Origin of the sequence: Citrobacter sp. Ca225, from assembly GCF_030337175.1 — a bacterium.
In the GTDB taxonomy this organism is placed as follows: Bacteria; Pseudomonadota; Gammaproteobacteria; order Enterobacterales; family Enterobacteriaceae; genus Citrobacter_A; species Citrobacter_A amalonaticus.
This window is the reverse complement of record NZ_JAOWCD010000065.1, coordinates 1-57,671: the sequence shown is the minus strand read 5'-3', so window position 1 is coordinate 57,671 and position 57,671 is coordinate 1. Positions and strand designations below refer to the sequence as shown.

The 57,671-nt window shown below is 54.3% G+C and carries 51 protein-coding genes and 1 pseudogene (1 of these 52 running past the window's edge); 32 read left to right on the top strand and 20 right to left on the bottom strand.

The window, feature by feature from the left end; all coding sequences use genetic code 11:
• Both OGW13_RS09595 and OGW13_RS09590 read right to left on the bottom strand, forming a co-directional pair.
• Positions 1–324, bottom strand: the 5' end (the start) of a protein-coding gene (locus OGW13_RS09595) for an MASE1 domain-containing sensor histidine kinase (protein WP_109739925.1). 1,218 nt of this gene lie to the left of the window's left edge; the window shows 324 of its 1,542 coding nt (coding positions 1–324); it begins with the start codon at positions 322–324; the stop codon falls past the left edge of the window.
• Complete coding sequence (locus OGW13_RS09590; protein WP_043001651.1) at positions 324–953, bottom strand: response regulator transcription factor; 630 nt, start codon at positions 951–953, stop codon at positions 324–326. The genes OGW13_RS09595 and OGW13_RS09590 overlap by 1 nt, the downstream gene beginning before the upstream one ends.
• Positions 954–1,952: 999 nt before the next feature.
• On the opposite strand from OGW13_RS09590, the gene tauA reads away from it, so the two are divergent.
• From tauA to tauD, 4 genes are read left to right on the top strand one after another with little or no spacing between them, the layout of a single operon-like run.
• Positions 1,953–2,915, top strand: coding sequence for a taurine ABC transporter substrate-binding protein (gene tauA, locus OGW13_RS09585; RefSeq protein WP_043001650.1), 963 nt, complete (start codon positions 1,953–1,955; stop codon positions 2,913–2,915).
• An 11-nt stretch (positions 2,916–2,926) separates the two neighbouring features.
• Entirely contained in the window at positions 2,927–3,694 is a 768-nt protein-coding gene (gene tauB / locus OGW13_RS09580; protein WP_109739927.1) for a taurine ABC transporter ATP-binding subunit, read from the top strand.
• The gene (gene tauC, locus OGW13_RS09575; protein WP_287116004.1) at positions 3,691–4,521 is read left to right on the top strand and encodes a taurine ABC transporter permease TauC; all 831 of its coding nucleotides are present in this window, start codon (positions 3,691–3,693) and stop codon (positions 4,519–4,521) included. The genes tauB and tauC overlap by 4 nt, the downstream gene beginning before the upstream one ends.
• Positions 4,514–5,365: a taurine dioxygenase gene (tauD, locus tag OGW13_RS09570; RefSeq protein WP_044328384.1), complete on the top strand. Its 852-nt coding sequence runs from the start codon at positions 4,514–4,516 to the stop codon at positions 5,363–5,365. Before tauC ends, tauD begins: the two co-directional genes overlap by 8 nt.
• Positions 5,366–5,407: 42 nt before the next feature.
• On the opposite strand, the gene olsF is transcribed toward tauD, so the two are convergent.
• Together olsF and hemB are read right to left on the bottom strand one after the other, a co-directional pair.
• Positions 5,408–7,129, bottom strand: a complete 1,722-nt coding sequence (gene olsF, locus OGW13_RS09565; RefSeq protein ID WP_043001646.1) for a bifunctional ornithine lipid synthase OlsF — start codon at positions 7,127–7,129, stop codon at positions 5,408–5,410.
• 120 nt (positions 7,130–7,249) lie between these two features.
• Positions 7,250–8,224: a porphobilinogen synthase gene (gene hemB, locus OGW13_RS09560; protein WP_043001645.1), complete on the bottom strand. Its 975-nt coding sequence runs from the start codon at positions 8,222–8,224 to the stop codon at positions 7,250–7,252.
• Between the two features lie 511 nt (positions 8,225–8,735).
• Between hemB and ehaB the strand changes: the two genes are divergently transcribed.
• On the top strand, positions 8,736–11,657 hold the full coding sequence (gene ehaB, locus OGW13_RS09555; protein ID WP_044259058.1) for an autotransporter adhesin EhaB: 2,922 nt from the start codon (positions 8,736–8,738) through the stop codon (positions 11,655–11,657).
• An 88-nt stretch (positions 11,658–11,745) separates the two neighbouring features.
• A pseudogene (gene iprA / locus OGW13_RS09550) lies at positions 11,746–12,369 on the top strand (hydrogen peroxide resistance inhibitor IprA).
• Here iprA and ampH read toward each other — a convergent pair.
• Complete coding sequence (gene ampH, locus OGW13_RS09545; RefSeq protein WP_044259053.1) at positions 12,370–13,527, bottom strand: D-alanyl-D-alanine-carboxypeptidase/endopeptidase AmpH; 1,158 nt, start codon at positions 13,525–13,527, stop codon at positions 12,370–12,372.
• A gap of 201 nt (positions 13,528–13,728) precedes the next feature.
• Here ampH and OGW13_RS09540 point away from each other — a divergent pair, with 201 nt between their 5' ends.
• The 3 genes from OGW13_RS09540 (at position 13,729) to OGW13_RS09530 (ending at position 16,710) form a co-directional block, all read left to right on the top strand.
• Positions 13,729–14,262 (top strand): isochorismatase family protein, encoded by a 534-nt coding sequence (locus tag OGW13_RS09540; RefSeq protein ID WP_043001641.1) that lies wholly within the window; start codon positions 13,729–13,731, stop codon positions 14,260–14,262.
• 118 nt (positions 14,263–14,380) lie between these two features.
• Positions 14,381–15,601, top strand: a complete 1,221-nt coding sequence (gene sbmA / locus OGW13_RS09535) for a peptide antibiotic transporter SbmA (RefSeq protein ID WP_043001640.1) — start codon at positions 14,381–14,383, stop codon at positions 15,599–15,601.
• A gap of 14 nt (positions 15,602–15,615) precedes the next feature.
• A complete protein-coding gene (locus OGW13_RS09530) occupies positions 15,616–16,710 on the top strand; it encodes a DUF1615 domain-containing protein (RefSeq protein ID WP_043001639.1) in 1,095 nt (364 codons plus the stop codon).
• Between the two features lie 11 nt (positions 16,711–16,721).
• On the opposite strand, the gene OGW13_RS09525 is transcribed toward OGW13_RS09530, so the two are convergent.
• On the bottom strand, positions 16,722–17,030 hold the full coding sequence (locus OGW13_RS09525) for a YaiY family protein (RefSeq protein WP_043001638.1): 309 nt from the start codon (positions 17,028–17,030) through the stop codon (positions 16,722–16,724).
• Between the two features lie 257 nt (positions 17,031–17,287).
• Here OGW13_RS09525 and OGW13_RS09520 point away from each other — a divergent pair, with 257 nt between their 5' ends.
• The gene (locus OGW13_RS09520) at positions 17,288–17,494 is read left to right on the top strand and encodes a DUF2754 family protein (protein WP_043001637.1); all 207 of its coding nucleotides are present in this window, start codon (positions 17,288–17,290) and stop codon (positions 17,492–17,494) included.
• 42 nt (positions 17,495–17,536) lie between these two features.
• Here the strand turns inward: OGW13_RS09520 and ddlA are convergent, their stop codons facing one another.
• A complete protein-coding gene (gene ddlA, locus OGW13_RS09515; RefSeq protein WP_043001636.1) occupies positions 17,537–18,631 on the bottom strand; it encodes a D-alanine--D-alanine ligase in 1,095 nt (364 codons plus the stop codon).
• Positions 18,632–18,759: 128 nt separating this feature from the next.
• Here ddlA and OGW13_RS09510 point away from each other — a divergent pair, with 128 nt between their 5' ends.
• The 6 genes from OGW13_RS09510 (at position 18,760) to adrA (ending at position 24,487) form a co-directional block, all read left to right on the top strand.
• Entirely contained in the window at positions 18,760–19,419 is a 660-nt protein-coding gene (locus OGW13_RS09510) for an extensin-like domain-containing protein (protein WP_090048886.1), read from the top strand.
• 168 nt (positions 19,420–19,587) lie between these two features.
• Positions 19,588–20,793, top strand: a complete 1,206-nt coding sequence (locus OGW13_RS09505; RefSeq protein WP_044259047.1) for a multidrug efflux MFS transporter — start codon at positions 19,588–19,590, stop codon at positions 20,791–20,793.
• 254 nt (positions 20,794–21,047) lie between these two features.
• Positions 21,048–21,308: an anti-adapter protein IraP gene (iraP, locus tag OGW13_RS09500; RefSeq protein WP_043001633.1), complete on the top strand. Its 261-nt coding sequence runs from the start codon at positions 21,048–21,050 to the stop codon at positions 21,306–21,308.
• A gap of 98 nt (positions 21,309–21,406) precedes the next feature.
• On the top strand, positions 21,407–22,822 hold the full coding sequence (phoA, locus tag OGW13_RS09495) for an alkaline phosphatase (protein WP_043001632.1): 1,416 nt from the start codon (positions 21,407–21,409) through the stop codon (positions 22,820–22,822).
• 127 nt (positions 22,823–22,949) lie between these two features.
• Positions 22,950–23,270, top strand: a complete 321-nt coding sequence (gene psiF / locus OGW13_RS09490) for a phosphate starvation-inducible protein PsiF (protein ID WP_043001631.1) — start codon at positions 22,950–22,952, stop codon at positions 23,268–23,270.
• Between the two features lie 116 nt (positions 23,271–23,386).
• A complete protein-coding gene (adrA, locus tag OGW13_RS09485; RefSeq protein ID WP_054176064.1) occupies positions 23,387–24,487 on the top strand; it encodes a diguanylate cyclase AdrA in 1,101 nt (366 codons plus the stop codon).
• Between the two features lie 15 nt (positions 24,488–24,502).
• Here adrA and proC read toward each other — a convergent pair whose 3' ends face one another.
• Positions 24,503–25,312: a pyrroline-5-carboxylate reductase gene (gene proC, locus OGW13_RS09480; protein ID WP_043001629.1), complete on the bottom strand. Its 810-nt coding sequence runs from the start codon at positions 25,310–25,312 to the stop codon at positions 24,503–24,505.
• Positions 25,313–25,460: 148 nt separating this feature from the next.
• Here proC and OGW13_RS09475 point away from each other — a divergent pair, with 148 nt between their 5' ends.
• From OGW13_RS09475 to ppnP, 5 genes are all read left to right on the top strand, one after another.
• A complete protein-coding gene (locus tag OGW13_RS09475) occupies positions 25,461–25,919 on the top strand; it encodes a YaiI/YqxD family protein (protein WP_043001628.1) in 459 nt (152 codons plus the stop codon).
• 182 nt (positions 25,920–26,101) lie between these two features.
• Positions 26,102–26,647, top strand: a complete 546-nt coding sequence (gene aroL / locus OGW13_RS09470; RefSeq protein ID WP_061070480.1) for a shikimate kinase AroL — start codon at positions 26,102–26,104, stop codon at positions 26,645–26,647.
• Between the two features lie 25 nt (positions 26,648–26,672).
• Positions 26,673–26,864 (top strand): protein YaiA, encoded by a 192-nt coding sequence (gene yaiA / locus OGW13_RS09465; RefSeq protein ID WP_043001626.1) that lies wholly within the window; start codon positions 26,673–26,675, stop codon positions 26,862–26,864.
• Between the two features lie 253 nt (positions 26,865–27,117).
• Positions 27,118–27,795, top strand: a complete 678-nt coding sequence (locus tag OGW13_RS09460; RefSeq protein ID WP_043001625.1) for an AroM family protein — start codon at positions 27,118–27,120, stop codon at positions 27,793–27,795.
• A gap of 70 nt (positions 27,796–27,865) precedes the next feature.
• A complete protein-coding gene (ppnP, locus tag OGW13_RS09455; RefSeq protein WP_042324593.1) occupies positions 27,866–28,150 on the top strand; it encodes a pyrimidine/purine nucleoside phosphorylase in 285 nt (94 codons plus the stop codon).
• A 37-nt stretch (positions 28,151–28,187) separates the two neighbouring features.
• Here ppnP and rdgC read toward each other — a convergent pair whose 3' ends face one another.
• A complete protein-coding gene (gene rdgC / locus OGW13_RS09450) occupies positions 28,188–29,099 on the bottom strand; it encodes a recombination-associated protein RdgC (RefSeq protein ID WP_044259030.1) in 912 nt (303 codons plus the stop codon).
• A 125-nt stretch (positions 29,100–29,224) separates the two neighbouring features.
• On the opposite strand from rdgC, the gene mak reads away from it, so the two are divergent.
• The gene (gene mak, locus OGW13_RS09445) at positions 29,225–30,133 is read left to right on the top strand and encodes a fructokinase (protein WP_287115999.1); all 909 of its coding nucleotides are present in this window, start codon (positions 29,225–29,227) and stop codon (positions 30,131–30,133) included.
• 39 nt (positions 30,134–30,172) lie between these two features.
• Here the strand turns inward: mak and sbcC are convergent, their stop codons facing one another.
• Positions 30,173–33,316, bottom strand: a complete 3,144-nt coding sequence (sbcC, locus tag OGW13_RS09440; protein ID WP_287115998.1) for an exonuclease subunit SbcC — start codon at positions 33,314–33,316, stop codon at positions 30,173–30,175.
• A complete protein-coding gene (sbcD, locus tag OGW13_RS09435; protein WP_287115996.1) occupies positions 33,313–34,515 on the bottom strand; it encodes an exonuclease subunit SbcD in 1,203 nt (400 codons plus the stop codon). The genes sbcC and sbcD overlap by 4 nt, the downstream gene beginning before the upstream one ends.
• Before the next feature lie 196 nt (positions 34,516–34,711).
• Between sbcD and phoB the strand changes: the two genes are divergently transcribed.
• The 5 genes from phoB (at position 34,712) to malZ (ending at position 41,870) form a co-directional block, all read left to right on the top strand.
• Positions 34,712–35,401, top strand: coding sequence for a phosphate response regulator transcription factor PhoB (gene phoB, locus OGW13_RS09430; RefSeq protein WP_043001622.1), 690 nt, complete (start codon positions 34,712–34,714; stop codon positions 35,399–35,401).
• A 41-nt stretch (positions 35,402–35,442) separates the two neighbouring features.
• Entirely contained in the window at positions 35,443–36,738 is a 1,296-nt protein-coding gene (gene phoR, locus OGW13_RS09425) for a phosphate regulon sensor histidine kinase PhoR (protein WP_043001621.1), read from the top strand.
• A gap of 406 nt (positions 36,739–37,144) precedes the next feature.
• Positions 37,145–38,464, top strand: coding sequence for a branched-chain amino acid transporter carrier protein BrnQ (gene brnQ / locus OGW13_RS09420; RefSeq protein ID WP_044259012.1), 1,320 nt, complete (start codon positions 37,145–37,147; stop codon positions 38,462–38,464).
• A 77-nt stretch (positions 38,465–38,541) separates the two neighbouring features.
• The gene (proY, locus tag OGW13_RS09415; RefSeq protein ID WP_090048874.1) at positions 38,542–39,915 is read left to right on the top strand and encodes a proline-specific permease ProY; all 1,374 of its coding nucleotides are present in this window, start codon (positions 38,542–38,544) and stop codon (positions 39,913–39,915) included.
• 137 nt (positions 39,916–40,052) lie between these two features.
• On the top strand, positions 40,053–41,870 hold the full coding sequence (gene malZ, locus OGW13_RS09410) for a maltodextrin glucosidase (protein WP_054176070.1): 1,818 nt from the start codon (positions 40,053–40,055) through the stop codon (positions 41,868–41,870).
• Here the strand turns inward: malZ and OGW13_RS09405 are convergent.
• Entirely contained in the window at positions 41,864–42,766 is a 903-nt protein-coding gene (locus OGW13_RS09405) for a LysR family transcriptional regulator (protein WP_044259007.1), read from the bottom strand. The genes malZ and OGW13_RS09405 overlap by 7 nt on opposite strands.
• Before the next feature lie 269 nt (positions 42,767–43,035).
• On the opposite strand from OGW13_RS09405, the gene OGW13_RS09400 reads away from it, so the two are divergent.
• From OGW13_RS09400 to OGW13_RS09380, 5 genes are all read left to right on the top strand, one after another.
• On the top strand, positions 43,036–43,677 hold the full coding sequence (locus tag OGW13_RS09400) for a hydrolase (RefSeq protein ID WP_043001616.1): 642 nt from the start codon (positions 43,036–43,038) through the stop codon (positions 43,675–43,677).
• A 139-nt stretch (positions 43,678–43,816) separates the two neighbouring features.
• Complete coding sequence (locus OGW13_RS09395) at positions 43,817–44,362, top strand: antibiotic biosynthesis monooxygenase (RefSeq protein WP_287115994.1); 546 nt, start codon at positions 43,817–43,819, stop codon at positions 44,360–44,362.
• Between the two features lie 21 nt (positions 44,363–44,383).
• Positions 44,384–46,252: an amidohydrolase gene (locus OGW13_RS09390; protein ID WP_043001614.1), complete on the top strand. Its 1,869-nt coding sequence runs from the start codon at positions 44,384–44,386 to the stop codon at positions 46,250–46,252.
• 114 nt (positions 46,253–46,366) lie between these two features.
• Positions 46,367–49,039 (top strand): DUF2339 domain-containing protein, encoded by a 2,673-nt coding sequence (locus OGW13_RS09385; RefSeq protein WP_287115992.1) that lies wholly within the window; start codon positions 46,367–46,369, stop codon positions 49,037–49,039.
• The gene (locus OGW13_RS09380; protein WP_287115990.1) at positions 49,036–50,430 is read left to right on the top strand and encodes a DUF3999 domain-containing protein; all 1,395 of its coding nucleotides are present in this window, start codon (positions 49,036–49,038) and stop codon (positions 50,428–50,430) included. Before OGW13_RS09385 ends, OGW13_RS09380 begins: the two co-directional genes overlap by 4 nt.
• A gap of 100 nt (positions 50,431–50,530) precedes the next feature.
• Here OGW13_RS09380 and fba read toward each other — a convergent pair whose 3' ends face one another.
• From fba to OGW13_RS09340, 8 genes are all read right to left on the bottom strand, one after another.
• On the bottom strand, positions 50,531–51,391 hold the full coding sequence (gene fba, locus OGW13_RS09375) for a class II fructose-1,6-bisphosphate aldolase (RefSeq protein WP_043001611.1): 861 nt from the start codon (positions 51,389–51,391) through the stop codon (positions 50,531–50,533).
• 29 nt (positions 51,392–51,420) lie between these two features.
• Entirely contained in the window at positions 51,421–52,383 is a 963-nt protein-coding gene (locus OGW13_RS09370; protein WP_043001610.1) for a carbohydrate kinase family protein, read from the bottom strand.
• Positions 52,384–52,449: 66 nt separating this feature from the next.
• The gene (gene ulaA / locus OGW13_RS09365; protein ID WP_044258993.1) at positions 52,450–53,841 is read right to left on the bottom strand and encodes a PTS ascorbate transporter subunit IIC; all 1,392 of its coding nucleotides are present in this window, start codon (positions 53,839–53,841) and stop codon (positions 52,450–52,452) included.
• A 20-nt stretch (positions 53,842–53,861) separates the two neighbouring features.
• Positions 53,862–54,149 (bottom strand): PTS sugar transporter subunit IIB, encoded by a 288-nt coding sequence (locus OGW13_RS09360; protein WP_004099415.1) that lies wholly within the window; start codon positions 54,147–54,149, stop codon positions 53,862–53,864.
• Positions 54,150–54,154: 5 nt separating this feature from the next.
• On the bottom strand, positions 54,155–54,598 hold the full coding sequence (locus OGW13_RS09355; protein ID WP_044268241.1) for a PTS sugar transporter subunit IIA: 444 nt from the start codon (positions 54,596–54,598) through the stop codon (positions 54,155–54,157).
• Between the two features lie 460 nt (positions 54,599–55,058).
• Positions 55,059–55,661 carry a peroxiredoxin gene (locus tag OGW13_RS09350; RefSeq protein WP_043001608.1) on the bottom strand — a complete coding sequence of 201 codons (603 nt, stop codon included), beginning with the start codon at positions 55,659–55,661 and terminating at the stop codon, positions 55,059–55,061.
• 204 nt (positions 55,662–55,865) lie between these two features.
• Positions 55,866–56,447: an ACP phosphodiesterase gene (gene acpH, locus OGW13_RS09345; protein WP_043001607.1), complete on the bottom strand. Its 582-nt coding sequence runs from the start codon at positions 56,445–56,447 to the stop codon at positions 55,866–55,868.
• A gap of 175 nt (positions 56,448–56,622) precedes the next feature.
• Complete coding sequence (locus OGW13_RS09340) at positions 56,623–57,603, bottom strand: IS5-like element ISEc68 family transposase (RefSeq protein ID WP_000082736.1); 981 nt, start codon at positions 57,601–57,603, stop codon at positions 56,623–56,625.
• Positions 57,604–57,671: the final 68 nt, after the last annotated feature.

The following is a 57,671-nucleotide window of genomic DNA, read 5'->3' as shown; positions in this document are numbered from 1 at the left end:
AAGAGGGAAACGGTACCAGAAAGTCTGTGCGAGGCTGGCGGGAATCATGCTGATAAGCGGTGTGGTCAGCAGAATATAACCATTGAGCAGTTGCTCGCTGTGCAGCCAGAACATCATCATCATCGGTGGCAGCACCAGCGCGAGCCAGTAGCGGCGTGAAAGCAGGATCAGCAGCGCCAGGTAGACGCCGTGCGGCAGGAACAGGGCCGCCTGCTGGCCGTTGTGGGTCAGATAAAAACCAAGCGTCCACAGCATCAGCCAACCGGTACCCCAGGCCAGCACAATAAACAGTGAAATGACGACGTGGCGGAGGTTGTGCGACATCAATGCCCCGCCAGTAACTGATGGTCGAGAGCGAAATGAACCAGCTCGATGGTGCTGTGACAGTTCAGCTTGCCCAGCACGTTGGCGCGATGGACATGGACCGTTTTATGGCTGAGATCGAGTTTGAAGGCAATCTCCTTAACGCTGTCGCCTTTGACCAGTAAATCAAACACTTCCCGTTCGCGTGGTGTCAGAACTTCCAGTACCGGTGATGGCGGTTCTCCACCACGCAACGCCCGCAGCGCATCCGCGCAGAGGTAATGTCCCCCGAGTCCAACGGAACGGACGGCCTGCACTAACTCTTCCGGCCCGCAGCGTTTGGTCAGATAACCGCTGGCTCCCGCATCCAGCGCGCTCTGCACGAAGGCTGGTGTGTCATAGATGCTAAGAATAATGGCGCGAAATTGCGGCCTCTGGGCCCGCAGGCGTTTCAGCAGGCTCAGACCGTTTTCGTCCGGCATGGCGATGTCCATCACCGCAACGTTAACGTCGTCCTGCAACAACGCAGGCCAGGCTTCCGCCGCGCTGCTATACTGGCCTGCGACGTCGAGGTCTTCTTCGAGACTGAGTAACTGCGCAAAGCCGGAACGCACCACCACATGGTCGTCCACCAGCACCACACGTATCATGATTTTGCTCTCTTGCCGGATAATGATCCTATGATGCCTGGCGCCGCTGCGCTGGCAATCAATCAGGTACAGTTATGTAATGAATGTAACAAAATGGCAATATTTGGGGGCGCTGGTGGTATGTGTTTTCATGTCATTTCATTAAAGGGGCCCGGGAAAGATTTCAGGCATTTCCATGTCACTTCATCAAAGGGTTCCGTTCGCTTTATGACTATTGCTTCTTTGGAACTTACTCACCCGCGAACGTGTTAAGGGCGTTCTCCGCCACGCCCTTAACAATCCCGGCTCCCGGCAAGGAAAATCGCCACTTCGTGGTCCATTCGCCTTATGTCGTCTGCCTTTCGGGTCGGGGTCGAGCCTGCATCCCTGCAGGCCGACCCCTCCGCCCGCTTCCCTGCGGGCGGACCCGGGCAGCCGTCAACAGCTCATCGATTTTCACGCCGGACCAATGGCACCGCTTCGATTCTCTGCTCTTCAGGTAAATTCATTTCGCTGTAAAAAAAGCAAACCGCAGAGATGGTCAGGTGTGGATGGGTCCGGCTGAAAATTGCCGACGTGTTTCCGGAGGGCCGGGAGAACCCGCAGGGATGCGGGTTCAGGGCGCGCGAAGCAGGGATGCTGAGTCGCGCCCGGCCCGGTAGCCTGGAGGAATAAGCGGAGGGTATCGCGAAGCGACAATTTTCCTGCCGGGAGCCAGGATTGTTAAGGAGGCGGCGATGAGCCTCCTTAACACGTTCGCGGGAAATTTACGTCCAGAGAATCACGGTTCGTAGGGCGAACGGAACCCTTTGATGAAGTGACATGACAACGTCTGTTCCACGGTTAGAAATACAAGGCGAACGGAACCGTTTGATACGGTGACATGAAAGTCATATCCCAACTAACCATTCCCACTTTTTTTCTAAAAACGCTTTGTTCTTAGCAAGAATTTTTAATTCCTTTATCAAATCCGGCCATAACGAAATACTGCCTCCATAACAAGACAGGGGAGCAGACACTATGGCCGTTTCATCGCGTAATACACTTCTTGCCGCACTGGCATTCATCACCTTTCAGGCGCAGGCGGTGAACGTCACCGTCGCGTATCAAACCTCCGCTGAACCGGCAAAAGTGGCCCAGGCGGATAACACCTTCGCCAAAGAAAGCGGGGCCACCGTCGACTGGCGTAAATTCGACAGCGGCGCGAGTATTGTGCGCGCCCTGGCCTCCGGCGACGTGCAAATCGGTAATCTCGGCTCCAGTCCGCTGGCGGTCGCCGCCAGTCAACAGGTGCCGATCGAGGTTTTCCTGCTGGCGTCAAAACTCGGTAACTCCGAAGCGCTGGTGGTGAAAAAAACGATTGGTAAACCCGAGGATCTGATCGGCAAACGCATCGCGGTGCCGTTTATCTCCACCACCCACTACAGCCTGTTGGCCGCGTTAAAACACTGGGGGATTAAACCCGGTCAGGTGGAGATTGTGAACCTGCAGCCGCCAGCGATTATCGCCGCCTGGCAGCGCGGAGATATTGATGGTGCCTACGTCTGGGCACCTGCCGTTAACGCGCTGGAAAAAGACGGCAAGGTGCTGACCGACTCGGAAAAAGTCGGTGAGTGGGGCGCACCGACGCTGGATGTGTGGGTCGTGCGCAAAGACTTTGCCGAGAAGCATCCGGAGGTAGTGAAAGCCTTCGCGAAAAGCGCCATCGACGCGCAGCAGTCCTATATCGCCAATCCCGACGAATGGCTGAAGCAACCGGAGAACATCAGCAAGCTGTCGCGTCTGAGCGGCGTTCCGGAAGCCGATGTGCCGGGACTGGTAAAAGGCAATACCTATCTCACTCCCCAGCAGCAGACGGCTGAGCTAACCGGACCGGTGAACAAAGCGATTATCGACACCGCGCAGTTTCTGAAAGAGCAGGGCAAGGTGCCTGCGGTGGCAAGCGATTACAGCCAGTACGTCACCGACCGCTTCGTGCAATAAAGGAGGCGCTGATGCTGCAACTTTCTCATCTGTACGCCGATTACGGTGGTAAACCGGCGCTGGAAGATATCAATCTGACGCTCGACAGCGGTGAACTGCTGGTGGTGCTGGGGCCTTCGGGATGTGGCAAAACAACGCTGCTGAACCTGATTGCCGGATTTGTACCGTATCAACACGGCAGCATTCAGCTGGCGGGAAAACGCGTTGACGGGCCGGGGGCAGAGCGCGGCGTGGTGTTTCAGCACGAAGGGCTGCTGCCGTGGCGCAACGTGCAGGATAACGTCGCGTTGGGTCTGCAACTGGCGGGCATCGGGAAAGCGCAGCGTGTCAGCATCGCTCAGGATATGTTGAAAAAAGTGGGGCTGGAAGGCGCGGGAAAACGCTTCATCTGGCAGCTTTCCGGCGGTCAGCGCCAGCGCGTTGGCATTGCCCGCGCGCTGGCGGCGAACCCACGGCTGTTGCTGCTGGATGAACCCTTTGGCGCGCTGGACGCCTTTACTCGTGAACAGATGCAAACCCTGCTGCTGAAACTCTGGCATGAGACCGGCAAGCAGGTGCTGCTGATAACGCATGATATTGAAGAAGCAGTGTTTATGGCGACCGAACTGGTGCTGTTGTCACCAGGACCTGGCCGGGTGCTGGAGCGTCTGCCGTTGACCTTTGCCCGGCGCTTTGTGGCAGGCGAAGCGAGCCGCAGCATTAAGTCCGATCCGCAGTTTATCGCGACCCGCGAATATGTCTTAAGCCGCGTCTTTGAACAACGGGAGGCCTTCTCATGAGTGTGGTGATCAACGACAAACCGCGCCAACGGCCACTGAGATGGCGCTGGCCGTTCTCGCGCCAGATTACGCTGAGCCTGGCGACGCTAACGCTGATTCTGGCGGTGTGGTGGACGGTTGCCGCGCTGCAGCTGATAAGCCCGTTGTTTTTGCCGCCGCCGGACCAGGTGATGCAAAAGCTTATCACCATCGCTGGTCCGCAAGGATTTATGGATGCCACGCTGTGGCAGCATCTGGCCGCGAGCCTGACCCGCATCGTGCTGGCGCTGCTGGCTGCGGTGGCGTTCGGTATTCCGGTCGGGATTGCGATGGGGCTCAGTCCGACGCTACGCGGCATTCTCGATCCGATCATCGAGCTTTATCGTCCGGTGCCGCCGCTGGCTTATCTGCCATTAATGGTTATCTGGTTCGGGATTGGCGAAACGTCCAAGATCCTGTTGATCTACTTGGCAATTTTTGCCCCGGTCGCCATGTCGGCGCTGGCGGGCGTGAAGAGCGCGCAGCAGGTACGGATCCGCGCCGCCCGATCGCTGGGCGCGAGCCGGGCGCAGGTACTGTGGCTGGTGATCCTGCCAGGCGCGCTGCCGGAGATCCTCACCGGATTACGCATCGGACTTGGCGTGGGCTGGTCGACGCTAGTGGCGGCGGAGCTGATTGCGGCAACGCGGGGGTTAGGGTTTATGGTGCAGTCGGCCGGTGAGTTTCTGGCGACCGACGTGGTACTGGCGGGGATCGCGGTGATTGCGATTATCGCCTTTATTTTAGAACTGGGTCTGCGTGCGCTTCAGCGCCGTCTGACGCCCTGGCATGGAGAATCCAATGAGTGAACGTCTGAGCATTACCCCGCTGGGGCCGTACATCGGCGCACAGATCGCCGGGGCGGATTTGACTCGCCCGCTGAGCGACAATCAGTTTGAGCAGCTTTATCACGCGGTACTGCGCCATCAGGTGGTGTTCCTGCGCGAACAGGCCATTACGCCACAACAGCAACGGGCGTTGGCCCAGCGCTTTGGCGATCTGCATATCCATCCGGTCTATCCGCATGCGGAGGGCGTCGAGGAGATTATCGTGCTGGATACCCACAATGATAATCCGCCGGATAATGACAACTGGCACACCGACGTGACGTTTATTGAGACACCGCCTGCCGGGGCGATTCTGGCGGCAAAAGCGTTGCCGTCAACCGGGGGCGACACGCTGTGGACCAGCGGCATTGCGGCGTATGAGGCGTTGTCGGAGCCGTTTCGTCAGTTGCTGAGCGGTTTGCGGGCGGAGCATGACTTCCGCAAGTCCTTCCAGGAATACAAATACCGCAAAACAGAGGAAGAGCATCAGCGCTGGCGTGAAGCGGTGGCAAAGCATCCGCCGCTGGTGCACCCGGTGGTAAGAACCCATCCGATCAGTGGTAAACAGGCGCTGTTTGTGAATGAAGGCTTCACTACGCGCATTGTTGACGTCACGGAGAAAGAGAGTGAGGCGCTGCTTGGCTTTCTGTTTGCGCATATTACGAAACCGGAATTCCAGGTGCGCTGGCGCTGGCAGCCGAATGATGTGGCGATTTGGGATAATCGTGTGACGCAGCATTATGCGAACGCCGATTACCTGCCGCAGCGGCGTATTATGCACCGGGCCACGATTTTAGGGGATAAACCGTTTTATCGAGCGCCGTAATTTCCGCCTCGGGCCGGTATGTCATTGTCGGCCCGGTACGCGTCACGTCACCGGGCAATGGCGTGATAAATGTGCCTCAATATAGCGCTGATAACGGTTGGCCTTCAGACGGGTCAAATCCACCAATACCAGGCCATCTACGCAGTGGTTAAAATCCGGATCGCTGCCGAAATCGATGAACTGTACGCCGCCGGGTTCGCAGAGCTCTGAGTATTGCTTATAGAGTGGGGGAATACCGCAGCCCAGATTTCCCAGCAGCGACTTCAGCCGCGTCAGATCGTCGGCGTAGTCGCTACCGGTAAACTGCGCCAGCACATCCGGTAGCGAAGCGGGATACGGCTGGCGTGAGACGGCCAGCGGATGCGTGGGCGGGAACCACAGACGATAGAAGGCAACCAGCAGATCGCGCGCATCCGGCGGTAATCCTCCGGAGATAGACACGGGTCCGAACAGGTAACGATACTGCGGGTAACGCGCCAGGTATGCGCCGATTCCTGACCAGAGATAATCCAGCCCGCGACGTCCCCAGTAGCGCGGCTGAATAAAGCTACGTCCCAGTTCAATACCGTGTTTCATGATGTCCGCCATCTGCTCATCGTAATCAAACAGACTGTGACTGTAGAGTCCATCCAGCCCCTGCTTTTCCAGTTGTTGTGCGCAGGGGATAAACCGGTAAGCGCCGACGATCTCAAGATCCTCCTCGTCCCATAAGATCAGATGCAGATAGTCATCATCGTAGCGATCGATATCTCTGCGCTTGCCGCTCCCTTCACCCACAGCGCGAAAGGCGATTTCACGCAGTCGTCCCAGCTCGCGCAGGACCGTCGCTTCCTCTTGCCCGTTGCGCTGCCAGAGATAAATGTGCTTACCGTCGGCGGTTATTCCCAGACATTCCGCCTGTGCCAGCTCGCGTTTCAGTCGCGCTCTGTTTTCCGGCGGGGCGATTGTCGATTCGGTACGAAAGAGACCTGGTCGGCCTTTGCCCAGCGCAATCACGTGCTCCCGGCACTTTTCCGCCTGCTCGCGCACGCTGCTTTTGCTGGTAGACCATTGCGTCCAGGCAATTTGCTGGCCTATACGTACGGGTAGCGTGCTGCCACGGCGGCGAAACATTTGCTGCATTAACAGCAGCAGCGTGGCGCGGGAAGAAACCAGTCCGCTGGCATAGAACAGCGGACTGTTATAGGCCTGAATATGTACCGGCAGTAGCGGCGTCCGGTACTTTTCTGCCATGCGGATAAACCCGGAGTGCCAGCGGCGTTCAGCGATTCCCTTTAGCGTGAGACGCGAAACTTCCCCTGCCGGGAAGAAAACCAGCGCGCCGCCGGTCTGCAGATGGCTATCCATTTGCTGTAACGACGATTTGGGCGTGCGTCCCTGAATATTATCGACCGGGATAAACAACGAACTCAAAGGTTCCAGATGGGAGAGCAGCCGGTTAGTCACCACTTTGATGTCGCGCCGTACGCGGGAGAGGGCATAGATGAGCGCCAGTCCATCCAGCGCCCCGGTAGGGTGGTTGGCAATAATGATCAGAGGGCCATTTTCGGGGATGTTTTCAATGTGGTGCTCGGGGATTTCACAACGTATTTGGAGATGTTCCAGGACTTGTTCCACCATATCCACGCCTTTCAGATGGCAATGGCGGGCGGCAAACAGCTGGAACTCTTTTTCATACAATACGCGTTGTAACACCTTTTTCTGCCAGGGCGTGGTTCTCGCCTCGGGCCAAAGGTCGCTGAGTACGTTATCGAGACTGAACATCACAACACCTCCTTCTTCCTGTGCTGACAGTAGAAGCGGTAAGTGTCGCTGGTATGACGTTTGGGTGACGTTTTGGGGAAAGGCCGGATGGCGAGGCCACCCGGCATGTTCAGGGAAAACTTAACGCAGGATTTTTTTCTCTGCCAGATCCAGTGCGAAGTAGCTGAAGATCAGATCCGCGCCTGCGCGTTTGATAGCGCCTAAGCTTTCGAGTACCACTTTTTCTTCATCAATGGCGCCTGCCATAGCGGCAAATTTGATCATCGCGTATTCGCCGCTGACCTGATACGCGCCGAGCGGCAGCTCTGTGCGCTCACGAATGTCACGCAGTACGTCAAGATAGGCTCCCGCCGGCTTCACCATCAGGCAGTCCGCGCCCTGTGCTTCATCAAGCAACGATTCGCGAATCGCTTCACGGCGGTTCATCGGGTTCATCTGGTAGGTTTTGCGATCGCCTTTCAGCGCCGTGCCCGCCGCTTCGCGGAACGGACCATAGAACGACGAGGCAAATTTGGTGGAGTAGGACATGATGGCGGTGTCGGTAAAGCCTGCGGCATCCAGCGCCTGGCGAATCGCCTGCACCTGACCATCCATCGCCGCGGAAGGGGCGATGAAATCTGCGCCTGCGGCGGCCGCGACAACCGCCTGTTTACCCAGGTTTGCCAGCGTGGCGTCGTTATCGACGCCGTGTTCACACAGCACGCCGCAGTGGCCGTGGGAGGTATATTCGCAGAAGCAGGTGTCTGACATCACGATCATTTCTGGTACGGTCTGCTTGCAGATACGCGACATCCGCGCCACCAGACCGTCTTCCTTCCAGGCATCGCTACCGGTGTCATCGGTATGGTGTGAGATGCCAAAGGTCATGACGGAACGAATACCGGCGTTGGCAATACGCTCAATCTCGCGCGCCAGGTGTTTTTCCGGGATGCGCATGACGCCGGGCATGGCCTCAATCGCTTTGTAGTCGTCGAGTTCTTCTTCAACAAAGATCGGCAACACCAGATCGTTCAAGCTGAGTGTTGTCTCTTCAAACATGGCACGTAGCGCTGCAGATTTGCGCAGACGGCGAGGGCGATGGATTAAGTCTGTCATGGGATGCCTGATGCTTGTGAAAGTGAAGGCCATAGTATACCTGAAGCCGCGGACGAGTGTTTTACGAAAATGGGCCTTATTGTTTTGTTTTATTAATAAATAAAAGAAATCGCATGGCAATTTTTTAATATGAATAGCTAAAAATTCATATTTGAAAGTGTGATTGTTATTCGTTTGGTTATTTTGAATATCTATTTATTTGAGTTTTTATTTATTTAGGTTGGCTGGTTTTTTATTTGTTCGTTATTATCAATGCTCGCTGCATTAAGTATTGATTTATTATATGTATCCTTGTCTTTTTCCTTTTTATTGCATTGATTTATAAGTAATTTTTTTATTTTTCAACTGAGTGTTTTCCTGGTTTTTGTTATTGTCCGTTTTCGGACTACGGATAAAGAATAATTGAACCTTTCATTGTGGACACCGCATAATCTTCTTCGCGAAACATAATGTTTTCTATGCATTGATATTGATGGATCAACACTATTACGTCCCTGAGGAGGGATGACAAATGCACTCCTGGAAAAAGAAACTTGTAGTCTCACAATTAGCATTAGCCTGCACTTTGGCAATCACTTCTCAGGCGAATGCTTCAACTGATATTTCTGGCAAGACGTACACCACCTTTGAACACCTTAACGACGCGACTTATGCGGATGGTGTGTACTACGATGGCTATGTCGGCTGGAATAACTACGGCACCGATAGCGTGTATAACGGAGACATCTATCCGGTCATCAATAACGCGACCGTTAACGGTGTGATTTCAACGTACTATCTGGATGATGGTCTGACGACCAACACCAACAGTAACAGCCTGACGATTAAAAACAGTACTGTTCACGGAATGATTACCTCACAGTGCATGACGGAGGATTGTGCCGGACGTGATGCGACCGGCTATGTTTATGATCGTCTGGCGCTGACCGTTGATAACTCAACTATCGACGACAACTACGAACATTATACTTACAACGGCACCCATACCGACGGCACTGCAGATACGCATGTTGTTGATGTCTACAACCTGGGCACCGCGATCACCCTGGATCAGGAAGTTGACCTGGCTATCAGCAACAACTCCCATGTTGCCGGTATTACCCTGACTCAGGGTTATGAATGGCAGGATGTTGACGATAATACCGTCAGCACTGGCGTAAACAGCAATGAAGTGTTCAATAACACCATTACGGTGAAGGACTCTACCGTGACCTCAGGCTCATTGTCTGACGAAGGCACCACGGGTTGGTTCGGCAATAACGGTAACGCCAGCGATTACAGCGGTACAAACACCGCAGATGATATTGCATTAGCTGTGATTGCAAATCCGGCGGCAGACAATGCGATGCAGACCACCGCAACTTTCAGTAATTCTACGCTGATGGGCGATGTGGTTTTCTCCAGCAACTTTGACGAAAACTTCTTCCCGAACGGCGCTGATAGCTATCGTGATACCGATGCAAATGTGGATACCAACGGCTGGGATGGCACCGATCGTCTGGATCTGACATTAGATAACGGTAGTAAATGGGTGGGTGCGGCGATGTCCGTCCACCAGGTCGATACCGATGGCGACGGTGTGTATGACAGCGTTGCTGCGGGTACTGACGCGACTGCTACGCTGATTGATATCGCGTCTAACAGCCTGTGGCCGACCTCAACGTATGGCATTGATAACGGCGACACCGCCTATGACGAAAATGGTCATGTTGTGGGGAAAGAGGTTTATCAAAGCGGTCTGTTCAACGTCACGCTGAAGAATGGTTCACAGTGGGATACCACCAAAACCTCTCTGATTGATACGCTGAGCATCAACAGCGGTTCTGTGGTGAACGTCGGCGATTCATCGCTGGTTTCTGACACCATTGGCCTGACCGGTGGCGCAGCGCTGAACATTAACGAAGATGGTCATGTCGCGACAGATACCCTGACGGTTGACAACAGTACCGTGACTATTGCTGATGATGTGGCTTCAGGCTGGAGCGTGGGTGATGCTGCGCTGTATGCCAACACCATTAAGGTCACAAACGACGGTGTTCTGGATGTCGGTAACAGCGCGGACTATGCGCTGCAGACGGATACCCTGAATCTGACCAGCACCACCGATGCGGGTGGCAATGTGCATGCCGGTGTATTTGACATTCACAGCAACAACTACGTTCTGAACGCTGATCTGGTCAACGATCGCACTGCAGACACCAGCAAGTCAAACTATGGTTACGGTGTTATCGGCATGAATTCCGATGGTCACCTGACGATTAATGGTAACGGTGATGCTTACACCGCTGATCTGTCTGAAGTGGATAACGCGGGCGACGGCATTGCGGCGGCAACCGGTAACTACAAAGTGCGTATCGATAACGCCACGGGTGCAGGCTCCATTGCCGATTACAAAGGCAAAGAGCTGATCTACGTTAACGATAAGAACAGCACCGCGACTTTCTCTGCGGCCAATAAAGCAGACCTGGGGGCGTACACGTACCAGGCTCAGCAGCAGGGTAATACGGTTGTTATGCAACAGATGGAGCTGACTGACTATGCCAATATGGCGCTGAGCATCCCGTCTGCGAACACCAATACCTGGAACCTGGAGCAGGATACCGTTGGAACACGTCTGACCAACTCTCGCCACGGTCTGGCGGATAACGGCGGCGCATGGGTAAGCTACTTCGGCGGCGGTTTCAGCGGCGACAATGGCACCATCAATTACGACCAGGATGTCAACGGCATCATGGTGGGTGTGGATACTAAAGTTGATGGTAACAACGCTAAATGGATTGTTGGTGCGGCAGCCGGTTTCGCTAAAGGCGACATGAGCGACCATACCGGCCAGGTAGATCAGGATAGTCAGTCTGCTTACCTGTACTCCTCTGCCCGATTTGCCAATGACGTCTTTGTGGATGGCAACCTGAGCTACTCTCACTTCAACAACGATCTGTCTGCCAATATGAGTGACGGTCAGTATGTCGATGGCAACACGTCAACAGATGCCTGGGGCTTCGGTTTGAAAGTGGGCTACGACTGGAAAGTGGGTGACGCGGGTTATGTTACGCCGTATGGCAGCGTGTCAGGTCTGTTCCAGTCTGGTGACGACTATCGTTTGAGCAACGACATGCATCTTGATGGTCAGTCTTACGACAGCATGCGTTATGAACTGGGTGTAGATACGGGCTATACCTTCACCTATAGCCAGGATCAGGCTCTGACGCCTTACTTCAAACTGGCGTACGTGTATGACGATCAGGGCAACCATGCGGATGTCAACGGCGATTCAATCGACAATGGCACCAAAGGTTCAGCGGTTCGCGTTGGGCTGGGTACGCAGTTCAGCTTTACCAAGAACTTCAGCGCGTATACCGATGCGAACTACCTTGGCGGCGGCGATGTTGATCAGGACTGGTCGGCTAACGCAGGCGTTAAATATACCTGGTAATCCTTCCCTTACGGAAATGGATATCGCGTCGTTAATCTAAAAAATGCCCGTCAAGAATTTGGCGGGCATTACTGCAAGGAACGCGCAGATGTTATCTCTGAATAAACCGTTAAAAGAATTTGCTCAGCTTGATAAGTCGTTGTCAAAATTTGGGACACGTTTTGAATATGTCCATGCAAAACATCTTCTTTATTCCACTGAAAAGAATCCCGACACGACGGTAGTGATTCTGGAGGGGATTATCTCATTAAGACGTAATGAACATATTCTTGTGGGTATCGCCCAGGCCCCTTTCATTATGGGATTGAGCAATGGGGTGATGAAAAATGATGCTCATTATGATCTCATCAGCGAGGGAGTATGTTCAGGCTATCACCTGCAGTCTTCACAAGCTATTGATATTATTGAATAATATCAGCTATGGCGTGAGGCGTTTTACTGGCTGACCTGGCAGAACCGTATCCTGCAGCAGCGCGATCGCCAGTTAATTGGTAATAATTCCTACGAACAGATCCGAACCACCCTTTTCTCGATGATTGAGTGGGATGAAGGTTTACGCTCAAAAATTGGGGTGATGAGTTATATTCATCAGCGCACGCAAATTTCGCGTTCCGTGGTAGCAGAGGTCCTTGCGGCGTTACGAAAAGGCGGCTACATCGAAATGAATAAAGGCAAACTGGTGGGAATAAACCGTTTGCCTTCTGATTATTAATTAAGACGCAGGAACCTCGCGCGGTGTATTTTCGCTCAGTTCAACCACCAGTTCGTTAATACCGTCGCTCATGCTTGTGAAGCGGGTGAGCGGAGAGCGAGTGACAACGACAAACGCACCCACATTTTTTTGCGGAATCATTGCCATATAGGTAATGAACCCTCCGCCACCGCCGGTCTTTTGAATAATGCCCGGGCGTCCATTCTTCGGCGCCATATAGACCCATCCTAAGCCCAACGCATCGGCCTTGCCGGGGACATCCATACCGGTTACCCGCGTTAACTGCGCGCGCTGATAAATCAACGTTTGCATTCTGTCGGCCTGATTACTGCGCTGGTAAAAATCAGAGGAAAGATACTGCTGCATCCAGCGCATCATATCCCCCGGCGTTGAATAAACCCCGCCGCTGCCGATGGCTGCCAGCGTGTTATTACACGGACTGGCCCCTTTCTCCGCGACCATCAGACGTTTGCACTGATCGGGAGAGGGAGTATAGGTCGTGTCTTTCATGCCCAGCGGGCGGGTGATTTTCTCTTCAAAAAGCTGGGCATAGGGTTTGCCGGAGGCGTTTGCCAGCGCATCCGCCAGCAGGTCGAACGCCAGATTGGAATAGGCCGCCTGTGAACCCGGAGCGGCTTTTAACGTCGCCGTGGAGAGATAGCTCCAGCGCTGTTCACGCGTCGGCCAGACAAATACCGGGCGCTTTGCCGCGCCGCCGGGTTGTTCACGGGGCAGTGCGCTGGTGTGCGTCGCCAGGTTGACCAGCGTGATCGGTTTTCCCTCATACGACGGTACGCGCGCGCCGACGGGGGCATATTTGCTCAGCGGATCGTTCAGTTTTACGGTGCCCTGATCGAGCAGTTTGACCAGCATTTCACTGGTCATCAGTTTGGTGAGTGACGCAATGCGAATCACCGAATCCAGCTGCGGACGAACGTTATTGCCCGGACGGGTTTCACCGAAGCTGCGAAAAACACGCTGGTTTCCGTCGATCACGACGAGTGCCATCCCCGTCGCGCCGCTGCCATAAAAAATATGTTCGGCGTAACGTTCGACAATATCAGACGCAAAAACCGGTTCGGCAACAGGCTGAGCCGCCTGGACTGAGGTCAATGACGCCGCACACAGCGCGGCAGAAAAAAGCAGACTACGTTTCAACGGTGGTGTCCATGAATGAGAGTAAAAAACTAAGCGTATTTATACTACTGTACCGCCTGTTGCAAAGCGCTAATTAGAGCAAGGATAGTGAGAAAAACGTAACGACGCGTAAACGTAGCGTTTTTGCCGCGAAAGAAAGTCCGCTTTTGTGATCCGGGGCGTGCAATAATCTTTCATTACCACTCTTGGATGGGGCTGACGATGTCTGAAAAACGGGTTGTGATGGTTGTTGATATGCAAATCGGCGTGTTTGCCACGCCGCGTATTAATCGGGATGCGTGTGTGGAACGTATCAATCAATTGACGCGGGCAGCCGATCTCACGATTTTTATTCAACACACCGAGGCGGGTGGCCTGGAGGAGGGGAGCGCGGGGTTTGCGCTGCTGCCTGAACTGGAGACACCCGTGAACGCCAAATATGTTACGAAAACCGCCTGTGATGCTTTTTACAAAACGGCGCTCGAACAGTTGCTCCGCGAGCAGGCGATTTCACACTTTGTCATCTGCGGCTGTGCGACGGACTATTGTGTCGATACCACCATCAGAAACGGTGCCAGCCGGAGTTATCGCATTACGGTTGCGGAAGATGCCCACACCACCGCACATCGCGCGGCTGCACCTGCCCAGACGCTGATTGCGCACCATAATGATGTCTGGCGCAATCTGATCGTGCCGGGCAATCCGGTACGTGTGAAACCCGTCGAAACAATTCTTCAGGACTGGAAAACGAACTAAGCGTCGCCATGTTGGTCACAATGGGCGGTTTCGCCTGTTGTGATCGTTTATTTTTAGTCCGCGCAGCGGCAGAAGCACAGCAGTTGTCATAACGATAAGAAGTTAGCAGGAGAGCATCATGTTTAAGTCTTTTTTCCCAAAGCCGGGTCCTTTTTTCCTTTCGGCTTTTATTTGGGCAATAGTCGCGGTTATTTTCTGGCAAGCCGGTGGTGGGGACTGGGTTGCGCGGATGACTGGCGCAACGGGCGCCGTGCCTATCAGCGCCGCCCGTTTCTGGTCGCCGAGCTACCTGATTTTTTATGCCTACTACGTGCTCTGCGTCGGGCTGTTTGCGCTGTTCTGGTTTCTCTACAGTCCGCATCGCTGGCAGTACTGGTCAATTCTTGGCACCTCGCTGATTATCTTCGTCACCTGGTTTCTCGTTGAAGTCGGGGTGGCCGTCAACGCCTGGTATGCGCCATTTTACGATCTGATCCAGACCGCCCTCAGCGCACCACATAAGGTCACCATGAGCCAGTTCTATAACGAACTGGGGATCTTTCTTGGTATCGCGCTGATTGCCGTGGTGATTAGCGTGCTGAACAACTTTTTTGTCAGCCACTATGTGTTCCGCTGGCGTACGGCGATGAACGAATATTACATGGCGCAGTGGCAGCATTTGCGCCATATCGAGGGGGCCGCGCAGCGTGTGCAGGAAGACACCATGCGTTTTGCCTCAACGCTGGAAAGCATGGGCGTGAGCTTTATTAACGCTATCATGACGCTAATCGCCTTCCTGCCGGTGCTGGTTGCGCTTTCTCCGCACGTGCCCGAACTGCCGATAGTCGGCCATGTGCCTTATGGCCTGGTGATTGCGGCGATCGTCTGGTCACTGATGGGCACCGGTATGCTGGCGGTAGTCGGGATCAAGCTCCCGGGACTGGAATTTAAAAATCAGCGGGTGGAAGCGGCTTATCGTAAAGAGCTGGTATACGGGGAAGATGATGCCAACCGCGCCACGCCGCCGACGGTTCGTGAGCTGTTCAGTGCGGTTCGCCAGAACTATTTCCGTCTCTATTTCCACTACATGTATTTTAATATCGCGCGCATTCTCTACCTGCAGGTGGACAACGTTTTCGGGTTGTTCCTGCTGTTTCCGTCGATTGTTGCCGGTACGATTACCCTGGGTCTGATGACGCAAATTACCAACGTCTTTAGCCAGGTGCGGGGCGCGTTCCAGTACCTGATCAACTCTTGGACAACGCTGGTTGAACTGATGTCTATCTATAAACGTCTGCGCAGTTTTGAGCGTGAACTGGACGAGCGGGATATTCAGGCTGTCACCCACACACTTGGTTAACAAAAGGAAACGTTATGTCGGCGGTGTCTCGTCTTTACCCTTTGTCATTGCTGGCCGGACTGGTGCTGGCGGGATGTAGCAGTCAGCCTTCGCAACCGCTCAAAAAAGGCGAGAAACCGGTCGATGTCGCGAGCGTGGTGCGCCAGAAAATGCCGGCCAGCGTGAAGGATCGGGACGCCTGGGCGCAGGATATCGCCAAAACCTTTGAAAGCCAGAAGCTGGCACCGACGGTGGAAAATATCTGTTCGGTGCTGGCGGTCGCGCAGCAGGAGTCCAACTATCAGGCCGATCCCGCCGTTCCGGGATTGAACAACATTGCCTGGAAGGAGATAGACCGGCGCGCCGAACGGATGCATATTCCGGTTTTCCTGGTGCATACCGCGCTGAAAATCACCTCCCCGAACGGGAAAAGCTATAGCGAGCGTCTGGACACAGTAAAAACGGAAAAACAGCTCAGCGCCATTTTCGATGACTTTATTAATATGGTGCCGATGGGGCAGACGCTGTTCGGTTCGCTGAATCCGGTCCATACCGGTGGTCCGATGCAGGTCAGCATTGCGTTTGCCGAGCAGCACAGCAAAGGATATCCGTGGAAGATGGAGGGAACGGTGCGCCAGGAAGTGTTCAGCCGTCGCGGTGGACTCTGGTTCGGAACCTACCATTTGCTCAATTACCCGGCCAACTACAGCGCGCCGATTTTCCGCTTTGCCGACTTCAACGCCGGATGGTATGCCAGTCGAAACGCCGCGTTTCAGAACGCAGTCAGTAAAGCCAGCGGCGTCAAACTGGCGCTGGATGGCGACCTGATCGCCTACGGCAGTAAAGACGCCGGTAAAACGGAGCTGGCGGTGCGTAAACTGGCGGGAAAACTGGATCTCAGCGAAAGCGCGATCCGTCGCCAGCTGGAGAAAGGCGACAGTCTGGCGTTTGAAGAAACGGCGCTTTACAAAAAGGTGTTTACGCTTGCTGAAGCAAAGACAGGGAAGAGATTACCGCGTGAAATGCTGCCCGGTATTCAACTGGAAAGCCCGAAAATCACCCGTAATCTCACCACGGCATGGTTTGCAAAACGGGTCGACGATCGTCGTGCGAAGTGCATGGGGCAATAACCGCCTGGCCATTACTGGCGGCGGTAGCGCCAGCGCAGAATGGCGGCGATGACGCCGAAAATCAGACTGCCGACCAGAAACGGCACCAGACCAAAGATGGTGCCGACGCCCAGCCCAATCTCTACGCGCGGGCGTCCTGTCTCTTGCACTTGCATCAGATGTTCATATACGCCAGGCGCGTGAACCAGCAGGTTCAGGATCTGCGCCCCGGCCCAAAAACAGAACAGAACAAACACGGCATAAGCGATATTGCCTGGCGTAGAGGCGGTTTCTCGATGTTTCCCGTTAAACAAGGATTTTGAGAGAGTGAAATCAGCCATAAATGACCTCCGCGAGTAATTCTGCATCTCTGACACCATGCCAGTAACTTACCGTGAGTGTGACAGGTCATCGCGTTTGTCAATATCAGAATGATGGTAATTTCAGTCTGGGATGAATCCTGGATTGCAGATTTTTGTCAGTTGTCACAAATTGGTTACCTTAAATTAAATTTGGCAACATTTAAGAAATTCCGCACACGACACAGACCGGTTTCCCGTAATATGCGACGATACGTTTTTTTCGCTGCGGAGTTTCCATGAACCTGCCTTTAAAAATTCGCCGTGACTGGCACTACTACGCCTTTGCTATCGGCCTGATTTTCATTCTGAACGGCGTTGTCGGGCTATTGGGGTTTGAAGCCAGGGGCTGGCAAACCTATGCCGTGGGGCTGGTGACCTGGATCGTCAGTTTCTGGCTGGCAGGATTGATTATTCGTCGTCGTGTGGAGGATGACGCGGCGTAAGCCTGACAACAAACCGCAGTCAGGCTTATCGGGGAGTGCAGATTACATTGTCGTTTTCAGCGCGTTATCTGCAGCATGGCGTTCCAGCGCCAGTTCGATCAAGCGGGTGATCAAGTCGGTGTAACCTAAGCCACTGGCCTGCCAGAGTTTCGGATACATGCTGATGTTGGTAAAGCCTGGCAGGGTGTTGATCTCATTGATCACCACCTCATTGTCGGCGGTTAAAAAGACATCGACGCGTGCCATGCCAGCGCAGCCCAGCGCCTGATACGCCTGAATGGCGATCTCGCGGATTTTGTCGTTGATGTGCGGATCAATCGCCGCAGGAACCACCACTTTCGCGCCGTTATCATCAATGTATTTGGTGTCGTAGGCATAGAAATCACTGTTGAGCACGATCTCGCCACAGGTACTGGCCTGCGGATGATCGTTACCCAACACCGCGCACTCGATCTCGCGCCCCTTGATCCCTTGCTCCACCACCACTTTGTGATCGAATTCGAAGGCGAGGGCGACCGCCTGCGCGTACTGCGCTTCGCTGGTGACTTTGCTAACGCCGACAGACGATCCCTGATTGGCGGGCTTAACGAACAGCGGCAGGCCAAGACGGGCTTCTACCTCGGCAAAGCTTATCGTGTTGCGGTTGGCTCGCGTCAGCGTAATAAACGGCGCGATAGTCAGTCCGGCATCACGCAACAAGCGTTTGGTGACGTCTTTATCCATACACGCGGCTGAACCCAACACGTCGGAACCCACGAAGGGCAGATTCGCCACGCGCAGCATTCCCTGCAGTGAGCCATCTTCACCCAGCGTGCCGTGCACAATCGGGAAAATCACGTCTACGGTCGGCAGCGGCTGACCATTTTGCGCATCAATCAACTGTTGCTCGTGTCTGCCCGGAACCTGCGCAAGGCTGGTCGCAGAAGGACGCAGCGCAATATGCGCAGGATCGTTGGCATTGAGCAGATAATTGCTGGCATCGCTGACGTGCCATTGTCCTTGCTTATCAATGCCTAACAGCACGACCTCAAAGCGGGTCTTGTCGATGGCATCGACAATATTTTTTGCCGATTGCAATGACACTTCATGTTCCGCTGATTTACCACCAAATACGATTCCTACCCGCAACTTTGCCATCTTAAACCCATTCCTTCGAACGCAAAGCGTATACATTACCACGACAAAACGAGGGATTCGCGGGCTTCTGCCATAATGTTAGGGAGAATTACACGGGAGGATGCGTGAGAGGAAAAGTCTGGCTGACGATGATGATTCTGAGCGTGGCGTGTGGCGTGGGATATCGCTATCTGCCGTCTTATTATGACCCGCTCGCCCCGCTTGAGTTATCCGATCCGCCAAACTGGCTTACCCAATTTAAGCTTAAACGTCTGACGCCAGCGCGCTGTCAGACGCTGTTGCAACAGGCAAACGAGCAGAAGCTGATCACGTCGCAGTCCGTAGCCGACAGCGCTGGCGAATGTCCCTTAACCGACGTAGTACGGGTGCGGGATTTTGGTGCAGTCAAACTGAGCAGCAGCTTCCTTGCCTCCTGTCCGTTAGCACTGCGTTCCGCGCTGTATGTCGCTCAGCAGGCTGCACCCTTAACGGAACGTATGATGGAAAGCCGGCTGACCCGGATCGAGCATCTCGGCAGCTATGCCTGCCGCAACATTTACCATCGCCCTGATGCACGCCGTAGCGAACATGCGAGCGCAGAGGCCCTGGATATCAGCGGCTTTATTCTCGCCGACGGGCGACACGTTACCGTTCTGCGCGGCTGGAAGCAGGAAGAAAGCGCAACGTGGCTGCGGGCGCTGCTCAGCGCGAGCTGTCAATATTATGGCAACGGCCTGGGGCCGGACTACAACGCCGCTCACGCCAACCATTTTCACCTGGGAATACGGGGAATTGGCCTTTGTCGCTAAGCATAAAGCCCTGTGGCTTGTTGGGTTTTAATGTGATGTATGTCACAAATGTGGTGAACGGGAAGATAAAATAGCAAATTGCGCGCCACCGCACCTGCGGATCCCCTGACAGACGTGGAGATTGCTAAACTAGCCGGCGTTTTCTGCTATTTATCACGATGAGCGTTTATGGAATCCTGGAAAGTTAATCTCATTTCCGTCTGGTTCGGCTGCTTTTTTACCGGTCTGGCAATCAGTCAAATCCTGCCGTTTTTGCCACTCTATATTTCGCAGCTTGGGGTGAACTCCCACGAAGCGCTCTCAATGTGGTCCGGTCTGACATTCAGTGTCACATTCTTAATTTCCGCGATTGTTTCTCCGCTCTGGGGTAGCCTGGCAGACCGTAAAGGTCGCAAGCTGATGTTGCTACGCGCCTCGCTCGGCATGGCGATTGCGATACTGCTGCAGGCTTTTGCTACCAACGTCTGGCAGCTTTTCCTGCTGCGCGGCATCATGGGGTTAACGTCCGGCTATATTCCTAATGCGATGGCGCTGGTGGCGTCTCAGGTGCCCCGTGAACGTAGTGGATGGGCACTCAGTACGCTGGCGACCGCGCAAATCAGCGGTGTGATTGGTGGCCCGCTGATGGGCGGTTTTATTGCCGATCATGTGGGCTTACGCCCGGTCTTTTTTATCACTGCAATGCTGCTGATCGTCAGCTTTATGGTCACGCTCTTTTTGATTAAAGAAGGCGTGCGCCCGACGCTGAAAAAGAGCGAACGATTGAGCGGGAAAGCCGTATTTGCGTCGCTACCTTATCCGGCGCTGGTGATCAGCCTGTTTTTCACCACGCTGGTGATTCAGTTATGTAATGGCTCAATCAGCCCGATTCTGGCGCTATTTATTAAGTCGATGGCCCCTGACAGTAATAATATTGCTTTTCTGAGTGGATTAATTGCCTCGGTGCCTGGGGTCTCCGCGCTTATCTCCGCGCCCCGGCTGGGTAAACTTGGGGATCGCATCGGCACCGAAAGGATCCTGATGGCAACGCTGATTTGTGCGGTCGTGTTGTTTTTTGCCATGTCGTGGGTGACGACGCCTTTCCAGCTCGGGGTATTACGTTTTCTGCTCGGTTTTGCCGATGGCGCCATGCTACCCGCGGTTCAGACGCTACTGGTCAAATATTCCAGTGACCAAATAACCGGGCGTATATTTGGTTATAACCAATCGTTTATGTATCTTGGCAATGTCGCTGGCCCGCTGATGGGCGCAACGGTTTCAGCCATGGCAGGATTTCGTTGGGTATTTATTGCCACTGCCATTATCGTGATGATTAACATTTGTCAGTTAGCCCTGGTTCTGCGTCAGCGGCGAAATATCCGCAAGCGGGTGTGAAGCGATTAAAAAGAAATGACTTAAGTGAAATTAGTCATTTTTTAGCATAACTTTTGATTATGGCCAGGGGTGACTATTTTATTCCTGGCTTTTAATTTAGCGTTCGGTTTTTGCGCGAGAAACGTTTCGCTCACCGTATTCTGTGATTATTTACGCAAAGTCTTTCCTTTTTTATAAAAATACTACTTTCAGACTCTAGGCAGCATGGATTCATAGTGATACCGTCAGCCTTCTTTGGATAAGGAAATGCGGTCATGAAAAATCTAATAGCTGAGTTGTTGCTTAAGCTTGCCCAGAAAGAGGAAGAGTCGAAAGAACTGGTTGCTCAGGTAGAAGCATTAGAGATTATCGTTACAGCGATGCTGCGCAATATGGCTCAGAACGAGCAGCAAATGCTGATTCATCAGGTAGAGGGCGCACTTGATGACGTAAAGCCCGATGCCAGCGTTCCGGATAACGATACGGAGTTGCTGCGCCAGTACGTACAAAAGCTGTTGAGGCATCCTCGTTACTAGTTTATTTCGTTTCTATGCTGTCATAAACCTGTCATATCAGAGACCTATAGTCGCTTTGTTTTTTATTTTAAGTGTATTAAGTACATGGAGAAAATAAAGTGAAACAAAGCGCTATTGCTCTTGCATTGTTACCACTGTTGTATATGCCTGTGAGTCATTCTGAAACGTCGTCAATGGCGGTGCTGGACAATCGTGCCGCACAGGGTGATATTACAACGCCAGGCGGAGCACGCCGATTATCGGCCGATCAAACACAAGCATTGCGCGAATCACTGAATGATAAACCGGCTAAAAATATTATTTTATTGATAGGCGATGGTATGGGTGATTCGGAAATTACGGCCGCGCGAAATTATGCTGAAGGCGCGGGTGGCTATTTTAAAGGGATTGATGCCTTACCGCTGACTGGCCAATACACCCACTATGCGCTGAATAAAAAAACCGGTAAACCGGATTACGTGACGGATTCTGCGGCATCAGCAACCGCATGGACAACCGGCGTGAAAACCTACAATGGCGCGCTGGGCGTCGATATTCACGAAAAAGATCATACGACGCTGCTGGAAATGGCGAAAGCGGCGGGGCTGGCGACGGGTAACGTCTCAACCGCCGAGCTGCAGGATGCCACTCCAGCCGCGCTGGTAGCGCACGTGACGTCTCGTAAATGCTATGGCCCGAGCGTAACGAGCGAGAAATGCCCGACGAATGCGCTGGAAAATGGCGGTAAAGGCTCGATCACCGAACAACTGCTGAATGCCCGCGCGGATGTCACGCTGGGCGGCGGTGCGAAAACGTTCGCCGAAACCGCAACCGCCGGCGAGTGGCAGGGCAAAACGCTGCGTGAACAGGCCGAGGCCCGGGGTTACCAGTTGGTCGGCGATGCGGCTTCGCTGGCGGCGATCGGTGAAGCCAGTCAGGAGAAACCGTTGCTGGGACTGTTCTCTGACGGCAACATGCCTGTGCGCTGGGAAGGCCCAAAAGCGTCTTATCACGGCAATATTGATAAGCCTGCCGTAACCTGTACGCCGAATCCAAAACGCGATGAGACCGTACCCACGCTGGCGCAAATGACCGACAAAGCCATTGAGTTGCTCAGCAAAAATGAGAAGGGATTCTTCCTGCAGGTGGAAGGGGCTTCCATCGATAAACAGGATCACGCCGCCAATCCTTGCGGACAGATCGGCGAGACGGTGGATCTGGACGAAGCGGTGCAGCGCGCGCTGGCCTTTGCGAAAAAAGAAGGTAACACGCTGGTGATCGTCACTGCCGATCACGCTCACGCCAGCCAGATCGTCGCACCAGAGACAAAAGCGCCGGGCTTGACCCAGGCATTAAACACCAAAGATGGCGCCGTGATGGTGATCAGCTATGGCAACTCCGAAGAGGAATCGCAGGAGCATACCGGCAGCCAGTTGCGTATTGCGGCCTACGGCCCTCATGCGGCCAACGTGGTGGGGCTGACCGATCAAACCGACCTGTTCTATACCATGAAAGCGGCACTCGGCCTGAAATAATCCACCCCCGGCAGGATAACTTTTGCTGTCGGGTGGTTTTTTTATCGTTAGCAGCCAGACTTATCTGAATCTCCCGGCGTTTATTCGCGGGAGATAGTCGAGTGAATACTCAAAAAAGGATGGTGCTATGAAAATAACATTACTGGTTACCCTATTGTTTGGTTTGATCTTTTTAACGACCGTTGGTGCGGCTGAGAAAACGTTAACCCCGCAGCAGCAGCGCATGACCACCTGCAATCAACAGGCGACGGCGAAAGCGTTGAAAGGAGATGCCCGTAAGACGTACATGAGCGATTGCCTTAAAAACAGCAAGTCAGCTCCTGGTGAAAAAAGCCTGACGCCGCAACAGCAAAAAATGCGCGAGTGCAACGTCCAGGCGACGGAACAATCGCTAAAAGGTGACGACCGCAGTAAGTTTATGAGTGCCTGCCTGAAGAAAGCAGCCTAGCCGACCTAGTGCTTACGGGTGAGCAAAGAAAAACGCTCACCCGAAATATCATACTTTCCCCGCCTGACCCGTCTCTATAATTTGGGAAAATTGTTTCAGAATGTTCCCAAAAAATAATGAACGACGAAAACTTTTACAAACAAGCGGTCGATCTCGATGAAACCGCTCTTTCATCGCAGCAAAACGACCATCAACGCTCTGGACTGCGATTCGCCCGGCGAGTAAGAGTGCCGCGCGCAGTGGCGCTGGGAGGGATGTTTTTCCCTGTCGCCGCCGCGCTGGTCGCGAACCCTGTCCCCGGCGTCTGGTGGTTGTTGCTGGTGGGATGGGCGTTCGTCTGGCCTCATCTGGCCTGGCAAATCGCCAGCAGAGCCGTCGACCCGATGAGTCGGGAATTTGCCAATTTAAAAACGGATGCGGTACTCGCCGGAATGTGGATGGGACTGATGGGCGTCAATGCGCTGCCTTCCGCCGCGTTGTTGATGATCATCTGTATGAATCTGATGGGCGCAGGCGGTGTGCGACTGTTTGTTACCGGACTGGCCCTGATGGTGGTTGCCTGTCTGGTCACATTGCAGTTAACGGGAACCTCTCTGGCTTTAAGAAGCGCGCCGCTGGAAGGGGTGTTGACGCTGCCGGTCATCGTGATTTACCCGCTGTTATTCTCCTGGATTAGCTATCAGGCCGCGACCAGGCTGGCGCAACATAAGCGTCGGTTACAGGTGATGAGTACCTGTGATGGCATGACAGGCGTTTACAATCGGCGACACTGGGAAATATTACTGCGCAACGAATTTGAGCACTGCCGTCGCCAGCATCGGGAGGCCACGCTGCTGATCATTGATATCGACCATTTCAAAAGTATTAATGACACCTGGGGTCATGATGTTGGCGATGAAGCTATTCTGGCGCTAACCCAACAGCTGAGAATCACCTTGCGCGGGAGCGATGTGATCGGGCGTTTTGGCGGTGATGAATTTGCGGTGATTATGTGCGGTACGCCAGCCGAGAGCGCCATCGCGGCGATGTCACGGATTCATGAGGGGCTACGCGGGTTACGTCTGGCCTGCGCGCCGCAGGTCATTTTACATATCAGCGTGGGCGTTGCGCCGTTAACGCCGCAGTTCAGTCACTATCGGGAATGGTTGAAATCGGCCGATCTGGCGCTCTACAAAGCAAAGAATGCCGGACGTAACCGCACCGAAGTGGCGGCCTGACGTCCGGTTGTTCACTCAGGATTTACTGAGTTTGTCTGACTTCTCCATACACTTCGCCATCGCTTCAATCACCGCTGCACGAAATCCTCGCTCTTCCAGTACGCGGACCGCTTCAATTGTCGTGCCGCCAGGCGAACAAACCATATCTTTCAGTACGCCAGGATGCTCGCCCGTTTCCAGTACCATCTTCGCGGAACCCATGACCGCCTGAGCGGCAAATTTGTAAGCCTGTGCGCGCGGCATACCGCCCAGTACTGCGGCATCAGCCATCGCTTCGATAAACATGAAGACATACGCCGGGGCGGAGCCGCTGACGCCAACCACAGGATGAATCATCGACTCGGCAATCACTTCGGCTTCGCCAAAGCAGCGGAAAATATTCAGCACATCCGCGGTGTCTTCCGGGGTAACCAGCGCGTTTGGCGTCACTGAGGTCATCCCGGCATTAACCAGCGACGGCGTGTTCGGCATTGCGCGTACGATTTTCCGGTCGTGTCCCAGCGCGCGGGCGAGTTGATCGAGGGTCACGCCTGCTGCAATAGAGACCACCAGCGACTCTTTGTTGAGGCTGGAGGTTATCTCGCTGAGCACTTTGATCATAATGCCCGGCTTCACGGCGCCGAAAACAATATCCGCCACCTGGGCGACTTCCTGGGCGGACTGCGCGACGTTGATCCCATACTGATCGTGCAACGCGGCAACTTTATCGGGGGAAGGGGTGTAGACCCAGATCTGGCCTGGAAGCACCTGACCGCTGGCAATCAGGCCGCCGAGGATTGCTTTCCCCATATTACCGCAGCCGATAAAACCGATTTTCTTCTCCATCTCGTCACTCCCTATGGGTGATAGTTGTTGTTTTGTTTGATAAAGCCTAGCTTAGCGCGGATTGAAAGACGCATGAAGGGTAAACAGCACTTTGCCGCAGCGCAAAAGCACGAGACAATAGCCGATTGCACAAGAGACGGGAGCCAGTATGACCATATGGGTGGATGCGGATGCGTGTCCGAACGTAATTAAAGAGATCCTCTATCGTGCCGCCGGGCGCATGCAAATGTCGCTGATTCTGGTAGCGAACCAGAGCCTGCGCGTGCCGCCGTCGCCGTATATCCGTACGCTGCGTGTACCTGCGGGTTTTGACGTGGCGGATAACGAGATTGTGCGCCAGTGTGCGGCGGGCGATCTGGTCATCACGGCCGATATCCCGTTGGCCGCCGAGGTGCTGGCGAAAGGCGCGTCGGCGCTTAATCCGCGCGGTGAGCGCTATACCGAATCGACCATTCGCGAACGTCTGACAATGCGCGATTTTATGGATACATTGCGCGCCAGCGGGATCCAGACGGGCGGTCCGGATAGCCTCTCTGCCCGCGATCGTCAGCATTTTGCGGCGGAACTGGAAAAGTGGTGGCTGGAAGTTCAGCGCAGAAACGCGTGAATGTAATTTATTTTTTACACTTTCCTCGGCGCTATTTCTTGATATAGTAGGGCGTACATTGATATTTTCACTTTTGGTGGAATAAATACTTTACACTTAACGCTGTACTAGTTTGATGGTATGATTATTCCTTTAATGACATCTGATCCTGCCGCTTTGCGGCCTTCTGGGGAACGCCCACTATGACGCAACCGCTTTATCTTGTTGGCCCACGCGGCTGTGGAAAGACAACGGTTGGCATGGCGCTGGCTACGGCAATTGGTTGTCGGTTTGTCGATACCGATCAATGGCTGCAGTCGCAGGTACAAATGACCGTCGCGGAAATCGTCGAGCGTGAAGGCTGGCCGGGTTTTCGCGCCAGAGAAACGGCTGCACTGGCGGCGGTGACTGCACCGTCAACGGTCATCGCGACCGGTGGAGGAATCATTCTCACTGATTATAACCGTCACTTTATGCGTGATAACGGCATCGTCATTTATTTAAGCGCGCCGGTTTCCACGTTGGTTCATCGTCTTGAGGCCTCGCCTGAAGAGGAGTTGCGCCCCACGCTGACCGGTAAACCCCTGAGCGAAGAGGTGCAGGAGGTGCTGCAACAGCGGGATATTTTGTATCGCGAAGCGGCCCATTTCATCATTGATGCGGCGAATTCACCTGACCAGGTGATTTCTGAAATTCAGCGCAGGCTGGCGCAGCGCGCGCGCTGCAGGCAAGGCGGGGTCTATACTTAAACTTCATTCGACAGAAGGAAGCACTATGCCAACCAAACCGCCATATCCACGCGAAGCGTATATTGTCACCATTGAGAAAGGGACGCCGGGACAGACGGTCACCTGGTACCAGTTGCGCGCCGATCACCCGAAACCGGATTCGTTAATCAGCGAGCATCCCAGCGCGCAGGAAGCGATGGATGCGAAAGCCCGTTACGAAGATCCTGATAAAACCTGACGACTGAACAGCTCGGAATGGAATCTGAGCGAGTGTAAACCCAACCTGCATCACATTTTTCGCCGATGAATCGTTGTACCTGAAAACTAACATCAAACAATAACAACCTATTACTGGAATGATCTGGAATCTTTACACAGCGATTTGCGCTGCGCCTGCTACGCTTTTTTGCATTTGCAAAAGGTAAGTGTCGGCAGTGGTGCAGCGCATTTGCCCGGGAATAAACGACGAAGTAAAAAAGAAGGTGGAAAAAATGAGTGCGTCGTTGGCTATCCTCACAATCGGTGTTGTACCCATGAGTGAAGTCTTACCGCTTCTGACTGAGTACATCGACGAACAACATATCACCCATCACAGCTTGCTCGGAAAAATGAGTCGTGATGACGTCCTGGCGGAATATGCGCTGGAGTCCGACGAAGACCCGCTGTTAACCCTGCTTAACGATAATGAACTGGCTTATGTTTCGCGGCAGAAAGTAGAACGCGATCTGCAAAGCGTCATCGAAGTGCTGGATAACCAGGGCTACGACGTCATTTTACTGATGAGCACCGTGTCGATTGCCAGCATGACCGCCCGTAACAGCATTCTGCTTGAGCCGCTGCGTATTATTCCACCGCTGGTGGCCTCAATTGTCGATGGCCATCAGGTGGGGGTGATTGTGCCGGTTGAAGATCTGATGGCCGATCAAGCGGAAAAATGGCAGGTTTTACAGTCGCCGCCGCTGTTCTCGCTGGCGAATCCGGTTCACGGCAGTACCCAGCAGTTGATTGAAGCCGGTAAAGACCTGCTGGAACAAGGGGCGGATGTCATCATGCTGGACTCCCTGGGTTTTCATCAGCGCCACCGCGATGTCCTGCAAAAATCGCTCGATGTCCCGGTACTGCTCTCTAATGTGCTGATTGCGCGACTGGCTTCAGAATTGCTGGTTTAATTTTGCGTGACAGGCCAAAGGGCTGCCCCCTATATTGGTTGTCAATTTACCAACGAGACAGGGTCCGTTTATGCTTCAAAGTAACGAATACTTTTCCGGCAAAGTAAAATCAATCGGCTTTACCAGCAGCAGTACTGGCCGTGCCAGTGTAGGCGTGATGCTGGAAGGTGAATACACCTTCGGTACCGCAGAGCCTGAAGAGATGACGGTCGTAAGCGGCGCGTTGAATGTGTTACTGCCGGATACCACCGAATGGAAAGTGTATGCCGCAGGAGAAGTATTTAACGTCCCGGGCCATAGCGAGTTTCATTTACAGGTCGCAGAACCGACCTCTTATCTTTGCCGCTATCTGTAATATTTTTTCCCTCTCCGTGCGGAGAGGGAATCTTCGTTTAGCGCTGCGCTTCGCCGCCTAAACCTTCCACCAGATTCTGAATCAACGCGGCCAGTTCGCCGGTCATCAGGATAAAGTCCGCGTCGAAACGCTGGGCGAAATCTTCCCGGTCGATGTCTTCGTTTTGATCGCGGAGTTCGTCACTGAATTTCAGGCGCTTAATCGACGCGTCATCGCAGATCATAAACTGAATACGCTGCTGCCAGTCGAGCGCCAGTTTGGTCACCACTTTACCGGCTTCAATGTGCACGGCGATCTCGTCGCTCACCAGATCCTGTTTCTTTGCCCGGATCACGCCGCCGTCTTCCAGCATGGCTTTCAGTTCGGCTTCGTCGAGTAACTGGAAGCCCTGCGCCACGGTGCCGGAACGCACCCACTCGGTGAGCGTCAGCTCAATCGGGTTTTCCAGCGCCAGCGGAACCACCGGCAGAGAGCCGAGGCTCTTACGCAGCAGCGCCAGCGTATCTTCCGCTTTTTTTGCGCTTGCGCAGTCCACCATGATCAATCCGTTCACGGTGTCGATCCACATCATGGTCTGACTAAAGCGGCTGAAGGCGCGCGGCAGCAGCGAATGCAGCACTTCATCTTTCAGCGAGTCTTTCTCGGTTTTCTTCAGCTTACGCGCCTGTTCGGCTTCCAGTTTGGCGATCTTCGCTTCCAGCGCCTGTTTGATCACCGGAGAGGGCAGGATCTTCTCTTCTTTACGCGCGCAAATCAAAATCTGGCCGTTGTTAGTATGCGTCAACGCATCGCTGTGCGATCCCATTGGCGGCACCCAGCCCGTTTTTGCCATATCCTGGCTACCGCAAGGGGTAAACGTCATCGAGGCTAGCTGTTTTTCCATCTCCTCGGCACGCAATGAAATATCGCGGCTAAGACGGTAAACCATTAAATTTTTGAACCACAGCATGATAATTTCCACGGCCTTGTCGTTAAATCCAGCGCGTATAGTAACGAATTGTCGGCAGGCTTGCATTGCCATTCCCTATACCTCGCTCTACTCTGTTGATATTCCCAAAAAAAGAGGAACACCGTGTGCGTATTGGTATTGATTTAGGCGGCACCAAAACGGAAGCGATCGCGCTCAGTGAGGCTGGTGAACAACTGTTCCGCCATCGTCTGCCGACGCCGCGAAATGACTATCAGCAAACCATCGAAACCATTGCCACGCTGGTGGCGATGGCGGAGCAGACCACCGGCCAAACGGGGACGGTAGGGATAGGGATCCCGGGTTCCATTTCGCCTTACACCGGCGTGGTGAAGAATGCCAACTCCACGTGGCTGAACGGTCAGCCGTTTGATAAAGACCTCAGCACCCGTCTGCAGCGTGACGTTCGTCTGGCGAATGACGCGAACTGTCTGGCCGTTTCTGAGGCCGTTGATGGAGCGGCTGCCGGGGCAATGACGGTTTTTGCCGTGATTATTGGTACCGGCTGCGGCGCAGGTGTGGCGCTCAACGGTCGGGCGCACATCGGCGGCAATGGGACGGCGGGCGAATGGGGTCACAACCCTTTGCCGTGGATGGATGAGGATGAGCTTCGCTACCGTGAAGAAGTCCCCTGCTACTGCGGAAAACAGGGATGCATTGAGACGTTTATTTCCGGTACCGGGTTCGCCACCGATTACCAGCGCCTGAGCGGTAATGCCTTAAAAGGCAGTGAGATTATCCGTCTGGTGGAGGAGCAAAATGCGCTGGCCGAACTGGCGCTCAGCCGCTATGAGCTGCGGCTGGCAAAATCGCTGGCTCATGTGGTGAATATTCTTGACCCGGACGTTTTCGTTCTCGGCGGCGGAATGAGCAACATTGACCGCCTGTACAAAACGATACCGCCGCTAATTAAACAGTTTGTGTTTGGTGGTGAGTGTGAAACGCCGGTACGTAAGGCTCTGCATGGTGACTCCAGCGGTGTGCGCGGTGCGGCGTGGCTGTGGCCGCAGGAATAGTGCCAGGAGAGGCCGGCGCTATCCGGCCTGTCGTACCTGTTATTCTACGGCAAACATCCTGTCGAGTTTGCTGTAGCCTAGTCCGTTGATTTTCTTCACCTTGATCTGCACCGGAATCCGTTCTTTCATCGCTTCTACATGGCTAATCACGCCAATGGTTTTGCCGCTGGCGTTGAGCGCATCCAGCGCATCAAGGGCGGTATCCAGCGTTTCACTGTCGAGCGTGCCGAAGCCTTCATCAAGGAACAGCGAGTCAATGCGCGTTTTGTGGCTGACCAGATCGGAGAGCGCCAGCGCCAGCGCGAGACTGACCAGGAAACTTTCGCCACCGGAAAGGGTACGGGTATCGCGTACGGCGTCGGCCTGCCAGGTATCGACCACCTCCAGTTCCAGCGCTTCACTGGCCTTACGTTGCAGTAAATAGCGACCATGCAGGCGGGTCAACTGGTTGTTCGCCAGCCAGACCAGGTTATCCAGCGTCAGCCCCTGGGCGAATTTGCGGAATTTATCCCCCTCTTTAGAGCCGATTAGCGCATTCAGGTAGCCCCAGTCCTCAACCTGTTGCATCGCGTTGTCGATTTTTTGCATCAACGTCTGCTGCTGCTGGCGATTGTCGCTGTCTTGTTTTAGCTGTTGGCGTATTTCGCCCTGACGCGTAGCGTTATCGCGTACCCGATCGTTAAGCTGCGCCACGGTTTGCTGAACATGCTCAATCGACAGCGTGGGATCCAGACCCGCTGGCGGCTGTTGCTGATGTGCCGCCAGCGCCTGCGCCGATTGTGCGGCGAGCGTCTGTGCCTGCTGAACCTGGTTTTCCAGCGACTGTTTTAGCTGTTCCAGACGCGTGACCGCCTCGTCATCCAGCAGCGCGGCAAGAAATGCCGCCTGATCGGCAAACAAACTGTGCGACAGCGCGGCATCGAACTGCGCCTGCGCATCGGCAGCGCGCTGAGTTTCCTGTTTCTCCTGCTGCTGTAATGTCTGCAATTGACTGCGCAGCGACACGCATTCGTCATGAACCTGACGCCAGTTTTCCAGCGTCACGCTTGCATCATCTTCAGCGTCGGTATCAACGGCGGGCAGCGTCTCGAGTAGCGGGGTGAGCTGCGCGATACGCGCCTGTATCGCCGTCAACTCCGTCTGCCGCTGTTGCCATGTTTGTGCCTCTGCCGCGCGCGCATCTAACCATGCCTCCTCGCTGCCTTCCTCAGGAAGTGACAATGTATAGCGGCTTAACTGTGCTGCCAGCGTCGCCTGGCGCTGGTCGATTTGCTGGCGGAACTGCGCCACCTGCTGTGCATGGGCGGTAATTTGCGCCTGTAGGTCATGGCGCTGGCTCAACTGGTAGAGTTGCTGCTCGTGTTCGTCCTGCGCCGTCAGCCAGGGCTGAATATCATCCTGCGGCTGTAACGTGAGGTTCAGTGCACCGATCGTCGTTTGCCACTGTTGAGTGAGCGCTTGCTCTTCTTTAGCCAGCGTCTGCGCTTCGCTTTCGTCACGCTGTAGCTGCTGGTTGACTGCCTCGGACTGTCCACGCAGGGCGGCGCCTTCGTCGGCCAGCGTTTTGACTTCTTTTTCCAGCGCATCGCGTCGCGCCTGATTAACACCGGGTTCGAGTGCCTGATATGCCGCGACAGCAGGATGGGTGGTGGAACCGCAAAGCGGGCAGGGCTGGCCGGACTGCAACTGCGCACGCTGGCTTTCCAGATCTTTGATCCGCGCCTCTTGCTCACAGAGTGTTTTAACATCCTGATACTGCTGATATTTATCTTTATACTGCTGGCGCTTTGCCTCCAGCAGGGTATTGAGTCGGGCCAGTTCCTGTTTGTTATGCGTTATCGTCGCCTGAAGCTGACTCAAACGCGTCAGTCGGGGAACAATCTGACCATGGAGCGAAAGCAGTTGCTGGCGCAGAGGACGCTGTTGCGCATGTTGCACCAGCGCCGCTGCGACTTCCTCTGCCGTCAGATTGAGCGTCACCGGCGGCAGCGATTCCAGCTTACGGCTATCGTTGACCTGCTGTTGCTGCCATTTTGCCAGCTGAACGTTATCGCTGGCCTGCTGAGCAAAAAGGGCGCGCCATCCTCCTGACTCGTTGCTCCATAGGCGAAAGCGATCGTGTTCGTTTAGCCACTCGCTCAGCGTCTGTTGCGTAGCGAGCAGGGCGGTGGACTGTTGCTCTGCCTGGCGTCGGATGTGGTTGCGCAGCGTAAATATACTCTGTAAGCGAGTATTTACTTCGTTAATCTGCTGGCGAGTGCGGGAAACGGTAGCGGATTGCTCCTGAATGCGCTCCCACAATGGTCGCAACGCTCTGGCAGGCTGTGCGAGGCTGAGCGTTGCCAGCTGTGGCTGGGCGTTTTCCAGCGCTTCCTGGGCAACCTGCAGCATCTGCTGACGCTGGTTCGCGTCGGTCTGCAGTTCGTGCTGTCGCGTCAGCCAGTTCAACTGCTGCTGTCCAGTCTGCTGCTGGGCGACCAGCTGTTTTTCTTCGTCAGTGAGTGCCTGCAAACTTTCTGTCAGCGTCTGCAACGCCTCGGGGGCTAACAGCGCGACGCCGTTGGCTTGCGCCTGTAATTTTTCCAGTTCGGTGCGTGCGGTTTTGTGCTGTTCAAACACCTGTGCAGAGATCTGGCCGTAAATTTCCGTGCCGGTCAGCTCTTCCAGCAGTTCCGCACGCTCTTTCGGCTTCGCGTTGAGGAAGGCGGCGAACTGCCCCTGCGAGAGCAGCATCGAACGGGTAAATCGACCATAATCCAGACCGGTCAGTTCCGCCGTCATCTCCAGTTTGTCTTTCACTTTGTCGGCAAGGATTTTCCCGTCGGCACAGCGCGCCAGTTCAACGCGCGGAACCTGTAAATTACCGTCGGGCTGGTTGCGCGCCCGGTTCTGGCTCCAGAACGCACGATACGCTTCGCCTTTGACTTCAAACTCCACTTCCGCCAGACATTCCGCCGTATCGCGGGTCATCAGATCGTTCTGCGATTGCGACACGGTATTCAGGCGTGGCGTCTCGTGGTACAGCGCCAGGCAAATCGCGTCGAGCAGAGTGGTTTTACCCGCCCCCGTAGGCCCAGTAATGGCAAACAGGCCATTGCTGGCAAAGGGCTCCACCGTGAAATCGACCTTCCATTCCCCTTTCAGCGAATTGAGGTTTTTCAGGCGCAGACTGAGAATCTTCATGCCTCATGCTCCCCGGACAGTGTCTGTAGTGTGCGGTGAAAAAGTGCTGTCAGGCGTTCGCACTGCGGCGGCTCAAGTTCTTCCAGCGCCAGACGGCGAGTAAATACCTCATCCACGCTCAGCTCGCTCAGCGTTTCCCGGCGTTCGTTACACAACATGCGTTCGCGCTGCTCCCGACTGCGTCGGACTAACAGTACCTCAACGGGCAGCGTTTCCGTCAGCGTCTGAATTTTCCGCTGCATATCATGCAGGTATTCATCGGTGGTGATTTCGATATCCAGCCAGACCGGGGGGGCCGGAGGGCTGTCACGCCACTGCTCCAGCTGTTCGGTAATGGCGGCGAAATCGCCTTTTAATATTGCCAGCGGTTGCGTAACCGGAACGATGAGTTCCTCAACGCCGGCTAACGCGCCGTCCCGGAAGTCCACCCGATGCACGTACTTGCTTTTGCCGCATTCGTCAAAGCTCAGCGCGATGGGCGAGCCGCAGTAGCGGATGTGCTCCGTACCGCCAATTTTCTGCGCCCGGTGGATGTGGCCCAGCGCGATATAATCGGCAGGCGGGAAGTTCTGCGCCGGGAAAGCATCCAGCGTACCAATATAAATGTCACGCACAGCGTCACTTTTGCTGGCGCCAACGGTGGTCAGGTGGCCGGTGGCGATAATCGGCAGGGCGAGATCGCCACGTAACGCGCAGGCGGCCTCGTATTGCTGCTGATAATAGTCGGTGATGGCACCCAGCAGATGCTGCTGTTTTTCCTGACCGGAGAGTCCCGCCTGACTGCTGACAATGTCGCGCGGGCGTAAAAACGGCACCGGGCACAGCACCGCGCCGGGCTGACCGTCACGACGATGCAGGAACTGTGGCGCGTGACCGGCGCTGGCCACCACCGTGGTATTGAGAAACGCCAGAATCTCACGGGATTCATTCAGCGTGGCGACGGAATCATGGTTTCCCGCTAATACCACCAGATGACAGCCCGTTTGCTGTAGGTTGACCACAAAACGGTTATAGAGCTCGCGGGCATAGCTTGGTGGTGAGCCGGTATCGAAAATATCGCCTGCCACGATGATCGCGTCCACCTGCTGCTCAACCGCCGTTTCCAGCAGCCAGTCAAGAAAAGCCTGATGTTCAGCGGCACGGCTTTTACTGTAGAAATTTTGTCCCAGATGCCAGTCAGAAGTGTGAAGGATGCGCATAACGGTTCCATGGCAAAAAAGCATAAAGGGGATTATAACCATTCGGGAGCTGTAATATCTCGTTTCTCGGGTGTCATAAATCAACAACCTAAGGTTAACGTCAGCATACATTTTCATAAATCTGTCATAAAACTGACGCATAATGGCGCCGCATTAAGACAGATGATGATAAGCAACTTATATAACAGGGCAAATCATGGCGAGACGTATTCTGGTCGTAGAAGATGAAGCTCCAATTCGCGAAATGGTCTGTTTCGTGCTTGAGCAAAATGGCTTTCAACCCGTTGAAGCTGAAGATTATGACAGTGCGGTGAACCAGCTTAATGAACCCTGGCCGGATTTGATCCTCCTTGACTGGATGTTGCCCGGCGGTTCTGGTCTACAGTTTATTAAACACCTCAAGCGTGAAGCGATGACCCGGGATATTCCGGTCATGATGTTGACCGCCAGAGGGGAAGAAGAGGATCGCGTACGCGGCCTGGAAACTGGCGCGGATGATTACATTACCAAACCGTTCTCGCCGAAAGAGCTGGTTGCCCGTATCAAAGCGGTGATGCGTAGGATCTCGCCGATGGCGGTGGAAGAGGTCATCGAGATGCAGGGGTTAAGCCTGGATCCCACATCGCACCGCGTGATGACCGGCGACAACCCACTCGACATGGGGCCGACAGAATTTAAACTCCTGCATTTCTTTATGACGCATCCCGAGCGGGTTTACAGCCGTGAACAACTGCTGAATCACGTCTGGGGCACCAATGTCTACGTTGAGGATCGCACGGTTGATGTGCATATTCGCCGTCTGCGTAAGGCGCTGGAAGCCAGCGGCCACGATCGGATGGTGCAGACGGTTCGCGGGACAGGGTATCGTTTTTCGACCCGTTTCTGAAAGGCAAGAACAAGAGCCTGGCTCTGAAGGGAGAGTGACCCGTGCTGGAACGGCTGTCATGGAAAAGGTTGGTGCTGGAGCTGATACTTTGCTGTATCCCGGCCTTCATCCTAAGTGCATTTTTTGGTTACCTGCCGTGGTTTTTACTGGCATCGGTAACAGGACTGCTTATCTGGCATTTCTGGAATTTATTACGTCTCTCATGGTGGCTGTGGGTCGACAGAAGCATGACGCCGCCGCCGGGACGAGGCAGTTGGGAACCGCTGCTGTACGGTTTGCATCAGATGCAACTGCGCAATAAAAAGCGTCGTCGCGAGCTGGGCAATCTGATTAAACGCTTTCGCAGCGGGGCGGAGTCGCTGCCCGATGCGGTGGTATTGACCACCGAAGAGGGGGGGATCTTCTGGTGTAACGGTCTGGCGCAACAGGTGCTGGGCTTACGCTGGCCGGACGATAGCGGACAGAACATCCTTAACCTGCTACGCTACCCGGAGTTTACGCAGTACCTCAAGCAGCGGGACTTCAGTCGGCCGCTGAATCTGGTGCTTAATACTGGGCGACATCTGGAAATTCGCGTTATGCCGTATACCGATAAGCAACTGCTGATGGTGGCGCGCGACATGACCCAGATGCACCAGCTCGAAGGTGCAAGACGTAATTTCTTCGCCAATGTGAGCCACGAGCTGCGTACCCCGCTTACGGTGTTGCAGGGCTATCTTGAAATGATGCACGAGCAGACGCTGGAAGGGGCAACGCGCGAAAAAGCGCTGTTAACGATGCGCGACCAGACCTCGCGCATGGAAGGACTGGTAAAACAGTTGCTCACGCTGTCGAAAATTGAAGCCGCACCGACGCTTTTGCTCAATGAACAGGTCGATGTGCCGATGATATTGCGCATGGTCGAACGCGAGGCGCAGACGCTCAGTCAGCAGAAGCACACTTTTAGCTTTGAGGTGGATAACCAGCTGAAAGTGCTGGGGAATGAAGAACAACTGCGTAGCGCGATGTCCAACCTGGTGTATAACGCGGTGAACCATACGCCAGCGGGAACCCATATCACCGTCCGCTGGCAGACGGTACCGCACGGCGCGGAGTTTAGCGTGGAGGATAACGGACCGGGCATTGCGCCGGAACATATCCCGCGGTTAACGGAGCGATTTTATCGCGTTGATAAAGCGCGTTCGCGGCAAACGGGCGGCAGTGGACTGGGGCTGGCTATCGTCAAACACGCGGTGAATCATCATGAAAGTCGCCTGATGATCGACAGTCAACTGGGTAAAGGGACGCGCTTTAGTTTTGTGCTGCCGGAACGATTAATTGCCAAAAAAAGTGCTTAAAGTGCAATCGTAAGGTTTTCTTTCCATAAGCCAGCCAATGCTGGCTTATTTTCTTTGCGGCTAAGATAAGTCTGCTGAATTTATCAACGTCTGGTTGTTTTTTGTTCGCATGATAAGCCATGACTTTTTCTGTAGTATGGTGTTTTACACTGGTATGAGATTTGATATCACTATAATCTTCCGGTTTTTGGATCCCTCCTTGCTTTAAAACGTTATAAGCGTTTAAATTGCGCCCCAGATGCTGTCAGACTGACTGTATTCAGGCGGTAAATCGAAAAACTATTCTCTGCTTTCCAGGTTATGGGAGATATCCCTCTGGAATAGCTTAAAAAAACCGCTGTTTCTTCCCGCTGGGAAAGACACTACGTTAATTTAATCAACACCACATCCACAGGCCGTAAGCTTTATGACCCATCAGTTAAAATCGCGCGATATTATTGCGCTGGGCTTTATGACTTTTGCGCTGTTCGTCGGCGCAGGGAACATCATCTTTCCTCCAATGGTTGGTTTGCAGGCAGGCGAAAACGTCTGGATGGCGGCATTCGGTTTTCTGATCACCGCTGTTGGGCTACCGGTGTTGACCGTTATCGCGCTGGCGAAAGTCGGTGGTGGTGTTGATAGTCTGAGTACCCCTATCGGTAAAGTCGCTGGCGTTTTGTTGGCGACTGTCTGCTATCTGGCCGTCGGACCGTTATTCGCCACGCCGCGCACCGCGACGGTCTCTTTTGAAGTGGGGATCGCCCCGCTGACCGGCGATTCGGCCATGCCGCTGCTTATCTACAGCGTGGTCTATTTTTCCATTGTCATTCTGGTCTCGCTCTATCCGGGCAAACTGCTGGATACCGTGGGTAACTTCCTGGCGCCGCTGAAGATTCTGGCGCTGATTGTGCTCTCCGTTGCGGCCATCATCTGGCCTGCCGGCCCGATCAGCCATGCGATGGAAGCGTACCAGACCGCCGCGTTCTCCAATGGTTTCGTTAATGGCTACCTGACGATGGACACGCTGGGCGCGATGGTCTTTGGTATCGTTATTGTTAACGCCGCGCGTTCTCGCGGCGTAACCGAAGCGCGTCTGCTGACCCGTTACACCGTCTGGGCTGGCCTGATGGCGGGCGTCGGATTAACGCTGCTGTACCTGGCGCTGTTCCGTCTCGGATCTGACAGCGCTACGCTGGTCGATCAGTCGGCGAACGGCGCGGCGATCCTGCATGCCTATGTTCAGCACACCTTTGGCGGTGCGGGCAGCCTGCTGCTGGCGGCACTGATCTTTATCGCCTGTCTGGTAACGGCGGTCGGCCTGACCTGCGCTTGTGCCGAATTCTTCGCCCAGTATGTGCCGCTCTCCTACCGCACACTGGTGTTTATTCTTGGCGGCTTCTCAATGGTGGTGTCCAACCTGGGGCTCAGCCATCTGATTCAGATCTCTATTCCGGTGCTGACGGCGATCTACCCGCCGTGTATCGCACTGGTTGTATTAAGTTTTACCCGCTCATGGTGGCATAATTCGACCCGCGTCATTGCTCCGGCAATGTTTATCAGCCTGATTTTTGGTATCCTTGATGGTATTAAAGCATCGGCAATCGGCGACGTGTTACCAGCCTGGACCCAGCGCTTACCGCTGGCGGAACAAGGTCTGGCGTGGTTAATGCCCACTGTCGTGATGGTGGTCCTGGCGGTTGTCTGGGATCGCGCAGCAGGTCGACAGGTGACCTCCAGCGCACACTAAGATTGCGGAAAAGTGTTTTAACCACGGGGCTATTACTGGCCCCGTGGTTTTTTATTGTGTTGATGGGTTAGGAATCGATGGAAAGTAATAACAAGCTGAAGCGTGGGCTAAGCACCCGACACATTCGCTTTATGGCCCTGGGCTCAGCCATTGGCACCGGGCTGTTTTATGGCTCTGCGGATGCCATTAAAATGGCCGGGCCAAGCGTGCTGCTGGCCTACATTATTGGCGGGGTGGCGGCCTATATCATTATGCGTGCGTTGGGTGAAATGTCGGTACACAACCCTTCTGCCAGCTCCTTTTCGCGCTATGCGCAGGAAAACCTCGGCCCGCTCGCCGGTTACATTACCGGCTGGACCTACTGTTTTGAAATCCTGATTGTCGCCATTGCCGACGTGACCGCGTTCGGCATTTATATGGGCGTCTGGTTTCCGACGGTGCCGCACTGGATCTGGGTGCTCAGCGTGGTGCTGATCATCTGTGCCATCAACCTGATGAGCGTGAAAGTGTTTGGTGAACTGGAATTCTGGTTCTCCTTCTTTAAAGTCGCCACCATCATCATCATGATCGTGGCTGGTTTCGGTATCATCATCTGGGGGATTGGCAACGGTGGACAACCGACCGGGATCCATAACCTGTGGAGCAACGGCGGCTTCTTCAGCAACGGCTGGCTGGGGATGGTGATGTCGTTGCAGATGGTGATGTTTGCCTACGGCGGTATTGAAATTATTGGTATCACTGCCGGCGAAGCGAAAGACCCGGAGAAATCCATTCCGCGCGCGATTAACTCGGTGCCGATGCGTATTCTGGTGTTCTACGTGGGGACGCTGTTTGTCATTATGTCTATCTACCCGTGGAACCAGGTGGGAACCGATGGCAGCCCGTTTGTGCTGACCTTCCAGCATCTCGGTATTACCTTTGCCGCCAGCATTCTTAACTTTGTGGTGCTGACGGCGTCACTGTCGGCGATCAACTCTGACGTCTTTGGCGTCGGTCGTATGCTGCACGGGATGGCGGAGCAGGGCAGTGCGCCAAAAGTGTTCGCCAAAACCTCGCGTCGGGGGATCCCGTGGGTCACGGTGATGGTGATGACTATCGCTCTGCTGTTTGCGGTGTATCTGAACTACATCATGCCGGAGAATGTTTTCCTGGTGATTGCGTCGCTGGCGACCTTCGCGACGGTCTGGGTGTGGATTATGATCCTGCTGTCGCAAATCGCGTTCCGTCGTCGTCTGCCGCCGGAAGAGGTGAAAGCGCTGAAGTTTAAAGTGCCGGGCGGCGTGGCAACAACCATTGTAGGCCTGATTTTCCTCGTCTTTATCATCGGACTGATTGGTTATCATCCCGACACCCGCATCTCGCTGTACGTGGGCTGTGGCTGGATTGTTCTGCTGATGATTGGCTGGATGTTCAAGCGTCGCCACGATCGCCAGATGGCGCAAGCGCAGTAAGATTGTACCGGGTGGCGTGAATGCCATCCGGTCATTTCTCCTCCCCCGAACTCCTCCCCCAATAAACCTTCATATGATGAGTTATCCTGTAAATCGCTATGGCAAGGTGTGCTCATTTTCATCAAAGGGGATACGTGATGTTGAACGCCTGGCACCTACCGGTTGCCCCATTTGTTAAGCAAAACAAAGACCAACTGGCCATTACGCTCTGGCTGACGGGGGAGAACCTGCCGCAGCGCGTCACGCTGCGTGCGGAGAATGACAACGAAGAAATTGCGCTGGCGATGCATAAATTACGCACGCAGCCGTTCCCGGGCGTGACTGCCTGGCGTGCGGCGATTGATCTTCGCAGCGGGCAGCCGCGTCGGCGCTACAGCTTCAAACTGCTCTGGATCGATCGCCAGTTGTGGTTTACACCGCTTGGGTTCAGCCGTTTTCCGCCTGCTCGTCTGGAGCAATTTGCCGTAGATGCACCGGACAGCGGGCCGCAGTGGGTGGCCGATCAGGTTTTCTACCAAATCTTTCCTGACCGTTTTGCCCGCAGTTCGTCACGCGACGCAGAGCAGGATAAGGTTTATTACCATCACGCCGCCGGGCAGGAGATTGTGCTACGTGACTGGGATGAACCGGTGACTGCGCAGGCTGGCGGCTCCACGTTTTATGGCGGCGACCTCGACGGTATCAGCGAAAAGCTGCCGTACCTGAAAAAACTGGGCGTCACCGCGCTGTACCTGAACCCTGTGTTTACTGCGCCGAGCGTGCATAAGTACGACACCGAAGATTATCGCCATGTTGATCCGCAGTTTGGCGGCGATCAGGCGTTAATGCATCTGCGCCAGAAAACGCAGCAGCAGGGAATGCGGCTGGTGCTGGACGGCGTGTTTAACCACAGCGGCGACTCTCATACATGGTTCGATCGTTATCAGCGCGGCTCCGGCGGCGCGTGCCATAACCCAGAATCGCCCTGGCGTGACTGGTACAGCTTTTCGCCAGACGGCGTTGCGCTGGACTGGCTGGGATATTCCAGTCTGCCGAAGCTGGATTATCAGTCCGAAAGTCTGGTCAACGAAATATATCGCGGCGAAGACAGCATCGTTCGTCACTGGCTGAAAGCGCCGTGGAACATGGACGGCTGGCGGCTCGATGTCGTGCATATGCTGGGTGAAGCGGGCGGTGCGCGTAACAACCTTAAGCATGTCGCCGGGATCGTTCAGGCGGCGAAGGAAACGCAGCCAGAAGCCTACGTCTTTGGCGAACACTTTGGTGACGCGCGACAGTGGCTGCAGGCGGATGCAGAAGATGCTGCGATGAACTATCGTGGCTTCACCTTTCCGCTGTGGGGGTTTCTTGCCAATACCGATATCTCTTACGATCCTCAGCAGATTGACGCGCAGACCTGCATGGCGTGGATGGAAAACTATCGCGCCGGGCTCTCTCATCAGCAGCAACTGAGGATGTTCAACCAGCTCGACAGTCATGATACCGCCCGTTTCAAGTCGCTACTGGGCAACGATGTCGCCCGCCTGCCGCTGGCGGTAGTCTGGCTGTTTAGCTGGCCCGGCGTGCCCTGTATCTATTATGGCGATGAGGTGGGACTGGATGGCGATAACGATCCGTTCTGCCGCAAGACGTTTCCCTGGCAGGCGGAAAAACAGGATGTCACATTGCTTGCCCTGTACCAGCGGATGGCGAAACTGAGGCATAGTATCCCGGCGTTACGCTACGGTGGGTGCCAGGTGGTTTATGCGGAAGACAACGTAGTGGTATTTTTGCGCGTCTACCAGCAGCAGCGCGTGCTGGTAGCCATTAACCGCGGAGAGGCGTGTGAGGTGGTGCTCCCGGCGTCACCGCTGCTGAACGTAACAGAATGGCATTGTAAAGAAGGAAAAGGGCAGCTGGTTGAGGACGTCCTGTCGCTGCCGACGATTTCCGCCACCCTCTGGCTGAATCACTGATACAACTGCGCGATGTCGCGGCTGGCAAGCAGCGTTTCCCGCCACCACTGCTGCGCCAGCCCGTGGCTACCATCGCGCCATGCCATATAGGCGACATCTTTTTCGCGAAAAGAGATGACGCTTTTTTCGACCAGTTCGCCCGTGGCAAGCCACGGGCTGGCGATATGCCTCGGGAGAAAACCGCAGCCCATCCCGGCGCGCAGCAGCGCCACTTTACTGTGAAAATCGTCAACATGGATTTGCGGCTGTTCTTCCATCAGGTTGGTTTGCAGCGGATGGCAAAAACGCGCGCTGTCGCTGATGACAATGGCGCGGTGCAGGCAGAGTTGTTCATTCGTCAGTCTGTCAGAGAGTGCGGCCAGCGGATGATTGGGCGCCACCACAAAAACATTATCCAGAGTCCCTAACATTTTGTAGGACCACGCGGCAGAGGTCGGTGGTTCGTTAATCGCGCCAAGAATGATATCCGCGCCATTATGCGTGAGCTCTTCCCATGACCCTGCCAGCGTGTGATACGAAAATTTAAGCAGCGTTTGTTTGTTCAGCGCGTGGAAGGCGTCGATGAGAGGTAACACCACCTCAAAGGGGAAGGAAACATCCAGCGCAATGACCAGCTCTTTTTCCCAACCGGAGCTCAGTTGCAGCGCCTGCTTTTCCAGATCTTTTGCCGCACTGAGCAGCAAACGCCCCTTTTCCAGCATCATCAGTCCGGTGTCGGTGAATTTGGCCCGATGCCCGGAGCGGTCAAGCAGCTCGATGTTCAGGTCTTTTTCCAGCTTCTGAATCATATAGCTGAGCGCCGCGGGCGTCTTAAACAACGATTCGGCAGCGGCGGCAAAAGTACCGTATTTGTCGATAGCGTCCAGGATAAGCAGAACGTCCAGATTAATGCGCATAGGCTAAATATATCCCTGAAAGTAAACCTCACTGTTGTACCGAATAGCGATAAACAAAACCAGTGAATAAATTAGACGGAAGATCCGCATTTTTTTGAAGGTGCCAGACTATATCGCCGGAAAAGGCTTATTTCATACGCTGGTAAGTTTTCTTTAATAAGTCGTTAGAAATTTCCAACTATACTAAACAGGCTTTCTGATTCAGGATTTGATGGCTGACGGCGGATACCAGACGTCAATTTCTAACTCATTGATTAAGGAAGTATATTATGTCTATTCGGGAACTGATTAATCCTTCTAACTCGACGCTCATTTTTATTGACCATCAGCCGCAAATGGCATTTGGGGTTGCGAATATTGATCGCCAGACGCTGAAAAATAATACCGTCGCACTGGCGAAAGCAGGCAAAATATTTAATGTGCCGGTCATTTATACTTCAGTCGAAACAAAAAGTTTTAGTGGTTACATCTGGCCTGAGTTACTGGCGGTGCATCCGGATGTGAAACCTATCGAACGTACTTCCATGAACTCCTGGGAAGACGCGGCCTTTGTGAAAGCCGTGGCGGCGACCGGGCGTAAAAAGCTGATTATCTCTGCGCTATGGACTGAAGTGTGCCTGACCTTCCCGGCACTGATGGCGCTGGAAGCCGGTTACGAAGTGTATGTGGTGACGGATACCTCCGGCGGTACCTCTGTTGATGCGCATGAGCGCGCGATCGATCGCATGGTGCAGGCCGGTGCCGTACCGGTGACCTGGCAGCAGGTTCTGCTGGAGTACCAGCGTGACTGGTCGCGCAAAGAGACCTATGACGCGGTGATGGATCTGGTTCGTGAACACAGCGGCGCTTATGGCATGGGCGTGGATTATGCCTACACGATGGTGCATGGCGCACCGGAACGTAAGGCCTGATTCTGAATTAAAAACCAGGAAAATCAATTCATTGATTCTCGGCTGATAACCACAAAGAAGGGAAAACCACCTTTTTCCTTCTTTGTCAGCAGTCTGATGGCGGGGTAACCCGCCATTAACCTTCAGCAAGGAACCCGACATGGCGCAGAATAAACCTGTGACGCTGGTGATTACGCATACTTTGCAGCCCAATCAGGCGGCGCGATATGAACAATGGCTGGGGAAAATTATGCCGGTTGCGGCGGAATTTCCCGGACACCTTGGCGCGAACGTCATTCGCCCGACGGACGGGCACAATCTGTGGAGCATCATCATTCGTTTCGACACGCTCGAGCATCTCTATAACTGGACGCAATCAGATACGCGACGGCTCCTGGTCGAAGAGATCGCTCCGCTGTTGGCGGAAGGCGATAAAACCGAGATCCACACCGAAGCGGCATTCTGGTTTACGCCCCCCGCGCCACACGTCCGTCAACCGCTGCGCTGGAAGCAGTTCCTGATCACTTTGCTGGTTATTTTTCCCAGCACTAATCTGGTGCCGTGGCTGACCGGCATGCTATTGCCGTCGCTGAAGGGAACGCTGTTACTGCATCTGATTAACGATGCCTGTGTGGTTGCGCTGGTGGTCTGGTTGCGGATGCCCATCGTAACCCGTCTGTTTGCCGGCTGGCTAAAAAAAGCCTGATCGGCTTATCAGGAGAACGTTATGTCTCAAACTGCCTCATTGATTCTGACCCACGGAAAAATACATACCCTCGACAGCCATAGCCCGCAGGCGGAAGCCGTGGCGATCAAGGACGGAAAAATTCTCGCCACGGGAACGCACGACCAGGTGATGCGTTTTGCCGCAGACGGTACACAGGTGGTTGATCTGAAAGGTCACACTGTGATTCCGGGGCTTAATGATTCCCACCTGCATCTGATCCGCGGTGGGCTGAATTACAATCTGGAACTGCGCTGGGAAGGAGTACCCTCGCTGGCCGATGCGCTGCGTATGCTGAAAGAACAGGCCGACCGAACGCCTTCGCCACAGTGGGTTCGCGTGGTGGGCGGCTGGAGTGAATTTCAGTTTGCCGAACGCCGGATGCCGACGCTGGAAGAGCTTAACGACGCCGCGCCGGATACTCCCGTTTTCGTGCTGCATCTGTACGATCGTGCACTGTTAAACCGCGCGGCGCTGAAAGCCGTGGGATACACCAAAGCGACACCCGATCCGGCAGGCGGCGAGATCGTCCGTGATGGTAACGGTAACCCTACCGGGATGCTTATCGCCAAACCTAACGCCATGATCCTTTACTCGACGTTGGCGAAAGGGCCAAAACTGCCGCTGGAGATGCAGGTGAACTCCACCCGCCAGTTTATGCGTGAACTGAACCGTCTCGGACTGACCAGCGCCATCGACGCTGGCGGCGGTTTTCAGAACTACCCGGAAGATTACGAGATCATCGAGCAACTGCATGCCAACAATCAGATGACGGTGCGCATTGCCTATAACCTGTTTACGCAGCGACCGAAGCAGGAACTGGAAGACTTTGAGCGCTGGACCGATATGCTCAAGCCGGGCCAGGGGACCGATTTCTACCGTGCGAACGGAGCCGGGGAGATGCTGGTCTTCTCCGCAGCGGATTTCGAAGACTTCCTGCAACCGCGCCCGGATTTACCGCAAGGCATGGAGGATGAACTGGAGCGCGTGGTGCGCCACCTGGTGGAGCACCGCTGGCCGTTCCGTCTGCATGCCACTTACGATGAATCGATCAGCCGGATGCTGGATGTGTTCGAGAAAGTGAACCGTGATATTCCGTTCAATGGCCTGCACTGGTTCTTCGACCACGCCGAGACCATCAGCGAGCGCAATATCGATCGCGTGAAAGCGCTGGGCGGCGGCATTGCGGTACAGCATCGTATGGCCTTCCAGGGCGAATACTTTATCGACCGCTACGGGAAAGAAGCGGTGAAACAGACGCCGCCAGTGGCGAAAATGCTGGCCGCCGAGGTGCCGGTGGGGCTCGGAACGGATGCCACCCGCGTCGCCAGCTATAACCCATGGACGGCGCTGTACTGGCTGGTTTCCGGGCGCACGGTCGGCGGTACGGCGATGTATGACGACAACAACCGTTTACCGCGCGACGTGGCGCTGGAACTGTGGACGGCAGGGAGCGCGTGGTTTTCCAGCGAGCAAGGCAAAAAAGGGCGCATTGTCAAAGATCAACTGGCCGATCTGGTGGTGCTGTCAAAAGACTACTTCAGCGTCACGGAAGAGGAGATCAAAGGTATTGAGTCGGTGATGACGATTGTCGATGGCAAAGTGGTGTATGCCGCCGGACCGTTTACTCCGCTCGCGCCGCCAGCGATCCCGGTCGTCCCGGACTGGTCTCCGGTGGTGAAAGTGCCGGGGCACTATCGCGCGGCGCCGCCAGCCGCCGCGAAAGCAGGCGCCGTGGTGCAGATGCACCAGTGCTGCGGGAGCTGCGGCGTACACGGTCATCAGCATGATATTGCCCGCCAGTCGGGGATCCCGGTGTCTGACGATCGGGCCTTCTGGGGCGCGCTCGGCTGTTCGTGCTTCGCATTTTAACGCGCCAGCCGGATGTGTTGTTAACGGCATATCCGGCATTTTCACCTTCAGAGATAGCGCGAATGCAACAATTTGTGTCAATCTTAGTTGATCCCGTACAGTGAAGGTGAATACATGGACGACCTTTTAATCCTCGGCTGCATCATTTTGTTCTTCGCACTGGTCGTGGTGCCTGTTCTGGCGATTGTCGCCATCAGCCGAAGTTCAACAACGCGTGATGAGCTTGCCCGCTTACGCCGTCGGGTAGAGGAGCTTGAACAACGTGGCGTTGTTGCCCCTGCGATAACACCAGCGGCAGCGGCACCGGTTCAGCCTGCGGAGACGGTTATGGAGCGCGACCCAGACCCGATTCCGGTGGCGGCGCCAGAACCTGAACCTGAACCCAAACCGGCTCACGTCAACCCCTGGCGCTCGTATACGCCGCAGAACACGGCAAGCGCCGAGAAAATCGTCGAAAGAGACGTCCCTGTTGCCGCCGCGCAACCCTCCGCTTTTGGCGGCGTGATGTCATCGCTGGTGCGCTGGTTTATGCAGGGCAATCCGCTGGCTAAGCTGGGGATCCTGCTTCTCTTCCTCGGTCTCTCTTTCCTGTTGCGCTATACGGTCGAGCACTCCCTGTTCCCGCTTGAGCTGCGTCTGGTTGCGGCGGCGCTGTTTGCGATTGTCCTGCTGGCGATAGGCTGGCGTCTGCGGCATAAACAGCCGATCTATGCTCTCATTTTGCAGGGTGGGGCGACAGGTGCGCTCTATCTCACCGTCTTTGGCGCGTTTCGCCTCTGGCAAATGCTGCCGATGACGCTGGCCTTTGTGCTGCTGGTGGTTATCTGCGCAGCAAGCGTAGGACTGGCGATTCTGCAAAAAGCGCTCAGTCTGGCGATGCTGGCAAGCCTCGGTGGCTATCTTGCCCCACTGCTGCTTTCGACGGGAAGCGGTAACTATGTCGCGCTGTTCTCTTTCTATTTGCTGCTTTCTGTCGGCATTCTGGCGATCAGCGCCTGGCAACACTGGCGCGAGCTTAATCTGCTCGGGCTGCTTTTTACCTTTGGCGTTGGCGGCCTCTGGGGGCTGGATGACTATCAGCCAGCGTATTACCTGAACTGCCAATTGTTCCTGATAGCCAACATTCTGCTTTTTGGCGTGCTGAGCGTGGCGCTGTCGCTGCGAGCGCAGACGAAGGGCAAGCAGATTATTGATGGCGTTTTGTTGTTTGCGCCGCCGCTGATCGGTTTTGGCATGCAGTACGCCATTATCCGCCACTGGGAATATGGTCCGGCGCTCAGCGCGTTGGGCTACGGTGGTTTCTATCTGGTGCTGGCCTGGCTGGCATTACGTCGCTACCCGTCGTTGGGCCGACCGCTGGTGCTGGCGGCACTGGCGCTGGGCGGCGCGTTTACCACTCTTGCGATACCGCTGGCGCTGTCGGCGCAGTGGACGGCCATGGCCTGGGCGCTGGAAGGGGTGGGGATCCTGTGGCTGGGAGTACAACAGCAGCAGCGACGCATGAGTTACAGCGGTACCGCACTGCTGGTGCTGGCGTTCGGCAGCGCGCTGTGGGCGCAGGCGAACGGCACCACTGCGCTTTCGCTGATGCTGATCTTTGCCGTCCTTAGCGTTTGCTGGCTGGCAGGGGCGTGGCTGTGGCGCAAGATTCATCTGCGCGGCAGCATGGGACTGCTGGCGGGCGGGGTGATATTCTGGATTGTGGCGCTCGCGGGCGCGGCGCAGTGGCAGTTGACCTCCGATTCGCAGGTGATGGCGGGCGTGCTGGCGCTGATGGCCGTGTCGGTCTGGGGCTGGCGATTTGCCGCCGCACGCCTGACGTGGCAGGCGCTGGATGCCTGCAAATGGTTGCTATGGCCGATGATGCTGGTGGCGCTGCTGTTTCAGATTTCTCAGCAGCAGATTTTTGCCGCAGGCTGGCAGAATCTGGCCTGGTGTCTGGCATTGCCGGCGGCGGTGGCGTTGCTCTGGCGTGATGCTGAGGCGTTGCCGCCGCGTCTTTCCAGGCTGGCGCATCTCTCATTCTTCTGGATGATTCTGTTGGCGCTGGCGGCGGAACTGTTCTGGTTTGCCCGCGACCTGCCGTGGGGCATGGCGGCCTGGGGCAGCGGTGTGGCAATGGCGGCAGGCGGTGCGCTGATTTTCCTCGTCGCAATGGCCGTTCGTCGTCAGTTCTGGCCGTTCCGGGTCTGGCCCGCGCTGTATGCCTGTCAGGCGCTGATTCCCGTCGCGGCGGCATTGGTCGGGCTGTTAGTGCTGACCAATTTGCAGGACGGCGTAGTCTACCGTCAGACCTGGCTACCGCTGCTCAATCCGCTGGAAGAAGGGGCGGCTTTTGCATTACTGGGATTGATCGTGTTTTATCGCGCCTGCCTGCGCTTTTTCCCGGTGCAGGTGTCGGTATGTCGTCCGTGGCCAGTGGTTGCCCTGGTCGCACTTGGCTTCTGGTGGCTGAACGGTATGCTGTTGCGCGCGTTGGCCTGGTATAGCGACGTGGCGTGGAACATGGAAGCGCTGTGGCATTCGCGGCTGATTCAGACCTGTTTTGCGCTGTTCTGGATGCTGGTGGCGCTGGTGGTGATGCTGCGCGCGACTCGCTATCGTTCACGCCGGGAATGGCTGTGCGGGGCGGCATTGTTAGGGATTGTGATTGTGAAACTGATGTTGGTGGACAGCGCGCGTGGCGGCGGCTTGGCGCGTGCGGTTGCGTTTATCGGTGTGGCTATACTGGTGCTCATTGTCGGGTATTTTTCACCGTTACCGCCCAAAGCTGGAGAAGAAAAATGAAATGGATGAAAGCGGTATTATGTAGTGTGCTACTGGGCGTGGCAGGCACCGCCATCGGCAGTGATGACGTGAAGGAGTCACCGAGGGATTACGCGACGGGCGTTATGCTGGAAACGCTCGGCACATCGCCGTGGTATCGCGTGTCGCTCCCGCAGGCGGTGTACCTGGGGACCGCCTGGCCAGATTTGCGCGACGTCCGCGTTTTTAATCATGCGGGGGAGACGGTGCCGTTTACGCTGGTGGCGCAGAAAACCCAACCCGTTACACCGCAAACGGTCACGCTGAGACTCTTCCCACTGGATATGTCGCCCGTCCCGCCGCGTGAGGAGGGGAGACGTAGCGGGGAATCTTTTGTCTTACGCTCGAAGACCGGCATTGAAATTCATCTGGAAAGTGATGACGTTAAAACGGTTGGACAGAGCTATTTACTGATGCTGCCGGAGGAGATGAAAGACGACTTTTTCCTGGAGCAACTGCGTCTGAACTGGGAGACCCCGACGGGCAACTGGCAGGGGAAAGCGTCGGTCTATGCCAGTCGTGATTTACGCTACTGGCGGTCCGTACAGGAAGAGGCGCCGCTGCTGGCGCTGACGCGTGATAACGATCGGCTGAAAATGGATACCATCAGCGCCAGTCTGAGACTTTCTGCCGATGGGAATCGTTATCTGCTGGTGATCCTCGATTCGCAAAGCCCGGCGCTGACGTTAAACAGCGTCACCGCCATTGCCGAAAACAGCGCGCCGGAATCCGCACGAATCGAGATCGGCGCGCAAGAGGAAAAGGTGTCCAATGACGAAGCGATCTGGCGCTGGACACAGCCGCAGCCTCTGACTTCGCTCAGCATCGTTCTGGATGATGAAGGCGTTTTACCGGTAGAGCTGGCTTGGCGTAGCGCTGAAAAAGCGCCCTGGCAGCCACTGACGAAAACCGTGCTTTATCGCCTGAACGGCAAGCGTTCGGAGGATATTCGTCTTTCCGGTGGGCTGGTTGACGCCGTTCGGATGACGACCATTAACGCTCGCTTGCCGGAGAGACTGCCTGCGCTGAGCGGCGCGCGCGACAGCTATCAACTGGTGTTTAATACTCAGGGAAAAGGGCCTTACATGATGGCCTGGGGCAACCGGGCGGCGCAAAAAGCGGATATTGGCCTTGATTTACTGATCCCGGCGTCGCTGCGTAAAACGCAGGAGCTGGACTCTCTGCCACGGGCCACGCCGCAGAATGAGGTCGCCCTCGGCGGCGAGGCGCGACTGACGGCAACATCGGCTGCCGAGCAACAAAGCCAGTGGAAAACGGTGCTGGTGTGGGTGGCGCTGATACTGGGTGTTGCCATTCTGGCGCTAATGGCCTGGCGTATCTGGCGGGAAGTCAAAAAAGATGGGACGCAGTAAGCGATAAAAAGGCTCGCCGTCAGCACGATATCGCCCGCCCCGGCGTTGACCGGCGGCGGGTTTTCCCTGAGATGGCGTCACACGATGAGGCCAAACGTTTCTAATAGCGGTTTTGCGAGCCAAACAGTTCGATGCGCCGCGCAATCATCTCGCGTACCGGTTTTAGCCCCTGATTGATCACTTTCCGCGGGTCATTGACGTCGTGACCGGTATCGGCAGCAAATATCGCTTTCACTTCCTGGCACCAGGCGTACATGTTTTCGGTATTGACGTTAATTTTTGCCGTCCCGCAGGCAATGGCTTTACGCATGTCATCGTCTGCAATACCGGTGCCGCCGTGCAATACCAAGGGGACTTTCACCAACTCGGAAATGGTTTTCATCTCCGTAAACCCTAGTTTAGCTTTGCCTTTATACAGTCCATGGGTTGAACCCAGCGCTGCCGCCAGGCAATCGACCTGGGTTTCTTTGACCAGGGTATAGCACTCCTGTGGGTCGGCGTAGATAACCTCGGAATTGACAATACCATCTTCACTGCCGGCGATGGTGCCCAGCTCAGCCTCAACCGAAATGCCTTTGCTGTGGGCCAGTTCAACCAGATGACGGGTAATGGCCAGGTTCTCGTTAAACGGCAGGTGCGAACCATCAAACATAATAGAACTGAATCCGGCGTCAATAGCCGCTTCGCAGGCTTCACGAGTGGTCCCATGATCCAGGTGCAGTGCGACCGGAATATCAATGTTTAAATAATCCATCGCATTCACCACGATGTCATGAATACATTTTAATCCCAGCATATGTTTAACCGTACCGCCGGAAACGCCTAAAATAACCGGAGAGCGTAGCTGTTGTCCAGTGCTTAATACCGCACCGACCCATTCCAGATTATTAATATTGAATTGTCCTACGGCATAACCGTCCCGTAGGGCATGCTGAAGCATGTCCTTCATAGAAACTAACATAATCACCTCTTGATATTCATTAAAAGCAATTACTCGCCAAAATATTGCTTTAAGTTTCTTTCGTAGCTATTTAACGAGTTGTGGACAACGGCAAGGTCCGGCATAGATTCGCGGACGCCTTTTTTCTCTATGGAAATGGCGGCAGTCAGGCTGGCAAATAAAATGATATTATCAATATGCCATGAATAATGAACGCCGTAAGTAAAGGCACCGTGGAATACATCTCCTGCGCCAGTGGTATCAACGGCATTGCACAGCCAGGCAGGCACAATTTGCAGCATACCATTTTTTAATAGCGCGCAGCCTTTTTCCCCGAGGGTAATAAAGGCTTCCCCACGGCAAATTTTATTTAACTCAATTAGCGCTGCTTTAATTTCCGCTTCGGTACTCAGGGCACGATATCCCATATAGTCACGGGCAAAATGCTCGCTGACCACAAAATAATCGGTCCAGGCCGCTAGTTTAATATTACTGTCACGTAATGAACCGCCGTCCATGACCACCCGTGCCGATGGCAATTTCTTAATTAAATATTCACTGATTTCGGCTTCATGACCATCAATTAATAGCGTTACGGGCTCGTCTGACGCAATCAACCGTTCAGCCAAATCATCAAGCTTGAGCTTCTGGTCATAAGTCAGCGAAGGTGGCGTTTGCATTTTACGGGTAATTATCGTCCGCGACCCCGTTAAGCGGTTTACCAGCACCGATGCCAGCGGTGTGATCATTTCATCAGAGAACACGACCTGACTGGTATCGACGCCCGCCTGGGCAAACTCATCAATAATACGCTGACCGTAAAGGTCCTGGTTCAGATGGCCAATGTAATAAACATCTTCGCCCCATAATCCCAGTAACCACGCCGCATTTGCTGCCGGGCCGCCGCCACTTTCAATAAAGTCATGGCAGAAATTTTTGGTATTTTCCTGCGGCCATTCGTTCAAAAAGAAAAACTGATCAAAACATGAAAACCCGATGGACAAGATAGCCATAACAACTCCTGATTATTTTGTCAGCTGCGGGAAGACATCCCTTCCCGCAGGGAAAAATGAAACGGCTTATTCATTTTTCTTATCCGCAGTGAGCTCCTCATAGCTGAGCGTGTCACCGACTACGCGAACCGAACGGAAGCAGAATGGCACCAGCAGCGCGACGATAAGCGCCAGACAAATCAGGTAGATAGTGATCTGACCAAACTGGGTGAAGGCGTTACCGATAATAATTCCCCACACTGCGAAATCAAAGTCAGCGAAGGTGCTGTTTTCAAAGCCCAGGTTCCCCAATGCCGGAAGCAGCATGGCTGGCAGGAAAGCAAGGAATATGCCGCCGATAAAGGAGGCGATGATGCAGCCGCGTTTACCGCCAAGCTTGTCGGCGAATACCCCGGAAGTCCCGCCACAGAAGAAGTGCGGTACCATGCCCGGAATAATCAGCGCCATTCCCAGTCCGCCCAACATGAGCATACCGACCAGACCGCCAACAAATGAGCTGATAAAGCCTACGACGACTGCCGTTGGGCTGAAGGTGAAGAAGACCGCACAGTCAACAGCAGGGATCGAGTCAGGAATCAGCTTCTGGCTAATCCCCTGGAATGCCGGAACCAGATCGCCGAGGATCAGCCGCACGCCGTTGTAGACGATGGCGACGCCAACCGCAAACTGCAGACCGGTAAGAATAGAGAAGATCAACATGTTCTGATCCGTTATCGTACGGAGATATTCAGTGCCAGCGACGGCGCTGCATACAAAGTAGATAATGAACATCACAATCCCGGTTGTGACCGTGGTATCGCGCAGAAAACCCCACTTTTCTGAGATTTCAGTATCGGCGAATGAGTTTGCCGGGTTACCGGTTTTGGTGGCGATCCAGGCTGAGATGTAATAGCCCAGGGAGCCAAAGTGTCCCATCGCGATACCGCCGTCTTCGGTCACCTGTTTGGTATAACGCTGGCCGATTGCCGGAGAAATGGCCGACCATGAGCCGAGCAAGAATCCGCCAATTAAAACCAACATCCAGCCGCGGAATTCCGCGGCCTGGAGAACCGCCGAAAACAGGCACGCCAGAAAGAACGAGTGGTGGCCGGTCAGAAAGATATATTTGTACTTGGTACAGCGAGCAATAATGAGGTTAAAAATAAAACCTAACAGCAAAATACTCATGGTTTCCACACCCAGCACCTTCTGTGCGACGGAAACAATGGCCTCGTTGTTAGGGATTACGCCGCGAATATTAAATCCGGCTTCGATAATTCCACCAAGCGGGTTCAGGTTGGCAACGATAACGCCAGCACCTGCGCTTAACATTAAATACCCTAAAATAGGTTTTAAGGTACCGGTGAGCAATTTATTCCCAGGAGAGCGTAGCGCCACTAAGCCGACAAAGGCGATAATCCCCATCAGGAATGCGGGTTGGCTAAATATTTCTGATAAGAAACTAAGAATAGCCTGCATGATCGTTCCCTCAATAATGATTAAGAGTGAGTCGCAGCAATTTTGGTAAGTGCTTCGGTAATATCTTCAGCAATTTTCGCTTTATGCACGTAGCTGCGAATAATGGCGACGTTACAATGCGCAGGAAACTGGTTTGCCAGCTCTTTAATCGTGACATAAAGATCGGCTTTTTCTCCTACAGCGTTAGCGAAATCAACGGAAGCAACGTCGGCTTTGATGCCTAATTCATCACATATTTTTTTGACATTATTCGCAGCCATTAATGAACTGCCAATACCGTTACCACAAACCGTTCTGATAACTAACATAATGACTACTCCATTTGTTTTTGGATGAAATGTAATACTGAATGAATGTCATTTTCCTGCTGAAGAAAGGTCACGATATCGGACTCAATCAATGAGGCGATCAGCTGGATCATTTTTATATGACTATCGGCATCCGCGCCTGCAATGGCGATGATGACGTTAACCGGATCAAATTCCTCATGGCCAAAGGCAATTGGTTGTTGACTGGTGACTAAAGAAAATCCGGTCAGCAATGCGCCTTTTTCTGGCCGGGCATGGGGCATCGCCAGGCCATAGTCGATAACAATAGCGGAGCCGAAATCCCGGTAGACCTTAACCATTTCACTGACATATTCCGGGCGACAAATATTTTGTCGGACCAGTAACGAGCCAGCCAGTTCGATAGCCTGCTCGGGGCTGGAAATATTCTGCTTAAGCGTAATCAGTCCAGGGTTAAAAATAATGTCCATCATCCGATCCTTAATGCGTTCATATTCCTGAACATGATCATGGCCAAATATAGCAACAAAAATTATGGGACAGATCACATATGGATTTTTAAATGTTGAAGCCGATCACATCAGGGGAATGTTGGCGTTATTTTGTCGACAAACGTTTTATTTTTTATTTTGTTTTATATCAATGCGTTAGAGTTTACCTTTTTGGCGTGGAAGAAATGGAAAGGAAAGATAAGCAGTCAAATGTCTGAATTTAAAATGAAGAAATGCGATTTTTATCACAAATAATGGGGCGTTTTTTTCACAAAGTTTGAACGAGTTGGCAAAAATCAGGCTCGAGGGCGATCCTACTCATTGATGACATCAATATTTGTATGGCGATGCGTTAAAAAGGTGTTGCGTGATGGTAGGGCCAGGCGGTCAGAAACAAAAAAGACTCGCCGTGGCGAGCCTTTTCGTTAATTCATGCCGATTACAGGCTGGAGACGTTTTCGGTCAGGTATTTTGCAACGCCGTCCGGAGAGGCGTTCATACCTTCTTTGCCTTTTTCCCACTGTGCCGGGCAAACTTCACCGTGCTCTTCGTGGAACTGCAGCGCGTCAACCATACGCAGCATTTCGTCGATGTTACGACCCAGCGGCAGGTCGTTAACCACCTGGTGGCGAACCACGCCATTTGCGTCGATCAGGAAAGAACCACGCAGCGCAACGCCCGCTTCCGGATGTTCGATGCCATAGGCTTTCTGGATTTCACGCTTAACGTCAGCAACCATTGCGTATTTCACTGCACCGATGCCGCCTTTGTCGACAGGGGTGTTACGCCATGCGTTGTGGACGAATTCAGAGTCAAAAGAAACGCCAACCACTTCAACGCCGCGCTTCTGGAATTCTTCATAACGTTTGTCGAACGCGATCAGTTCAGACGGGCAAACGAAGGTGAAATCCATTGGCCAGAAGAACAGAACGGTCGTTTTGCCGTTGGTGTGCTGTTTGAAATTGAAGTTCTCAACAATCTCACCGCTACCGAGTACCGCAGCTGCTGTGAAATCCGGAGCCTGACGAGTCACCAGTACCATATTATTCTCCTGCAAAGTTAAGGGTTTTTGGAACGCAACGCGGGCCAGTATAGAAGGTGAAGGCGAATAAGACAAAGAGGCACTGGCAATCGTTCAGTGAGCTTTTACCTATCAATATTCTCAGGGGATCCGGTAAGCGAAAGCGCCACCGGGCAAATCGCCGGGAGGGGGCTTTGCCTTATCCGGTCGACTGAACTACGGGTATCAGAGCGTTTTCTGCCTGGCTTGTTCCATCATGCGTGGATAAAACCGCCAGAAGCGCGCTTCCAGGGCATCATAATGGTTGTCCAGGTCATACCAGGAATCGCGAAGCGCATCCAGACGCGGTCGGCGACTCGCCATTCCGTTCAACACATTCTGAATAAAATCCATATCGCGATAACGCTCCAGCCACTTTTCCGACCACAGATAGTTGTTCAGATTGACAAAACGCGGCGGCGAATCGGGCAGAATAACCGACACCTGCTGATGGGCATAGCGCACGAACGCCGGTAGAGGCATGTCCGGGGACAGCTGTGACCAGTGGCGCGACAGGAAATGATCCCACATCACGTCGAGCGTGATCGGCGCAACACGGCGCGTTTCTGGGCGAAACCACGTTTTGGCCTCCGTTACCTCGGGCAGGTTATCGGTTAGCACATCGATGCGGCGATGCATAAAAATACCGTCGACAACCTCCGGGCAATAGTCCTCTGCGGGGTTGCCGCGCACAAAATCGGCCAGCAAATTGCCGGAAAGAGAGCTGTCAGCGAGATGAGCGAGATGCAGATGAGCGAGAAAATTCATGCGTTTTATTTTTCCAGAAGCGGCTAGGGAAGTTGCGATTAAGTGGTCCGCAGCTCCCGATATGACGCCCCAAACCGTCCTTTATCGACGTCCTGTGGCTCAATTTTCCAATTTTCAGCCCAAAATCGTCTCTTCGTGGCTGATTTTGGCCCTGTTTCAGGCTAATTTCCTCATTTCAGGTAGATCTCGCCTGTGCCCGTATCAATTGGTCAACTCGAACCAGGTTCGCCAGGGTGAATAACATCGCCAGTTGACTGTCATTTTTAGCCAGCCCCTTGTACCTGGCTTTGACGAAACCAAACTGACATTTTACTATCCGAAATGGATGCTCAACCTTCGCTCGGATACTCGCTTTCAGGTATTCGTAACGGATGGCCAGCTTGTTCTTGCGCGGGTGTTGCTTCAATGCATTCACTTTGCCGGGACGCTTGGCGATAAGCCAGTCTGCGCTGACATCGCTGAGCTCATCGCGCTTTTCGGCCCCCTGATAACCAGCATCGGCTGAGATAAATTCTTCATCGCCATGCAGTAACTTGCCAACCTGATTGAGGTCGTGCTCGTTAGCCGCCGTGGTCACCAGACTGTGGGTCAGGCCACTTTTGGCGTCCACGCCAATGTGCGCTTTCATGCCGAAGTACCACTGGTTACCTTTCTTGGTCTGGTGCATGTCTTCATCACGGCTGTTGTGTTTGTTTTTGGTAGAGCTGGGGGCTTGAATGATGGTGGCATCCACCAAGGTGCCCTGGGTCATTAGAACGCCACACTCTGCTAGCCAGTGATTAACGGTACTGAAGATTTTGCGGGCCAGTTCATGCTGCTCCAGCAAATGCCGGAAATTCATGATGGTAGTGCGGTCTGGAATGGCTTTATCCAGTGACAGGCGAGCAAATTGGCGCATGGAGGCGATTTCATAGAGGGCATCTTCCATGGCCTCATCGCTCAGGTTGTACCATTGCTGCATGCAGTGAATACGCAGCATGGTTTCCAGCGGATAGGGCCTGCGACCATTACCGGCCTTGGGATACACAGGCTCGATAACGCCAAGTAATTTGTCCCAGGGAAGCAAGTCATCCATTCTGCCAAGGAAAACTTCTTTGCGGGTCTGGCGGCGTTTACTGGAAAACTCACTGTCGGCAAAAGTCAGTTGCTGGCTCATCCGGTTACTCATTCTGGGTTCAGGTTACAACACGATGATCTCACATCTCGGACTTATTCGCACCTTCC

Excerpts from the sequence above, each read along its gene's own strand:
- OGW13_RS09590 (WP_043001651.1), bottom strand. The coding sequence starts at position 953 with ATGATACGTGTGGTGCTGGTGGACGACCATGTGGTGGTGCGTTCCGGC.
- tauA (WP_043001650.1), top strand. The coding sequence starts at position 1,953 with ATGGCCGTTTCATCGCGTAATACACTTCTTGCCGCACTGGCATTCATC.
- tauB (WP_109739927.1), top strand. The coding sequence starts at position 2,927 with ATGCTGCAACTTTCTCATCTGTACGCCGATTACGGTGGTAAACCGGCG.
- tauC (WP_287116004.1), top strand. The coding sequence starts at position 3,691 with ATGAGTGTGGTGATCAACGACAAACCGCGCCAACGGCCACTGAGATGG.
- tauD (WP_044328384.1), top strand. The coding sequence starts at position 4,514 with ATGAGTGAACGTCTGAGCATTACCCCGCTGGGGCCGTACATCGGCGCA.
- olsF (WP_043001646.1), bottom strand. The coding sequence starts at position 7,129 with ATGTTCAGTCTCGATAACGTACTCAGCGACCTTTGGCCCGAGGCGAGA.
- hemB (WP_043001645.1), bottom strand. The coding sequence starts at position 8,224 with ATGACAGACTTAATCCATCGCCCTCGCCGTCTGCGCAAATCTGCAGCG.
- ehaB (WP_044259058.1), top strand. The coding sequence starts at position 8,736 with ATGCACTCCTGGAAAAAGAAACTTGTAGTCTCACAATTAGCATTAGCC.
- OGW13_RS09540 (WP_043001641.1), top strand. The coding sequence starts at position 13,729 with ATGTCTGAAAAACGGGTTGTGATGGTTGTTGATATGCAAATCGGCGTG.
- sbmA (WP_043001640.1), top strand. The coding sequence starts at position 14,381 with ATGTTTAAGTCTTTTTTCCCAAAGCCGGGTCCTTTTTTCCTTTCGGCT.
- OGW13_RS09530 (WP_043001639.1), top strand. The coding sequence starts at position 15,616 with ATGTCGGCGGTGTCTCGTCTTTACCCTTTGTCATTGCTGGCCGGACTG.
- OGW13_RS09525 (WP_043001638.1), bottom strand. The coding sequence starts at position 17,030 with ATGGCTGATTTCACTCTCTCAAAATCCTTGTTTAACGGGAAACATCGA.
- OGW13_RS09520 (WP_043001637.1), top strand. The coding sequence starts at position 17,288 with ATGAACCTGCCTTTAAAAATTCGCCGTGACTGGCACTACTACGCCTTT.
- ddlA (WP_043001636.1), bottom strand. The coding sequence starts at position 18,631 with ATGGCAAAGTTGCGGGTAGGAATCGTATTTGGTGGTAAATCAGCGGAA.
- OGW13_RS09510 (WP_090048886.1), top strand. The coding sequence starts at position 18,760 with ATGATGATTCTGAGCGTGGCGTGTGGCGTGGGATATCGCTATCTGCCG.
- OGW13_RS09505 (WP_044259047.1), top strand. The coding sequence starts at position 19,588 with ATGGAATCCTGGAAAGTTAATCTCATTTCCGTCTGGTTCGGCTGCTTT.
- iraP (WP_043001633.1), top strand. The coding sequence starts at position 21,048 with ATGAAAAATCTAATAGCTGAGTTGTTGCTTAAGCTTGCCCAGAAAGAG.
- psiF (WP_043001631.1), top strand. The coding sequence starts at position 22,950 with ATGAAAATAACATTACTGGTTACCCTATTGTTTGGTTTGATCTTTTTA.
- adrA (WP_054176064.1), top strand. The coding sequence starts at position 23,387 with ATGAACGACGAAAACTTTTACAAACAAGCGGTCGATCTCGATGAAACC.
- proC (WP_043001629.1), bottom strand. The coding sequence starts at position 25,312 with ATGGAGAAGAAAATCGGTTTTATCGGCTGCGGTAATATGGGGAAAGCA.
- OGW13_RS09475 (WP_043001628.1), top strand. The coding sequence starts at position 25,461 with ATGACCATATGGGTGGATGCGGATGCGTGTCCGAACGTAATTAAAGAG.
- aroL (WP_061070480.1), top strand. The coding sequence starts at position 26,102 with ATGACGCAACCGCTTTATCTTGTTGGCCCACGCGGCTGTGGAAAGACA.
- yaiA (WP_043001626.1), top strand. The coding sequence starts at position 26,673 with ATGCCAACCAAACCGCCATATCCACGCGAAGCGTATATTGTCACCATT.
- OGW13_RS09460 (WP_043001625.1), top strand. The coding sequence starts at position 27,118 with ATGAGTGCGTCGTTGGCTATCCTCACAATCGGTGTTGTACCCATGAGT.
- ppnP (WP_042324593.1), top strand. The coding sequence starts at position 27,866 with ATGCTTCAAAGTAACGAATACTTTTCCGGCAAAGTAAAATCAATCGGC.
- rdgC (WP_044259030.1), bottom strand. The coding sequence starts at position 29,099 with ATGCTGTGGTTCAAAAATTTAATGGTTTACCGTCTTAGCCGCGATATT.
- sbcC (WP_287115998.1), bottom strand. The coding sequence starts at position 33,316 with ATGAAGATTCTCAGTCTGCGCCTGAAAAACCTCAATTCGCTGAAAGGG.
- sbcD (WP_287115996.1), bottom strand. The coding sequence starts at position 34,515 with ATGCGCATCCTTCACACTTCTGACTGGCATCTGGGACAAAATTTCTAC.
- phoB (WP_043001622.1), top strand. The coding sequence starts at position 34,712 with ATGGCGAGACGTATTCTGGTCGTAGAAGATGAAGCTCCAATTCGCGAA.
- brnQ (WP_044259012.1), top strand. The coding sequence starts at position 37,145 with ATGACCCATCAGTTAAAATCGCGCGATATTATTGCGCTGGGCTTTATG.
- proY (WP_090048874.1), top strand. The coding sequence starts at position 38,542 with ATGGAAAGTAATAACAAGCTGAAGCGTGGGCTAAGCACCCGACACATT.
- malZ (WP_054176070.1), top strand. The coding sequence starts at position 40,053 with ATGTTGAACGCCTGGCACCTACCGGTTGCCCCATTTGTTAAGCAAAAC.
- OGW13_RS09405 (WP_044259007.1), bottom strand. The coding sequence starts at position 42,766 with ATGCGCATTAATCTGGACGTTCTGCTTATCCTGGACGCTATCGACAAA.
- OGW13_RS09400 (WP_043001616.1), top strand. The coding sequence starts at position 43,036 with ATGTCTATTCGGGAACTGATTAATCCTTCTAACTCGACGCTCATTTTT.
- OGW13_RS09395 (WP_287115994.1), top strand. The coding sequence starts at position 43,817 with ATGGCGCAGAATAAACCTGTGACGCTGGTGATTACGCATACTTTGCAG.
- OGW13_RS09390 (WP_043001614.1), top strand. The coding sequence starts at position 44,384 with ATGTCTCAAACTGCCTCATTGATTCTGACCCACGGAAAAATACATACC.
- OGW13_RS09385 (WP_287115992.1), top strand. The coding sequence starts at position 46,367 with ATGGACGACCTTTTAATCCTCGGCTGCATCATTTTGTTCTTCGCACTG.
- OGW13_RS09380 (WP_287115990.1), top strand. The coding sequence starts at position 49,036 with ATGAAATGGATGAAAGCGGTATTATGTAGTGTGCTACTGGGCGTGGCA.
- fba (WP_043001611.1), bottom strand. The coding sequence starts at position 51,391 with ATGTTAGTTTCTATGAAGGACATGCTTCAGCATGCCCTACGGGACGGT.
- OGW13_RS09370 (WP_043001610.1), bottom strand. The coding sequence starts at position 52,383 with ATGGCTATCTTGTCCATCGGGTTTTCATGTTTTGATCAGTTTTTCTTT.
- ulaA (WP_044258993.1), bottom strand. The coding sequence starts at position 53,841 with ATGCAGGCTATTCTTAGTTTCTTATCAGAAATATTTAGCCAACCCGCA.
- OGW13_RS09360 (WP_004099415.1), bottom strand. The coding sequence starts at position 54,149 with ATGTTAGTTATCAGAACGGTTTGTGGTAACGGTATTGGCAGTTCATTA.
- OGW13_RS09355 (WP_044268241.1), bottom strand. The coding sequence starts at position 54,598 with ATGGACATTATTTTTAACCCTGGACTGATTACGCTTAAGCAGAATATT.
- OGW13_RS09350 (WP_043001608.1), bottom strand. The coding sequence starts at position 55,661 with ATGGTACTGGTGACTCGTCAGGCTCCGGATTTCACAGCAGCTGCGGTA.
- acpH (WP_043001607.1), bottom strand. The coding sequence starts at position 56,447 with ATGAATTTTCTCGCTCATCTGCATCTCGCTCATCTCGCTGACAGCTCT.
- OGW13_RS09340 (WP_000082736.1), bottom strand. The coding sequence starts at position 57,603 with ATGAGCCAGCAACTGACTTTTGCCGACAGTGAGTTTTCCAGTAAACGC.